38 protein-coding genes, 1 tRNA gene and 1 pseudogene are annotated in these 43,899 nt (G+C 52.3%); 30 read left to right on the top strand and 10 right to left on the bottom strand.

From position 1 onward, the window contains the following. Positions 1–121 precede the first annotated feature (121 nt). The gene (locus tag PRECH8_RS06850; protein ID WP_200966359.1) at positions 122–1,558 is read left to right on the top strand and encodes a DRTGG domain-containing protein; all 1,437 of its coding nucleotides are present in this window, start codon (positions 122–124) and stop codon (positions 1,556–1,558) included. A gap of 661 nt (positions 1,559–2,219) precedes the next feature. Here PRECH8_RS06850 and PRECH8_RS06845 read toward each other — a convergent pair. The 3 genes from PRECH8_RS06845 to PRECH8_RS06835 form a co-directional block, all read right to left on the bottom strand. Next, complete coding sequence (locus PRECH8_RS06845) at positions 2,220–2,621, bottom strand: YtpI family protein (protein WP_200966358.1); 402 nt, start codon at positions 2,619–2,621, stop codon at positions 2,220–2,222. A 502-nt stretch (positions 2,622–3,123) separates the two neighbouring features. After that, entirely contained in the window at positions 3,124–3,612 is a 489-nt protein-coding gene (locus tag PRECH8_RS06840) for a sporulation membrane protein YtrI (protein ID WP_503826591.1), read from the bottom strand. Positions 3,613–3,614: 2 nt separating this feature from the next. Then, positions 3,615–3,947: a YtrH family sporulation protein gene (locus PRECH8_RS06835; RefSeq protein WP_200966363.1), complete on the bottom strand. Its 333-nt coding sequence runs from the start codon at positions 3,945–3,947 to the stop codon at positions 3,615–3,617. A 241-nt stretch (positions 3,948–4,188) separates the two neighbouring features. Here PRECH8_RS06835 and PRECH8_RS06830 point away from each other — a divergent pair, with 241 nt between their 5' ends. The 10 genes from PRECH8_RS06830 (at position 4,189) to PRECH8_RS06785 (ending at position 17,437) form a co-directional block, all read left to right on the top strand. Beyond that, positions 4,189–7,662 carry a DNA polymerase III subunit alpha gene (locus tag PRECH8_RS06830; RefSeq protein WP_200966356.1) on the top strand — a complete coding sequence of 1,158 codons (3,474 nt, stop codon included), beginning with the start codon at positions 4,189–4,191 and terminating at the stop codon, positions 7,660–7,662. A gap of 240 nt (positions 7,663–7,902) precedes the next feature. Next, on the top strand, positions 7,903–8,448 hold the full coding sequence (locus PRECH8_RS06825; protein ID WP_200966355.1) for a phosphatidylglycerophosphatase A family protein: 546 nt from the start codon (positions 7,903–7,905) through the stop codon (positions 8,446–8,448). Between the two features lie 356 nt (positions 8,449–8,804). Continuing rightward, complete coding sequence (locus PRECH8_RS06820; protein ID WP_200966354.1) at positions 8,805–8,993, top strand: glutamate decarboxylase; 189 nt, start codon at positions 8,805–8,807, stop codon at positions 8,991–8,993. A gap of 28 nt (positions 8,994–9,021) precedes the next feature. Next, positions 9,022–9,891, top strand: coding sequence for an acetyl-CoA carboxylase, carboxyltransferase subunit beta (gene accD / locus PRECH8_RS06815; RefSeq protein ID WP_200966362.1), 870 nt, complete (start codon positions 9,022–9,024; stop codon positions 9,889–9,891). Then, positions 9,881–10,858 carry an acetyl-CoA carboxylase carboxyl transferase subunit alpha gene (gene accA, locus PRECH8_RS06810; protein ID WP_200966353.1) on the top strand — a complete coding sequence of 326 codons (978 nt, stop codon included), beginning with the start codon at positions 9,881–9,883 and terminating at the stop codon, positions 10,856–10,858. The genes accD and accA overlap by 11 nt, the downstream gene beginning before the upstream one ends. Before the next feature lie 36 nt (positions 10,859–10,894). Further along, positions 10,895–12,643 carry a pyruvate kinase gene (gene pyk, locus PRECH8_RS06805; protein ID WP_200966352.1) on the top strand — a complete coding sequence of 583 codons (1,749 nt, stop codon included), beginning with the start codon at positions 10,895–10,897 and terminating at the stop codon, positions 12,641–12,643. A gap of 628 nt (positions 12,644–13,271) precedes the next feature. After that, positions 13,272–13,721 carry an acyl-CoA thioesterase gene (locus tag PRECH8_RS06800; RefSeq protein WP_200966351.1) on the top strand — a complete coding sequence of 150 codons (450 nt, stop codon included), beginning with the start codon at positions 13,272–13,274 and terminating at the stop codon, positions 13,719–13,721. A gap of 437 nt (positions 13,722–14,158) precedes the next feature. Continuing rightward, positions 14,159–15,274 (top strand): citrate synthase, encoded by a 1,116-nt coding sequence (gene citZ / locus PRECH8_RS06795; protein WP_200966350.1) that lies wholly within the window; start codon positions 14,159–14,161, stop codon positions 15,272–15,274. Between the two features lie 241 nt (positions 15,275–15,515). Beyond that, positions 15,516–16,814, top strand: a complete 1,299-nt coding sequence (gene icd / locus PRECH8_RS06790; RefSeq protein ID WP_200966349.1) for an NADP-dependent isocitrate dehydrogenase — start codon at positions 15,516–15,518, stop codon at positions 16,812–16,814. A 200-nt stretch (positions 16,815–17,014) separates the two neighbouring features. Further along, the gene (locus PRECH8_RS06785; RefSeq protein ID WP_200966348.1) at positions 17,015–17,437 is read left to right on the top strand and encodes a hypothetical protein; all 423 of its coding nucleotides are present in this window, start codon (positions 17,015–17,017) and stop codon (positions 17,435–17,437) included. Between the two features lie 99 nt (positions 17,438–17,536). Here PRECH8_RS06785 and yfbR read toward each other — a convergent pair whose 3' ends face one another. Beyond that, positions 17,537–18,157: a 5'-deoxynucleotidase gene (gene yfbR / locus PRECH8_RS06780; RefSeq protein WP_200966347.1), complete on the bottom strand. Its 621-nt coding sequence runs from the start codon at positions 18,155–18,157 to the stop codon at positions 17,537–17,539. Between the two features lie 160 nt (positions 18,158–18,317). On the opposite strand from yfbR, the gene PRECH8_RS06775 reads away from it, so the two are divergent. The 10 genes from PRECH8_RS06775 (at position 18,318) to PRECH8_RS06730 (ending at position 31,253) form a co-directional block, all read left to right on the top strand. Further along, a complete protein-coding gene (locus PRECH8_RS06775; protein WP_200966346.1) occupies positions 18,318–19,862 on the top strand; it encodes a fumarate hydratase in 1,545 nt (514 codons plus the stop codon). A 120-nt stretch (positions 19,863–19,982) separates the two neighbouring features. After that, entirely contained in the window at positions 19,983–21,791 is a 1,809-nt protein-coding gene (gene pnpS / locus PRECH8_RS06770) for a two-component system histidine kinase PnpS (protein ID WP_200966345.1), read from the top strand. A gap of 147 nt (positions 21,792–21,938) precedes the next feature. After that, on the top strand, positions 21,939–22,640 hold the full coding sequence (locus PRECH8_RS06765) for a response regulator transcription factor (protein WP_200966344.1): 702 nt from the start codon (positions 21,939–21,941) through the stop codon (positions 22,638–22,640). Positions 22,641–23,012: 372 nt separating this feature from the next. After that, a complete protein-coding gene (locus PRECH8_RS06760) occupies positions 23,013–24,020 on the top strand; it encodes a PstS family phosphate ABC transporter substrate-binding protein (protein ID WP_200966343.1) in 1,008 nt (335 codons plus the stop codon). Positions 24,021–24,138: 118 nt separating this feature from the next. After that, the gene (pstC, locus tag PRECH8_RS06755) at positions 24,139–25,065 is read left to right on the top strand and encodes a phosphate ABC transporter permease subunit PstC (RefSeq protein ID WP_200966342.1); all 927 of its coding nucleotides are present in this window, start codon (positions 24,139–24,141) and stop codon (positions 25,063–25,065) included. Beyond that, entirely contained in the window at positions 25,062–25,928 is an 867-nt protein-coding gene (gene pstA / locus PRECH8_RS06750) for a phosphate ABC transporter permease PstA (RefSeq protein WP_200966341.1), read from the top strand. The genes pstC and pstA overlap by 4 nt, the downstream gene beginning before the upstream one ends. A gap of 47 nt (positions 25,929–25,975) precedes the next feature. Then, the gene (pstB, locus tag PRECH8_RS06745; RefSeq protein ID WP_200966340.1) at positions 25,976–26,731 is read left to right on the top strand and encodes a phosphate ABC transporter ATP-binding protein PstB; all 756 of its coding nucleotides are present in this window, start codon (positions 25,976–25,978) and stop codon (positions 26,729–26,731) included. Between the two features lie 23 nt (positions 26,732–26,754). Further along, positions 26,755–27,414: a phosphate signaling complex protein PhoU gene (gene phoU / locus PRECH8_RS06740; RefSeq protein ID WP_200966361.1), complete on the top strand. Its 660-nt coding sequence runs from the start codon at positions 26,755–26,757 to the stop codon at positions 27,412–27,414. Between the two features lie 234 nt (positions 27,415–27,648). Then, positions 27,649–28,107: a MarR family winged helix-turn-helix transcriptional regulator gene (locus PRECH8_RS06735; protein WP_200966339.1), complete on the top strand. Its 459-nt coding sequence runs from the start codon at positions 27,649–27,651 to the stop codon at positions 28,105–28,107. Further along, a complete protein-coding gene (locus tag PRECH8_RS06730; RefSeq protein WP_200966338.1) occupies positions 28,104–31,253 on the top strand; it encodes an MMPL family transporter in 3,150 nt (1,049 codons plus the stop codon). The genes PRECH8_RS06735 and PRECH8_RS06730 overlap by 4 nt, the downstream gene beginning before the upstream one ends. A 130-nt stretch (positions 31,254–31,383) precedes the next feature. Here PRECH8_RS06730 and PRECH8_RS06725 read toward each other — a convergent pair whose 3' ends face one another. Beyond that, on the bottom strand, positions 31,384–32,124 hold the full coding sequence (locus tag PRECH8_RS06725) for an HAD family hydrolase (protein WP_200966337.1): 741 nt from the start codon (positions 32,122–32,124) through the stop codon (positions 31,384–31,386). A gap of 243 nt (positions 32,125–32,367) precedes the next feature. On the opposite strand from PRECH8_RS06725, the gene polA reads away from it, so the two are divergent. The 5 genes from polA (at position 32,368) to PRECH8_RS06700 (ending at position 38,169) form a co-directional block, all read left to right on the top strand. Continuing rightward, positions 32,368–35,016, top strand: coding sequence for a DNA polymerase I (polA, locus tag PRECH8_RS06720; RefSeq protein ID WP_200966336.1), 2,649 nt, complete (start codon positions 32,368–32,370; stop codon positions 35,014–35,016). A gap of 209 nt (positions 35,017–35,225) precedes the next feature. After that, complete coding sequence (gene mutM, locus PRECH8_RS06715; RefSeq protein WP_200966335.1) at positions 35,226–36,071, top strand: DNA-formamidopyrimidine glycosylase; 846 nt, start codon at positions 35,226–35,228, stop codon at positions 36,069–36,071. A 134-nt stretch (positions 36,072–36,205) separates the two neighbouring features. Next, positions 36,206–36,928, top strand: coding sequence for an MntP/YtaF family protein (locus PRECH8_RS06710; RefSeq protein ID WP_200966334.1), 723 nt, complete (start codon positions 36,206–36,208; stop codon positions 36,926–36,928). Positions 36,929–36,940: 12 nt separating this feature from the next. Then, the gene (gene coaE / locus PRECH8_RS06705) at positions 36,941–37,537 is read left to right on the top strand and encodes a dephospho-CoA kinase (RefSeq protein WP_200966333.1); all 597 of its coding nucleotides are present in this window, start codon (positions 36,941–36,943) and stop codon (positions 37,535–37,537) included. Further along, positions 37,534–38,169 (top strand): lytic transglycosylase domain-containing protein, encoded by a 636-nt coding sequence (locus PRECH8_RS06700; RefSeq protein WP_200966332.1) that lies wholly within the window; start codon positions 37,534–37,536, stop codon positions 38,167–38,169. The genes coaE and PRECH8_RS06700 overlap by 4 nt, the downstream gene beginning before the upstream one ends. Positions 38,170–38,338: 169 nt before the next feature. Here PRECH8_RS06700 and PRECH8_RS06695 read toward each other — a convergent pair whose 3' ends face one another. Further along, positions 38,339–38,563, bottom strand: coding sequence for an alpha/beta-type small acid-soluble spore protein (locus tag PRECH8_RS06695; RefSeq protein ID WP_200966331.1), 225 nt, complete (start codon positions 38,561–38,563; stop codon positions 38,339–38,341). Between the two features lie 88 nt (positions 38,564–38,651). On the opposite strand from PRECH8_RS06695, the gene nrdR reads away from it, so the two are divergent. Next, positions 38,652–39,149 (top strand): transcriptional regulator NrdR, encoded by a 498-nt coding sequence (gene nrdR / locus PRECH8_RS06690; RefSeq protein WP_200966330.1) that lies wholly within the window; start codon positions 38,652–38,654, stop codon positions 39,147–39,149. A gap of 280 nt (positions 39,150–39,429) precedes the next feature. On the opposite strand, the gene PRECH8_RS06685 is transcribed toward nrdR, so the two are convergent. The 3 genes from PRECH8_RS06685 to PRECH8_RS06675 all read right to left on the bottom strand — a co-directional run bounded on the left by PRECH8_RS06685 (position 39,430) and on the right by PRECH8_RS06675 (position 41,580). Then, the gene (locus PRECH8_RS06685) at positions 39,430–40,146 is read right to left on the bottom strand and encodes a uracil-DNA glycosylase (RefSeq protein WP_200966329.1); all 717 of its coding nucleotides are present in this window, start codon (positions 40,144–40,146) and stop codon (positions 39,430–39,432) included. 384 nt (positions 40,147–40,530) lie between these two features. Then, complete coding sequence (locus PRECH8_RS06680; RefSeq protein WP_200966328.1) at positions 40,531–40,980, bottom strand: hypothetical protein; 450 nt, start codon at positions 40,978–40,980, stop codon at positions 40,531–40,533. Between the two features lie 69 nt (positions 40,981–41,049). Then, positions 41,050–41,580 carry a PadR family transcriptional regulator gene (locus tag PRECH8_RS06675; protein WP_242457470.1) on the bottom strand — a complete coding sequence of 177 codons (531 nt, stop codon included), beginning with the start codon at positions 41,578–41,580 and terminating at the stop codon, positions 41,050–41,052. Between the two features lie 241 nt (positions 41,581–41,821). Here PRECH8_RS06675 and PRECH8_RS06670 point away from each other — a divergent pair. Further along, positions 41,822–41,894: transfer RNA gene (locus PRECH8_RS06670), tRNA-Ala, on the top strand. A 66-nt stretch (positions 41,895–41,960) separates the two neighbouring features. Here PRECH8_RS06670 and PRECH8_RS06665 read toward each other — a convergent pair. Next, positions 41,961–42,284 (bottom strand): hypothetical protein, encoded by a 324-nt coding sequence (locus tag PRECH8_RS06665; RefSeq protein WP_207161778.1) that lies wholly within the window; start codon positions 42,282–42,284, stop codon positions 41,961–41,963. Positions 42,285–42,294: 10 nt separating this feature from the next. On the opposite strand from PRECH8_RS06665, the pseudogene PRECH8_RS06660 reads away from it, so the two are divergent. Together PRECH8_RS06660 and PRECH8_RS06655 are read left to right on the top strand one after the other, a co-directional pair. Beyond that, positions 42,295–42,705, top strand: a pseudogene (locus PRECH8_RS06660) (nucleoside deaminase); the annotation flags it as partial. A 318-nt stretch (positions 42,706–43,023) separates the two neighbouring features. Beyond that, the coding region (locus PRECH8_RS06655; RefSeq protein ID WP_200966325.1) for a lytic polysaccharide monooxygenase at positions 43,024–43,899 on the top strand (876 nt) is incomplete at its 3' end.

Genomic DNA, 43,899 nt, shown 5'->3' with positions numbered 1-43,899 from the left:
CACAATTGCTTGACACACACCATACGAAATCATGGATTGCCAGGCGGCAAGAGTCGCTTTATAATGAGAGAAATACAACAGATTAATACAGATTACTTATGATGAGGTGCTACAGTAGAAGATGATAAAGGATGAACACAGCCGCGAACAGGGACGTACAGCTTCTGACAAGAGTGAGCTCGGCGCGGGCGGCAACAGCAAGGTTGGAACGACAGGACATGCCGATCCAGGGGAGATAGAGCCGCTCACTAAACATGAATATATCCTGCGCCATCTTATCTCTCTGAAACCGGGAAGCAAGATCTCCGTGCGCAAGATCGCCCGCGAGCTGGAAGTCAGTGAAGGAACGGCATACCGTGCGATTAAGGAAGCGGAGAACCTGGGCATCGTCGCCACGAAGGAGCGCACCGGCACGGTCCGGATCGAGAAGCGGGAACGGCAGCTTGACCATCTTACCTTCGCCGAGGTGGCAGAGATGGTGAACGGAAGAGTGCTCGGCGGTGCGAAGGGCTTGGACAAGCAGCTGCAGAAATTCGTCATCGGTGCGATGGAGCTGGATGCGATGGTGAGGCATATTGAGGCGCAGAGCTTGCTGATCGTGGGGAACCGTTACCGCGCACATATTCGGGCTTTGCAGCAAGGGGCCGGCGTGCTGATCACCGGGGGATTCGACGCTTCGGAAGAGGCGAAGAAGCTGGCCGATGAGCTGTGCCTGCCGATCATCTCCTGTGAATGGGATACATTTACTGTAGCCTCCACCATCAACCGTGCGATCTACGATCACAACATCAAGCGGAAGATCGTGTTGGTAGAAGATATTGTCTCGCTCAATTCGCGGGTGATATCGCTTAAGGCGAATAACACGCTGGGGGATATGCGCCGCCTGATGGAGGAGACGGGGCTCAGGCAATTCCCCGTGGTCGATGATTGGAATCGTTTGATCGGCGTGATCACCTCGAAGGATATTCAAGGGGAAGAGGATGCCTGTCAGGTGGACAAGCTGATGACCCGCAATCCGATCACCGCCAATTTGCAGACTTCGGCTGCCTCTGCTGCGCATATGATGGTGTGGGAAGGGATCGATCTATTGCCGATCGTCGATGTGAACCGCAAGCTGATCGCTGTTCTGTATCGGCAAGATGTGATGGAGGCGATCAGGTATACACGGAAGCAGCCGCAGGGCGGGGAGACGATTGAGGATCAGATCTTGAGCGAATTTGAGGAGATCCGCGATCCGAAGGGACAGCTCATGTTCCGCGGAACGATCACCCCGTTGATGACGAACAATATGGGGACGGTGTCCGAAGGGGTGATGGCGACGCTGATGATGAAGGCTGCCTATCGTGCGGTGAAGGATCTGAAGAACAGCGATCTCGTGCTGGACAATATCACCACGCACTACCTGCGGCCGGTACAGATGGAGAGCACCGTTGAGATTCGCCCGACGGTCTTGGAAGTCACCCGCAGATACGGCAAGGTCGACGTGGAGGTGTTCGCAGGAGAAGCCTTAGCAGCCAAGTCGATCCTGGTCGCGCAGCTGATCGAGCATGAGTCTTGAAGCGAGATGTTGATGGGATGCTGATCGTGGCATGTTGATTGTTGGATGTTGTGTGCTGATCGTAGTTGAGCGGCACTTGTGATGCGGCAGCGCGTTGTAATGCGCAACGAAGGTTGTGTGATGGGATGCGGCACGGCAGTTATGTGATGGGGGATGTGGCGAGATGCGGGATATCGCGGGATGTCGTGATGCGAAAGGCAGGCTGTATGGCGGATGATGATGGATGATGGGATGATGGGATGATGGATGATGCAGGCCGTTGTGATTTTCGTGATGCGAAACGACATATATTGTTGATTCAATATGTGCGGGTGTGAAGTGCAGTGTGAGACGGCAAATTTTGTTGATTTAGGTGCGTAAAGGCGGGAATGGTGCGTGAGACAACAGAAACTGTTGACTCAATGTGCGCGGGATAGGAATCAGTGAGTGAGTCGACAGATTATGTCGTCTCGGCATGTGCAGGAGCACGTGAGATGACTGAGTCGACAGAAAGTGTTGACTCAGCACGCTCGGATGCGGAGGCAGTGCGTGAAGACAGATGAGTGAGCACGCACGGATGCAGAGTCGGTGTGCGAGCCGACAGATATGATCGACTCAGCTTCTGTGCCTGCGCGTATCGCGGAATCTATGCGTGAGACGACAGCAACGATCGTCTCACGCTTTATTTTTGTTTCTTGCTGAGCATGGTGTAGATCTGTCGATTGCGAAGTCCTGCGAAAAGGTTGAATAGACCGATTAGGAGGAAGATCGCTCCGATAATCGCGCGGACCCAGCTTTCTTCTAAGAGGAAAATCTGGATAAGGGCAATTGCAATCAGCATGATCCCCATGCTGATGTTCATCTTCGCTTGAGACAGTCCGCGGATCACCTTGTCCGTAGAACGTCGAAACCGATAGCTGTAAACGACGGAAAGAACAGCACACAGGATCACGATAACCAACAGGATCCCATTCAGGACAAACTGCGTTTGGGATATGCCGTTTTTCCACTTCTCCGCGAGTGTCGGTTCTGCTGCAATGACCGAGCCTGTCTTCGCAGCAGATTGTGCCACGACTGGCAGCATAGATGCTGCGGCGCTATGTATCCAATGACTCACCATAGGTTCTTACACTCCTTATATTCCCTGCAAACCTGTCTTACTGCTAATTCTCGATGCAAACTTTTAATTTTGCACTCTTACTAATTATTCTCCTTGATAAAACGTAATTCTGCAAACATCTGCACCTGCAAATCTTACAACGCAGACAAACGCACGATTCTATTACCTAAAATGCTAAAACCAGCTTCAGATTCATACGATTTCGATGGCGATCGCACACGTTGCAGCGTAGTTGTGCATATGCTCGTACATCAGGTTCTCGCTTATTGTACCACATTGTACCACAATGTTTGGAATGGTCTGAAGGGTATGCTATCAACTATACCGACCAGCCGCTCAACCAAATGCTTCTAAAGTAGAAGGCAGGTCTATCGGCGGCTGCAGAGGAATTCTACACGGCTTTGCTAACGTCCGAGGCTCGGGCTTTGGTGTTACTTCATAATGCAGCTGCGATCGTGATCGGCTTTCAGCTGGCGGGCATATAGCGGTTGGCCCAGAGCCAGATGCGCATCTCCGTATCAGCGATGAAGATGGAGTTGATCTCCACCACATAGCTCGCTTTGCCGTCCTCTAAGGCGAAAACCTTTTTGCCGAACAGGCGCTTGATGTGTTCCGGTTCCAGCCGCTTGATCTCTTGGCCGATCATGAATTTCAGCTCTTCTCTTGCGAGTTTCTGCAGCTGCGTGATGGTTAGATCATCGAGATCGGGATAGGAAGGCGGATTGTGGATGGAGATATCGATTGCTTTGAGCTGGGTGGGATTTTTGACGAGGTTGTGGTTTTCCAGCTGTTCTTTGAGCTGTTCGTTATCTTCTTTCAGAATCTCATTCTGCTGTACGAGATAGTCGAAGTTTTCGACATACATCGCCATGAAGACGGCAGCGCCGACGATCATGCCGGCGATGAAGATGCCGATGCCTTGCAGCCACTCGGCGAACAGTTGGAAGTTCGGCACTCTCAAGTTTGCATGCCTCCTCCGCAGATCCATTCGATGAGCTTCGAAGCAACGTAGGCGCCGAGGAAGGCACTTACGATATGGAGCAGCTGCTTAATCGCAGGCGAGATCGCGCCGACGAGCAGGTTCGATTCGATATAGCGCAGCGGATCGATCGTCCCGCCGATCACGATGACGACAGCCCAGATTTTAAAATTCGTCGCGATGCGCAGCATCTCGGCTTTGGGCGGCTGCAGCGTCAGTACGGATCCGATCCCGCCCAGCATCGCAGCGCCCACGATCACGCCGAAGGCGATGAAGAAGTCCAGCACCAATTTGCCGAGAAAATCTTGCAAGCTCATCAATCGCTCCTCCTCTGCTTCAACAAGTTCACTTTATAGCCGTTAGGTCTGTTATATCGTTATATATGTTTTATATGGTTGCTGCTTAAGTCTGCTGCCCCTATCCTGCTCATCCTAATCTGTTGCCATAGCTGCTGCGTGCTCGTCTGATCTCGTCTACCTTATATCTATGGGACTGCTTCCGGCCAGTATGATAAAATAGTGTAAAATGTTCAGAACGGAAGGTGAGGCTGCGATGAGCGGGTTCGTTCATCTGCACGTGCACAGCGAGTACAGCTTGTTAGACGGAGCAGCACGCATCCAGGATCTGGCGGCCGCGGCTGCTGGATTAGGCATGTCTCATCTCGCATTGACGGATCATGGTGTCTTATACGGCGCCATCTCATTCTATAAAGCTTGCATGGAACACGGCGTCAAGCCGATCATCGGCTGTGAAGTCTACTTCACGCCGGGAAGTCTGGAAGAGAAGGGAAGCTTGAAGGAGAATCCCATCTATCATCTCATCCTGCTGGCGAAGAATGAACATGGGTACCAGAACCTATTAAGACTCGTATCGCGTGCTCATCTTCACGGTTTCCACTACAAGCCCCGCGTCGATCTCGCGAGTCTGGAGCGCTATGCAGAAGGGCTGATCTGCCTTAGCGCCTGCCTCGGCGGAGAGATCTCGCAGCATCTCTTGCACCGTCGCTGCGAAGAAGCAAAGGAAGCCGCCCTGCGCTATCGGCGGATCTTCGGCGAGGATTTCTATCTCGAACTGCAAGATCACGGCATCATGGAACAGAAACAGGTGAACCAGGACCTGATCCGCCTCTCGCAGGAGACCGGAATTCCGCTCGTGGCGACCAACGACGTGCATTACATATCCCGTGCCGATGCAGAGGTACAGGACGTCCTGATCTGCATCGGCACGGGGAAGACCTTGGAAGACGAAGACCGCCTAAAATTCACCACCGATCAGCTCTACCTAAAGAGTGCGGAAGAGATGAGCCGGTTGTTCGCCCATGTACCGGAAGCAATCGCCAATACGGTGAAGATCGCCGAGCAGTGCCGCTTAGAACTGGAATTCGGCAAGTCGATCCTGCCCGCCTTCGAACCGATTCCGCAAGGACTCACGGCTCACGAATATCTGACGCAGCTCTGTGAAGAAGGGCTGCTGAAGCGGTATGAGGGAACAGCGAACTGGGAGGATCCGGCGTTCCGCGAGCGGGCAGAAGAGCGGCTTCGGTATGAACTCAGCGTGATCGAGGGGATGGGGTATTCGGATTATTTTCTGATCGTGTGGGATTTTATCCGCTTCGCGCATGCCAACAACATCGCTGTTGGACCGGGACGGGGGTCGTCGGCGGGCAGCTTGGTCGCCTATGTCCTGCAGATCACGAACGTTGATCCGCTCAAGTACAATCTGCTCTTCGAGCGCTTCCTCAATCCCGAACGCGTCTCGATGCCGGATATCGACATCGATTTCAGCGACGAGCGGCGGGATGAGGTGATCGATTATGTGGTGCGCAAGTACGGCAGCGAACATGTCGCGCAGATCATCACCTTTGGTACGATGGCCGCGAAGGCAGCGGTGCGCGATGTCGGCCGTGTGCTGAACATGTCCTATGCGGAGGTCGACCGCACGGCGAAGCTCATCCCGAACCAGCTGGGGATTACCTTGGATGCGGCGCTTGCTCAGAGTCCGCAGCTGGCCGAAGCTTGCCGCAAGAACGAGAAGACGGCGCAGCTCATCGAGATCGCCCGCAAGCTGGAGGGCATGCCGCGGCATGCCTCGACCCATGCCGCCGGCGTCGTCATCTCCCGCGAACCGCTGACGGACTACGTGCCGCTGACGCAAGGTTCGGAGCAAACGGCGCTCACCCAGTATTCGATGGAACATCTAGAGGCGATCGGCCTGCTCAAGATGGATTTCTTGGGCTTGCGAACGCTGTCGATCATCGAGCGCACGCTCGCCTTCATCGAGCAGCTCGGCGGCGATCCGATCGATCTGAAGGAACTGCCGGATGATGACCCGCTGACCTATGAACTGCTGAGCAGCGGCGATACAACGGGGGTCTTTCAGCTGGAGTCGCCGGGGATGCGGCGGGTGCTGCGCGAGCTGAAACCATCCAACTTTGAAGATATCATCTCGGTCCTTGCGCTGTATCGCCCTGGTCCGATGGATTTTATTCCCAAATATATTCAAGCCAAACACGGACGCATCCAAGTGGAGTATCCGCATCCGTCCCTCGAGCCGATCCTGAAGGACACATACGGCATCATCGTCTATCAGGAGCAGATCATGCAGATCGCTTCGCGGATGGCCGGTTTCAGCCTTGGCGAAGCCGACCTCTTGCGGCGCGCTGTCTCCAAGAAGAAGCGAGAGGTGCTGGACAAGGAGCGCGAGCACTTCGTCGCGGGGTGCCTCGCGCAGGGTCATGATGAAGCCTCGGCACATGCAGTATATGATATGATCGTGCGCTTCGCTGACTACGGGTTTCCGCGGGCCCATGCGACGGCCTATGGAGTGCTGGCTTACCAGACGGCCTATCTTAAGGCGCACTATCCGACGGCATTTATGGCCTCTATGCTGACGGCGGTGATGAACACGCCGCGCAAGGTAGCGGAATATGTCGATGAATGCCGGAAGATGGGTATTGACGTGCTGCCGCCGGATGTCAATGAGAGCGGCGTGCTGTTCACGCCGCTTCCTGACGGCTCGATTCGTTTCGGGCTTGCAGCGATCAAGAATGTCGGCACCCACGCGATGGAATCGATCATCGCTGAGCGGGCGGAGAAACCCTATGAAGATCTGCTCGATTTCTGCCGCCGCGTGGATCTCAGGGTCTGCAACAAGCGCGTGATGGAATCCCTCATCCTAAGCGGCGCCTTCGATTCGCTGCCGGGCCATCGCGCTCAGCTGCTGGCGATGCTGGATGAGACGATGGAAGCAGCACAGAAATGGAAGAAAGAGCGGGAGGACTTGCAGCTGCATCTGTTCGGCTTCACCGAAGAGGCTCAATGGACGGTGGAACCGCCGGACGTCCGCCCGTTCCAGCGCATGCAGCAGCTGGAGTTGGAGCGGGAACTGCTCGGCATCTATCTTTCCGGTCATCCCCTCGAGGATTATGCGGAGAAGCTGGAGCAGCTGGAGGTCGATCAACTGACCCAGCTGCCTGAATACGAGGATGGCAGTGAAGTGATCGTCGCAGGCTTGGTCGTCTCGATGCGGTCGATCTTCACCAAGAAAGGGCAGCAGATGGCCTTCGCCGAGCTGGAGGATCAGATGGCGTCGCGCGCTGAGCTGGTTCTCTTCCCGGGCGTCTGGCAGCGATGCAGCAGCTTCGTGGACAAGGGTGAATTGATCATCGTCAAGGGCAAGCTGCAGCTGCAGGAGGAGGAGGTGAAGCTGCTGGTCGATGATGCAGCGCCGCTGTCCGCTCCGGATGTGGAAACGCGATTCCGCCGCAAGCCGGGAATGAAAAGTACTGTCGCTGCGCCCGCGCAGCGGGTGTTCATCAAGATCGCCGCCGACAGAGAACAGCCGGATGCGCTCCATCGCCTGAAATACCTGCTGGAACAACATCCCGGCACCCTGCCCGTTGTGCTGTATTATGAACGGACACGGCGGGTCATCGCGCTTCACAAGCGCTATCGGGTGAAACCTTCCCTCGGCCTGACGAAGGCGATTGAGGAGATCATGGGAGACGGCTCCGTACGCATCAAATAAAGGACATCATTAATGATCATCAATAAAACGCATCAATAAAGCGCATTAAAGGATGAACTTATGGTATGATCTAATGCGGCAGTTTGGAGCAGTCAAGAAATTTTTTTGCAAAATATCTAGAGGAGAGGTCGTCACTTTTCCCCTGCTGTGCGCATACAATAAGTGTACATGCCATGAATAATGGATGGACTTTAAGCCATGGACTTAAAGCAATGGACTTGACGCACAGGGGGAGAGGCTATGGAAGAAGCCGTCAGCTATATGCTCAAACTGCTGGATGAGCGCGGGGTGAAGCTGGATGATGTTGCGAAGATTGTACATCAATTGCAATTTCCGTATAATTCTTCATTGACGTTGGAAGATTGTCGTGCTAGTGTGCTAGCTGTACTGGCCAAAAGGGATGTGCAGTACACGCTGCTGACAGGAATTGCACTGGATATGATGGCTGAGAAAAAGTTGCTGCCTGCACCGCTTCAAGATATCATGGAAGCAGACGAGTCGCTCTATGGCGTGGATGAAGTGCTTGCCCTCGGCATTACGAATGCGTACGGGATGATCGGGCTGACCAGCTTCGGCTATCTCGACAAGGAGAAAAGCGGGATCATCCGCGAGCTGAATGCGAACGGCAGCCATATTCACGTCTTCCTCGATGACCTGATCTGCGCGCTGGCAGCCGCAGCATCAGCGAGAATTGCGCATAAGAGCAAGAACATCAAGCTCTATGATTGGCAAAGGCAGCAGCGCAGCGGAAGACTTGCAGGGGAGTCTGCAGTCGATGGAAGTTGAGATCACAAACATACAAACAAGGGTCTCAAATCAGGAATTAGGCCTGATATGAATCTGAAGCCGGACCTGACTTTTAGAGGGAGCCGGATCACGGATCTTCGTGGTGCCTATCATCTATGCGCCGATCCTTGATGATCGCACTCAGCACCTGATCGTGCTGTTTGTCTAAAGATGAATGGCAGCAACGGAGCCGTATGTACAGCTGGTTTTGGCTCTGTTGCGGGTAATTCCAGGGATATGGTATCATTAATCCATTGGCAGATTATGATAATTTTTTTGTGACTACTGCATCCTTGAAGGATATAGCAATTATCGAAGTTTGACTTTAATCGGAGTAATGAAGCGGGAGGATCAAGATGTGGACGGTCATATATATTGCTCCATCACAGAGAAGCGCTGAAAGGATAAAAGAACGACTTACTGAAGAAGGGTTCTTGGTGCAAATTAGGCCGATTAGTCACACGAAGCAGCAATACGAGATCCTGGTTCCTGAAGGTGAATTAGACGAAGTGCACGAGGTGCTGAATACGATTCTGCACTCGTAGGTTTAATCTACGCTTGGAGAGATGCGAAGTGCTGAAAGACTTTTTTCAGAAAAAAAGGAGATACGCCACCATTCCTTCGGAGAAAACGAAGCGGGACATTCCCGACGGTCTCATGAGCAAATGCCCCAAATGCGGCACGATTCAGTATTCCAAAGAATTGGACAAGAACTTGAAGGTATGCACGGCGTGCGGATATCATTTTCGCTTGAATGCTCTCGAGCGTCTGACGATGATTTTGGACGATGGAAGATTGTTCGAATATGACAGCGATATGGTGTCAGTGGATCCGCTCAAGTTTCCCGGCTATAAGGAGAAACTGGCCAAACATACGGAGAAAACCGGCTTCCGAGACGCGGTGATCACAGGCGAAGGGACGATCCAAGGATATCCAGTGGTCGTGGCAGCGATGAGTTTTGAATTTTTTGGCGGAAGCATGGGGTCCGTAGTTGGTGAAAAAGTGACGCGTGCCATAGAAACGGCCATTCAGAAACAGTATCCTTTGATTATATTCTCTACCTCGGGCGGTGCCCGGATGGAAGAGAGCATACTGAGCTTAATGCAGATGGCCAAGACCAGCGCTGCATTGGCGAAGTTTGATGAGCAAGGGGGGCTGTATATATCGGTAATCACGGACCCAACCTTCGGAGGAGTTCCTGCGAGCTTCGCGATGCTTGGGGACTATATCTTGGCCGAACCAGGTGCGGCTTTCGGCTTTACCGGCAGACGCGTCATCGAGCAGACGATTCGCCAGAAGCTTCCGGACAACTTCCAGACGGCTGAGTTCAACCTCCAGCATGGTCAGTTGGACAAGGTCGTACATCGCAAGGACCTGCGTCAAGTTCTGGCAGCGATCATTGAACTGCACAGCACGGGAGGTGTTTCTAAGCGTGAAGGGTGATTTGCCTTTTGAGCAGCCGCTGGAGGAGCTGCGAGCGAAGATCGAGGATGTCAAGCGATTCGGCATTGAGAGAGGGATTGATTTTAGCGAGGAGATCGCCCGGCTGGAGGAACGTTATGCGAAGCTGGAAGAGGAGATCTACAGCAACTTGACGGCATCGCAGAGGCTGCTCATCGCCAGGCACCCGCAGCGTCCCACGGCCCTCGATTATATCCATGCGATTTTCGAGAACTTCATCGAATTGCATGGGGATCGTGTGTACGGCGATGATCTGGCTATCGTCGGCGGCATCGGCAAGCTTAACGGGATCCCGGTCACGGTTGTCGGCCATCAGAAAGGCAAAGACACCAAAGATAACATCGCCCGCAATTTTGGTATGCCTCATCCGGAAGGTTTCCGCAAGGGCCTGCGGCTGATGAAGCAAGCCGATAAGTTCCGCAGACCGATCATCACGTTTATCGACACTCCTGGAGCCTATCCAGGGGGAGCAGCTGAGGAAAGAGGACAAGCAGAAGCGATTGCGCGCAATCTCTTTGAGATGGCGAAATTTCGCGTGCCGATTATTTGTGTTATTATAGGGGAAGGCGGAAGCGGGGGAGCGCTGGCTCTAGGCGTTGGCAACCGCATCCTGATGTTGGAAAACGCCGTGTATTCGGTTAGTTCTCCAGAGGCGGCCGCATCGATCCTGTACAAGGATGCTTCGCAATCGTTGAAGGCGGCTGAAGCGATGAAGATCACCGCCGATTCCATCTTGGAACTCGGCGTTGCTGACGGCATCGTGCCCGAGCCGCGCGGCGGCGCGCATCGAGATATGCAGCAGCAGGCGGCATATATTAAGGAAGCTCTGCTTGCCCATCTAGATCCGTTGCTTCAAATGAATGAACAAGAGCTCCGCGAAGACCGCTACAGAAAGTACCGAGCAATTGGTAAATTTGCGTTTACTCAGCAGATTGGTGAAGTACAATAAGGTAATGATGCAACAAGCCTAGGAGGACAGAACAAAATGCGAAAAACAAAAATTGTATGTACGATCGGACCAGCAAGTGAATCCCTTGAGATGTTGAAACAGCTCATCGAAGCAGGCATGAACGTAGCCAGACTGAACTTCTCTCATGGAGATTATGAGGAGCACGGCAATCGGATCAAGAATATCAGACAAGCCAGCAAGGAATTGGGCAAGACCGTAGCCATCCTGCTCGATACGAAGGGGCCGGAGATCCGGATCGGCAAGCTGAAGGAAGAGCCGATTGAACTGGTGCAAGATGAGTATCTGACGCTCACGACTGAAGAGATCATCGGGGACAAGGATCGCATTCATGTTACATATAAAGATCTGCCGAAAGATGTTCAAGTCGGATCGACGATTCTCATCGACGACGGGTTGATCGAATTGTCGGTCGTTGAAATCAGCGATACGGAGATCAAGTGCCGCATCGTCAACGGCGGACAGATCAAGGGCCGCAAGGGCGTTAACGTACCGGGCGTGAAGATCTCGCTGCCGGGGATCACGGAGAAGGACGCTGCCGATATCAAGTTCGGCATCGAGCAAGGCGTGGACTTCATCGCTGCATCCTTCGTGCGTAAGGCAAGCGACGTGCTGGAGATCCGCGAATTGCTGGAGAAGCACAACGGCAGCCACATCCAGATCATCTCCAAGATCGAGAACCAAGAGGGTGTCGATAACCTCGACGAGATCATCGAGGTATCCGACGGTCTGATGGTTGCCCGCGGTGACCTCGGGGTCGAGATCCCGGCGGAGGAAGTTCCGATCGTACAGAAGAAGATGATCGAGAAGTGCAATATCGCCGGCAAGCCGGTTATTACAGCTACGCAGATGCTGGATTCGATGCAGCGCAATCCGCGGCCGACGCGTGCAGAAGCAAGCGACGTGGCGAACGCGATCTTCGATGGTACGGATGCGATCATGCTGTCGGGGGAGACGGCTGCTGGTAAATATCCAGTAGAAGCTGTGCGCACCATGGCCCGCATCGCTGAGAGCACGGAAGCAGCTCTGCCGTACAGCGAGATGTTCAAGCGCCAGAGCAAAGCGCAGGAAGTCAGCATCACGGAATCGATCAGCCAATCCGTTGCGAAGAGCGCTTATGACCTGAAAGCCGATGCGATCATCACGGCTACGGAGAGCGGCTATACCGCGCGGATGGTTTCGAAGTATAGACCGAAGGCGCCGATTATCGCCGTTACGCCGAACGAAGAAGTCCTGCGCCGGATGAGCCTGTACTGGGGCGTACTGCCTGTACTCGGTGTACATGCTCCTTCTACGGATGTGATGTTCGAGATGGCCGTTGACAGCGCGTTGAAGACGAAGATGGTGAAGCCGGGCGATCTCGTCGTCATCACAGCAGGCGTACCTGTAGGCCGTTCTGGAACGACGAACCTGATTAAGATCCATCACATCGGTGAGATCGTCGCCAAGGGTCAAGGGATCGGTTCTCAGATCGCAACGGGCAAAGTGGTCATCGCCAACAATCCGCAGGAAGCTCTGGAGAAGACGACGGCCGGATCCGTCCTCGTATGCCCGGGAACGGACAAGGATTACATGCCGGCATTTGAGAAAGCAGCAGCCGTGATCACGGAAACTGGCGGGATCACTTCGCATGCGGCGATCGTCGGGCTCAGCCTGGGCAAACCGGTCATCGTCGGCGTGGAGAACGCATTAAACCTGCTGCAAGACGGGGTTGAAGTGACCGTATACGCAGAGCTCGGCGTCGTATTCTGCGCAGAAGCTCAATAATTCTTCATTATCGCAGGATTTACGAGCAAGAAGTACAAGAGCGAATCAGCGAAGCCTAACGCCCAACTGATTCGCTTTTTATTTCTTATGAGAGGCGGAGAAGGGGGCGGACTTGTTCGCGGCGAGCGGCGAGGGGGTTCGCGCTGGGGTTGTTGGATCTGAAGCAGCGGCTGGATCTACGGCTCCGCGAGATCCGTCGGCTTTTGCCCTAAATTTAGGATAAAAGTGGTTTGAATGAGGCCTGGTTGAGGAGTTTTGTCCTAAAATTAGGATAAAAGTGGTTTGAATGAGGCCTGGTTGAGGAGTTTTGTCCTAAAATTAGGATAAAACCGTATGATATGAGGTCTGGTTAAAGGGTTTTATCCTAAAAATCGTATGAAATGCGTTAGACTGGGCGGGTTCGCTGATTTTTATCCTAAATATCGTATAAAAATGTGCAGGAGCGGCTGGATCTGTTGATACTAAACTGAAAAATCGTACAATGCAGCAGTAAATCGTGCTGTATCGAGTCCGTCCGCCGATTTAGCCGACATAAGATACATTCACATATAACATTCACATATAACGGAATATAACGGAATATAACGGACGGGAGGGGTGGGGAGGCAGGCAGTAAAGGAGGGGTAGCATGCCCGTTAGTGACTGGTATACCTGTGATCTGACGGCGAGGTATGCCGAGACCGATCGCATGGGCGTCATCTATCATGCCAACTATCTGACCTGGTTCGAGATCGGCCGGACAGAGATGATCCGCGAACTGGGTTATCCATATCGAAAGATCGAAGAGCTGGGGCTCTTGCTCCCCGTTGTGGATCTGGATATGCAGTTTATCAAGCCTGCATATTATGATGATCGGATCCGGATCTCTACCCGGATCACAGATTTTACGAATATACGTTTAAATTTTGAAGTCCGTATCGAAAGGCTCGATGAAGAGACGTTTCAGGCTGCTGAACTGCTGGTAACAGGCCGTACCAGACATGTTTGGTTGAACAACCGATGGAAGTCGGCGAGGATTGACCGTGAAGCACCTGAGTTGTATGCCTTAATCAAGCGTGCTTGTCATCTCGAGGAATGAATGATCTGTGCAGAATCGGATGATGCAGATTCATATGCAGAAGGCAGTTATATAAGTACGTGTATAACCAAAAGCAGATCCCAAAGCACGAACGGCAGACCGGATTCGTGCAAAGTTATCATGCAGTGTTAATAAGGTTGTCTGTTCTAATATAGTCATGCTATGATAACAGTTGAGTCATTTTGGATGTTGAACCATAAATTTCGATGTTTGTCGATGATATTTGTCAAATAATTTTAACAATATGGTTTCTTTTGTGGTAAAAATCCATTATCATAAGTCTTGGATAGTACCTGTTCATCACATCATCTGACTCGACATCATGGCACTCCAGCCGTCTTCGGATGGCATATTGGTTCAGACGACGTGATCTTAGCGAGCCACGGACGACGAACCTATTATCATTTACGAATCTTGATTAAGGGGAGCGAGTAGAGATGACGGTAACGAAAGGTCTTGAAGGGGTTGTCGCAGCTTCATCTTCGATCAGTTCGATCATCGATGGCGTATTGACATACCGCGGCATACATATCGATGAACTGGCAGAGCATGCAACCTTCGAAGAGGTCGTGTATTTGCTGTGGTTCGGTAAACTTCCTACATATGCCGAACTGGAAGAGTTTCGGCAGAAGCTGAACGCGGAGATGAAGATCCCGGCAGCAATCGTAGACCAGCTTAAGTCGTATCCGAAGGATATGAATACGATGGCAGCACTGCGTTCCGCGGTATCAAGTCTGGCCTTGTTCGATGCGGAAGCGAACGATATGAGCCCGGAAGCGAACGTGCGCAAGGCGATTCGTCTGCAAGCTCAACTTCCTGTCATCGTCGCCGCCATCGCTAGAGTTCGCGAGAACCAGCCGTTAATAGAACCGAAGTCAGATCGATCGATTGCATATAACTTCTTGTATATGCTGAAGGGCGAAGAACCCGCAGACATCGCCGTGAAAGCCCTGGATAAGGCGCTTGTGCTGCATGCTGATCATGAGCTCAATGCCAGCACCTTCGCGGCGCGTGTAACTGTGGCTACGCTTTCAGACATCTACTCCGGCATCACTTCGGCGATTGGCACATTAAAGGGACCGCTTCACGGCGGAGCCAATGAACAAGTCATGGCGATGTTGGAAGAGATCGGATCCATTGACCGGGTGGAATCCTATATTGAGAATGCATTGAACAACAAACAGAAAATTATGGGCTTCGGTCACCGCGTATACAAGAACGGCGATCCGCGTGCGAAGCATCTGCAGCGCATGTCCCAAGAGCTGGGAAAGTTGACCGGCAACATGAAATGGTATGATATGTCTGTTATGATAGAGAAGCTGGTCAACAGCAAGAAGGGACTCAAGCCGAATGTGGACTTCTATTCGGCAAGCGTATATACGGCGCTGGATATTCCGCGCGATCTCTTCACACCGATCTTCGCGATGAGTCGCGTATCCGGTTGGACAGCGCATATCCTCGAACAATATGAGGACAATCGCCTGATCCGTCCGAGAGCGGAATATGTAGGACCGAGGAATAACCAATACAAGCCGATCGATCAACGCTCTTAAGCCGGTGATCGATCGGCCATAGAATATAAGCGGCGGACCGCTGACGAGGGGATCTTAAGCGCTAAAGTCTGCGATGAGGGGAACTGCCGAACCGCATCATGCGGGACCTTGATCCCGCGTGGATGCAAATTGCCTTACAACAGGGCGCGGCCAGACATGCAGCGTAAACATCTGCTTGGTAAGCTCCCTCACACAGCGGGAACTGCCGCGAGATCATATTACGCTAGGAGGATACGAGAGAATGGCACAATTCGAGAAGTTTACTCCCCCTGCAGAGGGCGAGAAGATTACGATTGATGAGAACGGCAAGTTGCAAGTTCCGGACAATCCGATCGTACCTTTCATCGAAGGGGATGGTACGGGTCCAGATATATGGCGCGCTGCTAAGCGTGTGTTGGATGCAGCAGTAGAGAAAGCATACCAGGGTAAGAAGAAGATCGCTTGGTACGAAGTGTATGCCGGGGAGAAGGCGTACAACAAGTTCGGCGAATGGCTGCCGCAGGATACGCTGACGGCGATTCGCGAATACATCGTAGCGATCAAGGGACCGCTCACCACGCCGATCGGCGGCGGTATTCGTTCGCTTAACGTTGCTCTTCGTCAAGAACTGGATCTCTATGTATGCCTGCGTCCTGTCCGCTATTTCCAAGGGGTTCCATCGCCGGTTAAGCATCCGGAACTGGTAGATATGGTGATCTTCCGTGAGAACACCGAGGACATCTACGCCGGTGTGGAATGGCAAGCGGGCACTCCGGAAGTGAAGAAAGTCATCGAGTTCCTCCAGAAGGAGATGGGTGTGAATAAGATTCGCTTCCCTGAGACTTCCGGCATCGGGATTAAACCGGTCTCAGAGGAAGGTTCGAAGCGCCTCATCCGTGCAGCGATTGAATATGCGATCAAGCATAACCGCAAGAGCGTGACCCTCGTACATAAAGGGAACATTATGAAGTTCACGGAGGGTGCGTTTAAGAATTGGGGTTATGAGCTTGCTGAGCAAGAATATCCGGACAAGACCTTCACTTGGGGACAATATGACCGCATCAAGGAAGAACAAGGCGTGGAGGCGGCTAATGCAGCTCAAGAGAAGGCGCTGGCTGAAGGCAAGATCCTCATCAAGGATGCGATCGCGGATATCGCTCTGCAGCAAGTGCTGACGCGTCCGAAGGATTTTGATGTGATCGCTACGCTTAACCTCAACGGCGACTATCTGTCCGATGCTCTGGCTGCGCAAGTCGGCGGAATCGGAATCGCACCGGGGGCGAATATCAACTACGTTACCGGGCATGCGATCTTCGAGGCTACCCATGGTACGGCTCCGAAGTATGCGGGACAAGACGTCGTCAATCCGGGCTCGGTCATCCTCTCCGGCGTGATGATGTTAGAGCATCTGGGCTGGCAGGAAGCGGCTGACCTGATCTACAAGGGAATGGACCGCACGATTCAGAACAAGACCGTCACCTACGACTTCGCTCGCTTGATGGATGATGCGAAACAGGTCAAATGCTCGGAGTTCGGTAATCTCATCATTGAGAATATGTAAGCATCCTCACTAGAGATATTGGAGCACGAATAAGCACCTCGGTCACATGACGAGGATCGGCTTGCATAGTTCTGCTCGAAACTACAATAATATGGAAATAGCGGATGTCCGCCTGCGGTATAACGCGGCGGACATCTGAGCATAGGCGGCATATCTTCGATCTCAATGGATCTGCAGTTAACCGGAAAGGAGGGATCGATATGGCTATGTTCGTGTATTTTCTCCATCTGCTTGGAGCGATCGTGATGGGCTATTATCTGCTTCTGCCCTTTGTAATCGGCAAGGTGTCTGCTCTTGCCGGCGAATCTCGCAAAGGGTTCATCAGTGCCTTCCGATCTTTAAATACGATTGCGCAGTTTGTGTTGATCGTGCAGCTGCTGACAGGGGGATATTTGATGTCCCTTAGGGACTATTCTGTCGCCTGGATGACGGCGACCATCGTGCTCATCATCTTGATCGGTGCTTTCAGCGGGATGATGGGCCGGCCGATGAAACGGCTCCTCAGCGCGGCCGGTGATTCGGATGCTTCCGATCTCAACCGTATCCGCTTGTTCAGCATCTTGGTCGCGATCTCTTATCTGCTCATCGTGATCATCATGTTCGATCCATCACTTCTAGGTTAAACAGACATAAGAGAAGCCCCGATGTTGAACAGATTCTGACCGGCTGCCTTTGACGGATGGCTGATCCAGCGGATGATGTTCGATCATCGGGGCATTTTCCTATACTTGCTCTATGCCAGCCTCGGGATCCGATATCTCATCGAGGGTTTTCTCGAAGCTCGCAGCGAAATGCTTAATAAAATAATCTACTTCCGGCATCTCGAGGGCAGACAGGGAGCGTTCGATCTGCCGTTTGGCGACGGTGAATTCACGGTTCCCGGCCGATAGTTCAGCCATGCACTTAATGTAAGCATCCAGCAGATCGGCGGCCTTCACATAGCGGCTGTACATCTCCCGGTCCTGATCTTGCAAGCGTTCACCGTTGATCAGGGGCTCATAGACGCTCCTCAGCGGTTCAGGGATCATCGAGGCGAGCCGTTTCGCGGCAAGGTCTTCAATCTCTCGGAAATTCGTCAAGATCGCTTTGTTATGATGTTTAACCGGAGCGGGGATATCCCCGGTGATCACTTCAGTCACATCGTGAAACAGAGCCATCGATACGATCTCGTCTGTTGGGATCTGCCGCTGGAATACTTCATTGGCAATCGTGCACAGTGCATGCGTCAGCACGGCCACATGGAAAGAGTGTTCAGCGACATTCTCCGGAGTCGTATTGCGCATCAGGCTCCAGCGTTTGATAAAGCGAAGACGGTAGAGATAAGCAAAAAAATGACTGTCCAATGGCGATTAAGCCCCTTCCTTACATCCTTATAGAATGATCTAACTTAGCCGGGATATCCGGTCCGCTGTGAGGAGCGGGCGGATGTTCGCTATCATCTTGCACAACCTATTATATAATTATAGTACAGGGAGTCCACGATCGAAAGGAGTCACATCGACTATGCGATATTTCGAAGAAAGCATGTATCGATTGATCGAGGAAACGTCGACGAATCTGCCGGCAGATGTTCGGCGTGCTCTTAAACGCGCGCAAGAGATGGAAGATGCAGGTACGCGCGCTGCCCTCTCCCTCTCGACCATCGCAGACAATATTGAGATGGCCGAGACGAATGTATCGCCGATCTGTCAAGATACGGGCATGCCTACGTTCATCATCAAGTGTCCCGTAGGTGCGAATCAGATCGAGATGAAGAAGGCGATCCGCAGCGCTGTTGCCCGTGCCACCAAGGACGGCAAGCTGCGGTCGAACTCCGTTGATTCCCTGACCGGTGCGAATACCGGAGATAATCTGGGAGAAGGCACACCCGTCATCCACTTCGAACAGTGGGAGAAGGATGAGATTGAAGTCCGGCTGATCCTCAAGGGCGGCGGCTGCGAGAACAAGAACATCCAATACAGCCTGCCGACGGAGCTTGAAGGGCTTGGCCGAGCAGGGAGGGATCTGGATGGGATCCGCAAGTGTATCCTGCACGCCGTCTATCAAGCTCAAGGACACGGCTGCAGTGCAGGATTTATCGGCGTCGGGATCGGCGGCGATCGCACGACGGGATATGAATTGGCTAAGATGCAGCTTTTCCGGCCCGTCGATGATGTGAATCCGAATGAAGACTTGCGGAAGTTAGAAGAGTATATCATGGAGCATGCAAATAAGCTTGGCATCGGCACGATGGGATTCGGCGGACAAGTTACACTGCTCGGATGCAAGATTGGTGCATATAACCGATTGCCTGCCAGCTTCTTCGTCTCCGTCGCCTACAATTGCTGGGCATTCCGCAGACAGGGCGTGCGGATCGACATTGGGAGCGGACAGATTCAGGATTGGCTGTATGAGCGCGGCTCCTCAGTGCAGATGAGCGATACGAAACAGCCGATGGAAGCAGCAGCGATCGCCGGGGAGAAACGGCGCGAATTCGTGCTGCATACGCCGGTGACGGAAGAGCAGATTCGCCAGCTCAAGGTCGGCGATGTCGTGATCATCAAGGGTCCGATGTATACCGGACGCGATGCCGTCCATAAGTATCTGGTCGATCATGATTGCCCGGTAGATCTGAATGGCGCAGCGCTCTATCATTGCGGCCCTGTCATGCTGAAAGATGAAGACGGGAATTGGCACGTGAAGGCGGCGGGGCCGACGACGAGTATCCGTGAAGAGCCGTACCAAGCCGATATTCTGAAGAAGTTCGGCGTCCGCATCGTCATTGGCAAAGGCGGTATGGGAGCGAAGACCTTAGCCGCACTTAAGGAGCACGGTGCTGTATATCTGAATGCGATCGGCGGTGCCGCGCAATATTATGCGGATACGATCAAACGGGTGAATGGCGTAGATTTTCTGAATTTTGGCGTTCCGGAAGCGATGTGGCATCTGGAAGTGGACGGATTTGCGGCGATCGTGACGATGGATGCTCACGGTAACAGCCTGCACGCCGATGTCGAAATGGATTCTTTACAAAAATTAAGTCAATTTAAAGATCCGGTCTTCATATAATCATACAATCGATTGAATTCGATCCCCATGTCGTCACAGGCCTTTCAAGCCGCTGAACGCGGTTTGAAAGGCTGTGTTGGTCCATAGGGCTGAAGCAGAAATGGAGTGAACACGCAGATCATGTTTCGCATACGGACGAGATTGTTTCTGACCTATATGATCTTGGTTGGGGTTACGGTGCTGGCGGCTGGACTGTTCGCCGGCAAGGTCATCAAAGACTCGCATACGGAAGCCATTCGCAGGAATATGATGAATGAGGTCCGTATGATCGTCTCGATGATCGAACCGGATATCGCAAGTTACGATCCGGTAAACAGAAGAGCATACTATCAAGAGCAGGTGGAGAGATTCGCGGCATTGACGGCATCGCGGGTCACCTTCATCAGAGTCGACGGCTGGGTAATCGCGGATTCCCATCATCAAGCGTCTGAGATGGATGATCATGGGGATCGGCCGGAGATCCAGGACATCTTGGAAGGGCGGATGATCGGCGACGCGATCCGGTTCAGCGATACTTTGGGCGAGGACATGATCTACGTGGCCGCTCCAGTCTATAACGGCGATCAATTGGCTGGTTATGTCAGAATCGCCCTTGGTCTGGAGGAGCTCAGCGGGACGGTTTATGCGCTTTGGGGCTATATGTTGATCGGATTGACGATTCTGCTTGCGATTAGTGCTTTGGTCAGCTATCGCTTCGCAGCCAGCTTCACCCGCCCGATCGAGCATATCATCGCTGTAGCGAAGCGCATCACCATGCACAATTACAGAGCGCGGGTTCGATTGAAGAGGAGGGATGAGATTGGGCTCCTGGGATCAGCGATCAACACGATGGCAGTCAGCCTGCAGGAGCAGATGGAACAGCTTACTGAGAACGAGAACCGCTTGGAGAGCGTGATCGACAATATGATCAGCGGGATCGTCGTGCTGGACAGGGAGGATCGCATCGTGCTGATGAACAAAGCGGCAGAACGGATCCTTGGTTACGATGCGCAGGAAGTGATCGGCACAGCCTACGACCGTCTTAAACAACCGCTTCCCTTCGAGCAGCTGGTGCTGGAGAGCATCTATCGGGGGGAACATATCCGCGATGAGATCGTCTTATACTATCCAGAGGAAAGGACGATCGAGCTCCATATCATCCCGCTCAAGATGGATTCCCTGTCTAACTCCGGGCTGATCATCGTCCTGCATGATATCACCGCGATTCGCAAACTGGAACGAATGCGCAGTGAGTTCGTAGCGAATGTCTCCCATGAGCTTAAGACACCGATCGCTGCCGTGAAGGGCTTCGCGGAAACCTTGTTGTCCGGCTCAGTCAGCGATGAGAAGACGACGCGTTCGTTCCTGCAGATCATCTATGATGAGAGCGAACGATTAAATCGCCTGATCGGCGATATCCTGGAGCTATCCAAGATCGAATCGAAGCGGGAACCGCTCCATCTCGCACCGATTCAGCTGGACTCTTTCCTCAACAGCGTCGTCGAGATGATGCGGCCTGAGGCCGACCGGAAGAAGATCACGCTGGAGCTGGAAGCCCCGGAGGATGTGTATATCGAAGGGGATGAAGATAAACTGCGTCAGGTATTCATCAACCTCCTGTCGAACGGTATCAATTACACGCCGGAGAACGGTTCAGTGAAGATGGTCCTGCAGACCTTGGGTGATCCTGAGGGGGAATATGATCGGGTGATGATATCGGTGATCGATACGGGGATCGGCATCCCGAAGAAAGACTTGCCGCGCATCTTCGAACGATTCTACCGTGTGGATAAAGCGCGCTCGCGCAGTTCTGGAGGGACGGGGCTGGGCTTGTCGATCGTGAAGCATCTTGTGGAGCTCCATCAGGGTTCGATCCGTGTGGAGAGCAGACACGGGCTTGGTTCTACCTTCATCGTCGAACTGCCGGTGCTTCATACTTGGAACGACTAATACTATGAACGACTAGAGGCATCCATCCTCCAGCCGTAAGCAAGTGCATTGCTGACCGTTCATTTTTTACACAGTCTTAACACTTGTTGATATCGTAAATGTTATGATAGAGGCAAACGATGGTCATGATACAGGAGGCATGTCCCCATGCAACACCATAAGATTCTCGTCGTAGAAGACGAGCCGACTCTCTCTCGCTTGCTGTCTTATAATCTGACTCAGGAAGGCTATGAGGCGGAAGTGATCGACAACGGAATGGAAGCATTGCAGGCCTGTATGGATCAAACCTTTGATCTCATCATCCTGGATGTGATGCTGCCCGGAATGAGCGGATTTGAAGTGCTGGAGAAACTGCGCAAGCGAGGCGTGAAGACGCCGGTAATCATCCTGACGGCGCGCAATGGGGAAGAGGAGATCGTGCAAGGATTGAAGCTGGGCGCGGATGATTACGTAACCAAACCCTTCGGCGTAGCTGAACTGCTGGCTCGTGTGTCAGCCGTATTACGGCGTGTCAAGGGGGATGCAGACGGCGGCGCCAAGGAGGAGAACATGATTCAGCTTGGCGATATCCGCATCTATCCGGACAAGTATGAGGTGGTCTTGAATGATGAACTGATCCCTATGCGTCCGAAGGAATTTGAGGTGCTGCTCTATCTTGTGCAGCATCCCGGCATGGTGATCACAAGGGATGAGTTGATGAACCAGGTATGGGGATATGACTATATCGGCGGACAGCGCACGGTGGACGTGCATGTGAGCTCGCTTCGCAAGAAGCTTGAACTGAACCAAGAAACCGTGAAGATCGATTCGATCCGCGGCGTGGGTTACAAGTTAGTAGTCAAACAATAGCGGTTCATCCCCTTCCTCTTCTCCTTTTACTTTCCCTTATACCCTGCTTCTTAATGCTGCGGATCGAAGCGGTAAGCTTGAAGTTAACGCTTGATGAAAATTAAACCTCACGTTGTATCTCAAATGACTGCAATTGTCTCGATTTCCACTCCACCTTTTCCTCAATTTTCTTTTCCTCAACTTTCTTTTCCTCAACTTCTTCTTGATTTTCATCGATTTTGAAATAACATACTAACTTTCAAGCTGATCTTAGTTAACGATCGGCTTTAATTTTTACACCGGCTTTACAAAGCCTTTAAATAACGAAAACATTGCGGAGGTATGATTGTCCTTGAAGAAAGGGAAATGAAAATATCTCGAGGAGTGGTCGAATTGGCAAAAGGAATCATACAAAAGGGGATCTTACTGCTTGCTTCGCTAGCTCTTGTGTTCCCTCTGGCAGCTTGCGGCGGCGCGAACAACGGCAACAATGCTGCTAATGGAGGGAGCGGCGGTGAAACAGGCAGCCAGCAAAATCAAACATCTAATCAAACAGAGGAATTAAGCGGAGAGATTATCCTGAACGGTTCCTCCACCGTATATCCGGTAGCGCTGGCCGTAGCAGAGGAATTCATGAATGCTAATCCCGGTGTGAATGTACAAGTGGCATCGACGGGTTCCTCCAACGGGATCAAAGCGATCATCAATGGTGAAGCGGATATCGCCAATGCTTCGCGCTTGATCAAGGACGAAGAAGTCCAGACGATCCAAGCGAACGGCGACGATGTCGTTCAGATGCCTGTAGCATTTGACGGAATTACGGTCGTCATTCACAAGGATAATGATTGGGCTGAAGAGATGACCGTTGAGCAGCTGAAGATGATCTGGGAACCGGGCAGCCAAGTTACCTACTGGTCTGATGTAGATCCGAGCTGGCCGAATGAGAAGATCAATCTATACGGTCCCGGCACGGCTTCCGGCACCTTCGAATACTTCACAGAAGCCATCGTTGGCGAAGCCTTCGCTTCCCGTGAAGATTATATCCCATCTGAGGATGACAACGTGCTGGTGCAAGGGGTAAGCAATGACAAGTATTCGCTTGGATACTTTGGATTCGCCTACTACATCGAGAACCAAGATAAGCTGAAAGCTGTGGCGATCAAAGCAGAAGGCTCCGATGAATATGTCGCTCCTACGCTTGAGACGATTAACAACGGAACGTATGCTCCGCTGTCCCGCGAGATCTATATGTATCCGCTGAAGTCCGCGCTCGAGCGTCCGGAAGTGAAGGCCTTCATCGAATACTACATGAGTGAAGAAGGGCAAGAGCTTGTGGAACTCGTCGGCTATGTCAGCCTTACCCAAGATCGAATCGAAGAGAACTTGTCACATGTACGCTGAGGTTCTCATCAGTTGATCATGTAACAACAAACCGTGATCCTTCGGGGTGCGTTTAGCGCTCCGATGGTCACGGTTATCGCCTTGTTAACAACTTCAATAGATAAAGGGAGTCAAAGATATGACTGAGAAGGGACAACGATTAGACCTCAAGAAGAAAAAAAGCATCCTCTCCAGCGATCGAATCATGCCGATGATCTTGGCGATCTTCGCCGGTATCTCGGTACTCACAACGATCGGCATCGTCATCATCTTAATCACGGAGTCCTCTGGATTTTTCCGCCAAGTTCCATTCCTTGATTTTATAACGGGTACGAAGTGGACACCATTGTTCTCCGGTTCCCAACAGTCCTTCGGCGTGCTGCCGCTCGTCGCGGGGACGCTGATGATCACGGGAATCGCTTCTGTGGTCGCCCTTCCGATCGGATTGTTCAGCGGCATCTATCTCAGTGAATACGCTCCTGCGCGGGTGCGGGCGGTACTCAAACCGGTCTTGGAGGTCTTGGCAGGGATTCCGACGATCGTATATGGATTCTTCGCTCTCACTTTTGTCACACCTATGCTTAAGCATATCATACCCGATCTGAATATATTCAATGCGCTGAGCGCAGGCATCGTTGTAGGCATCATGATCATCCCGATGATCTCCTCCCTAAGTGAAGATGCGATGTCGGCGGTACCCCGGTCGATCCGCGATGCGGCCTATGCCCTGGGGGCGACGCGGTTGGAAGTCGCTCTGAAGGTGGTTGTGCCTGCAGCGTTGTCCGGGATCGTTGCTTCTTTCGTGCTTGGATTGTCCAGAGCCATCGGCGAGACGATGATCGTGGCGATGGCTTCCGGCGGTTTGGCCAACCTGACGTGGAATCCTCTGGAGAGCATGCAGACGCTCACGGCGTATATCGTCATGGTCGCTAATGGGGATACGACCCATGGAACCGTTGAATATTATACGATCTATGCCGTTGGTCTGCTGTTGTTCATCATGACGCTGCTCATGAACATCTTGGCAGGATACATTAAGCGGAAGTTTAGGGAGGAATACCGATGAAACAAGCGGAACTTACGAGGAGAATACTGCAGAGGAAAAATCGCAACCGCATCTTCAAAGGGATCTTCCTGGCTTCTACCTTAGTCGGAGTTGTCGCCCTGGCGGTGCTGCTGATCGATATCTTGATCAAAGGTGCGGGATGGCTGACCTGGGACTTCATCACGGGCACTTCCTCACGGATTCCTGAGAAGAACGGGATCTGGCCGGCGCTGATCGGTACGCTGTGGCTGATGATGATCACAGCTCCGCTGACCTTCATCATCGGTGTGGCCACGGCAATCTATCTGGAGGAATACGCGAAAGACAACTGGTTCAGCCGATTCGTGCAGATGAATATCTCCAACTTAGCCGGCGTTCCTTCGATTGTCTATGGTCTGTTAGGATTGACGGTATTCGTACGGGTGATGCATTTTGGCAACAGCATCCTCAGCGGTGCACTGACCCTGACCCTGCTCGTCCTGCCGATTCTGATCGTCTCGGCTCAGGAAGCCATTCGGGCGGTACCGGTGAGTCAGAGACAAGCCTCCTATGCCCTCGGCGCTAACAAGTGGCAAACGGTGACCAAAGTCGTCCTGCCCTCGGCGCTGCCGGGGATCTTGACGGGTTCGATCCTGGCCTTGTCCCGGGCGATCGGTGAGACGGCGCCGATCATCGCCATCGGGGCAGTATCCTTTACGAGGGCGATCCCGCAAGGGTTGCTTGATTCCTTTACGGCGCTGCCGATTCAGATCTTCTCCTGGTCGGGAATGCCGAATCCGAAGTTTGAGAACGTAGCAGCAGCGGGGATCATCGTCCTGCTTATCGTGTTGCTCGGGATGAATGCGATCGCGATCCTCCTGCGCAACAAATATCAGAAACGTTGATCGCATCCAGAAGCACATTAATCCTAAACACCGCGGAGGTAGATGGCATGTCAACTATTGTAGATATACAGGATCTTAACCTATATTATGGGGATTTCCATGCCCTCAAAGGAATAAATATGAAAGTGCCGGAACGAACGATCACGGCATTCATCGGTCCGTCCGGCTGCGGGAAATCGACCCTGTTAAGAACCTTAAACCGGATGAATGATATGATCAAAGGCGTGCGCATCGAGGGCAAAGTAATCATCAGCGGCACCAATATTTATGATCATGATGTCAACGTGGAATTGCTGCGGAAGCAGATCGGCATGGTGTTCCAGCAGCCGAACCCCTTCCCGAAGTCGATCTATGATAATATCGCTTACGGACCGCGTATCCACGGCATTAAGAAAAAATCAGAACTCGATGAGATCGTCGAGCGGAGCCTAAGGGCAGCAGCGCTGTGGGATGAAGTGAAGGATTCGCTGAAGAAATCCGCATACGGCTTGTCCGGCGGACAGCAGCAACGGCTCTGTATCGCCCGGGCTCTGGCTGTTGAACCGCAGATCCTGCTCATGGATGAACCGACTTCGGCCCTCGACCCCATCTCGACCTTGAAGATCGAAGAATTGGTACAAGAGCTCAAGGAAAGATATACGATTATCATGGTCACGCACAATATGCAGCAAGCAGCTCGCGTCTCGGATCAAACGGCATTTTTCTTAAACGGTGAAGTTATCGAAATGGACAGAACGGACCAGTTGTTTTCAAATCCGCGTGAACAACGGACGGAAGACTACATTAGCGGCCGATTCGGCTGAACAGGAGGGCGTTAAACATGAATGTGACTAGAAGAGCTCAGTTCGATGCATATCTCGACGAACTTAGACAAGCGCTGATTAAGATGAGTGAGCGGGTAGAGAAGTCGATCGAGAATTCGGTCAAATCGTTAAAAAATATGGACACCGAGTTGGCGAAGTCCGTCGTTGAAGAAGACATAGAGATCAACAAGATGGAAGAGAACATCGAGGACATTGGCGCACGGATCATCGCTACCCAGCAGCCGGTGGCGAAGGATCTGCGGCGGATTATCATTGCCTTTCGCATGGCTAATGATCTGGAACGAATGGCCGATCTTGCCGTAGACATCGCGAAGGTCACGCTGCGAATCGAGAACGAAGGTCTGATCAAACCGCTGGTCGACATCCCGCGGATGGCGGAGATCGTGCAGCAGATGATCAGCGACAGCATCAAGGCATACGTTGAAGAAGATATTCAGCTGGCCTATAAGATGGCGCAGATGGACGACGAAGTCGATCATCTGCACAGCCAGATCCTGCGGGAGTTGTTTGCTTATATTGCAGAGAAAAATCAAAACGTGAACCAGGCGCTGCAGCTTTGCTTCGTCAGCCGCTATCTGGAACGGGTGGCTGACCATGCGACGAATATCGGAGAGAGCGTCGTCTATCTAGTGCAAGGGCATCGTCCGGATCTAAATGATTGACCAGCAGGCTGTCCAAGCTTTATAGAGCTGTTCGATGCTCAGAGCTGATTGAGATGGGATGTTAAGCAAGAATGACGCGCTGCAAGGAATCCTCGGTTGCCGTTGAGGGAACCGGGGGTTCTTTTTTGTTTACGCATTTGACTTTTTGTTCATGACAACATATAGTTCAATATATGAATAATTCAATAGTTGAATTAATTGCTTGAACGAATCGCATGATGGAGGGAGCCTAGGTTGGAATGCTGTGACAGGATTCATGAGTATATCGAACGCTTCGAAGCAGCTATATTTACAGTTAATCGTCGTCTGAACAACATCATACGGGACTCGATCCAAGAGGAATTAACCTTGGATCAATTCCTGACCTTGCGGTACATCCATAAACATGGAAGCTGTACAGCAAGTGAGTTGTCCGAGACGTTCTGTGTGAACCGCAGTGCGACTACGGCGATCACGACACGTCTGGCGGATAAACAATACATCACGAGAACGCCGGATGAACGGGACCGGCGCATGATCAGCCTGCGTCTGTCAGAGAAGGGGAAACAGGTGTATGAGACGGCCGCTTCCCGCATACATGAACGATTAGAAGGCATCATCCGGCAGCTGCCGCAGACGGAGATCGAACAGTTCCTGGATACATCCGAACGATTGCTTCGGATCATCACTCAGGGAGGAGGGAATGAAAGATGAGAACGATTGTAAAATACCGTTGGGCGATCTTAGCGCTCTGGATTGCCCTTGCGGCGGGACTGTTCTTCACAGCACCGGATATGCAAGATCTGGTTCGCGAGAGAGGGCAGTTGACCATCCCGGAAGGATCGCCATCGCTTGCGGCCGGAAAGCTGCTGGAAGAGATCGATGGGGATGGTACGGCAGCAGTCCTGGTGTTCACAAGCGAGGACGGGTTGGATGATGAAGAGATCCGAGAGATTAAACAAGCGGTGGATCGATTATCTGAACAGAGCGATGAGCTGGGGCTGACAAATGTCGTTTCACCTTTTGGTGTACCGGAATTAGAGGAGCAGATGGTCTCGGAGGACGGCACCACGGTGCTCGTGATGCTCGGACTGGATTCGGCGGATCTATCGACGTCAGAGCAGCGCGATGGCTTGAACGAAGTGCTGCAAGATGTTGGAGTGGAGCATTATCTCACGGGCAGCTCGCTGATTGATGAGGATGTGATCATCTCTTCACAGGAAGGATTGAAGCGGACGGAGCTCATCACCGTCATCTTCATCCTGGTCATCTTGATCGTCGTATTCCGTTCCGTGGTCACGCCTTGGATTCCGCTTCTGACCATCGGGATCAGTTATCTGACCGCGCAGTCCGTTGTTGCTTATCTGGTGGAATATATGGATTTTCCGCTGTCAACCTTCACCCAGATCTTCATGGTAGCGGTGATGTTCGGCATCGGCACAGACTACTGTATCTTGTTGATCAGCCGGTTCCGAGAAGAGCTCGCAGCCCACAGTTACACGGTTGAAGCGATCGCTGCGACTTACCGCACAGCGGGACGGACGGTGCTTTTCTCTTGGCTGGCAGTTCTCGCGGGCTTCGCGGCGATCGGTTTATCCAAGTTCATCCTCTATCAATCCGCCGTTGCCGTTGCTGTCGGCGTGACGGTGATGATGATCGCTCTGTTCACGCTGATGCCGTTCTTCATGGCAGTACTGGGCAAGGCCTTGTTCTGGCCGAGCAGCCGCGCTCTGCAGCATAAGGATAACCGAGTGTGGGGATTTGCGGGTTCCTTCTCCCTGCGCAGACCTTTGATTACGCTTGGAATCATAGCCGTCATCGTCGTGCCCTTCCTGTGGCAGTATGACGGCGACGTATCTTATAACTCCTTGGATGAGATCGGTGATGGGTATGACTCGGTCAAAGCCTTTCATATCATCGCCGAGAAGTTCGGACCGGGTGAATCCTTGCCCGCCTCCATCGTTCTGAAACACGATGAAGCGCTGGACAGTCCGCAAGGCATGGCGTGGATCGAGAAGATCAGCCGGGAACTGCTGCATGTCGATGGCGTAAGCGCCGTGCGCAGCGCGACGAGACCGACAGGGGAGGAGATTGCGGAGTTCTTGGTGACGGATCAGGCTGCGGTGCTGCAGGAAGGATTGATACAGGGCGCCGATGGGATCATGCAGATCCGTGACGGTTTGGCTTTTGCGGGTCGGCAGTTGACGGCCTCAGAACCGCAGCTTGTGGACGCGGTGCAGGCTGTGGGGGCTTTGGTTGACGGGACGCAGGAGGTGGCGGCCGGCCTGAACCAGCTCTCCAACGGCCTTGGCGAGATCGCTTACGGCATGCGCCAGGGAGCAGGCGGAGCAGCTGAGCTGCACAGCGGAGTACAGGAACTGAAGCGCAATGCAGAACGGCTTAGATCTTCCTATGAGCAGCTTGCCGCAGGTTATCATGAGCTGAGCGAAGGCTTGAACCAGCTGGCGGAACATTACGGCCAGCTCGAGAATGGCCTGGACAGCCTCAGCCAAGGCCTCAGCGGTCTGGAGCAGGCGCTAGGCAGCGTGTCGATGAATCATCCGATTCTCAGCGAGGATGAAACGTTCCTGATGGCACTTGGACTTGCGGAGCAAATGCAGGATGCAGCAGAGGAATTGCTGACGGGTGTGAAGCAGCTCAACGGGCAGCTGGCCGTCGTGACGGCAGGTTTAAGCGAAGCCGGCGGCGGATTCGGACAGGCGAATGCTGGCTTCGGTGAAATAATTGCGACCTTCGATGCCTTACTGGATGGCTTGAATCAGCTTGAGCAAGGGTTGCAGCAGGCTGCTGACGGGCAGGATCACATTGCCCAGCAGATGCCGGGTGCGGTTCATGGCCTGCAGCAAGTCGTCGACGGACAGCGGCAGTTGTATGAAGGGGTCACAGGGCTTACGGATCAGCTGGAATTGCTGACGGGTGGCATCCAGCAAAGTGTAGACGGCTTGACACAGATCGGTGAAGGGCTGACGGATGCTGTTGCGTACCTGGAAGTGCTGTCGACGAACAGTTCGGCGGATCTTGGAGGCTGGTACATGCCGGAAGAAGTCTTCGAGCTGGAAGAATTCGCACAGGTCTTCGACACTTATATGTCGGAAGATCGCAGAACCGTGAAGTTCGAAGTGATCTTCGAAGGCCATCCTTATGAGCAGGAGACCTTGGAACTGATCGAACCGCTGAACGCTGCCATTGAACGTGCGGTCAAAGGGACACCGCTGGAGGATGCAGCGTATGCTGTGGGCGGAGTTACGAGCATGTATCATGATCTCAGCGAAGTATCACAGGAAGACTTCAACAGAACGGCTGTGATCATGTTGATCGGCATCTTCCTCGTGCTCATGATCCTGCTCCGATCGCTCGTGATGCCCATCTACTTGATGGCATCGCTGCTGCTCACCTACTATACATCCATGGCGGTGGCGGAATGGATCTTCGTCGATCTGGCGGGATACGCCGGCATCACTTGGGCGGTGCCGTTCTTCGCCTTCGTCATGTTGGTGGCTCTGGGCATCGATTACAGCATCTTCCTCATGGGCCGCTTCAATGAATATCGCCATCTCGATGTGCAGGAGGCGATTCTGGAAGCGATGAAGAAGATGGGATCCGTCATCTTCTCAGCAGTCATCATCTTGGGCGGCACCTTTGCAGCGATGCTGCCATCCGGCGTGCTGTCCCTGCTGCAGATTGCAACGATCGTATTGACAGGCCTCTTCTTATATGCTCTAGTATTCCTGCCGCTCTTCATCCCGATGATGGTGAAGTTGTTCGGCGAGGCGAACTGGTGGCCGTTTGGAAGGGCAAGGAGTACGGCTGAGCAGCCGCCGGAGCAGCCCAGCGTGTAATCAGCTGAGCTTCGGATCACGCTGCAGGTCATCATGATTGTTGATCTCATTGATATCAAACATGTGAACGGCCGAGAGGGGGCATGGATGCTCGCTTTCGACCGTTCTTTTGGTTACATAACAGCTAGGCTTACAGAATCTCCAGCAGCTCATCGATCTCGCGGATCATCAAGAGCCGGGCTTCCGTGATCGGCCGCGGGATGGGGCGATTCCATGGATTCAGCCAGACGGCATCGATGCCGCAGGATGTTGCTCCTTCGATATCCTGCCGCCAGGAATCTCCTACCATCAGGGCTTGTTCCGGCTGAACTTGCATCCGGGCCAAGGCGTGGCGGTAGATGCCGGGATGGGGTTTGCTTTTGCCCTTGCCCAGACTGGAGGAGACGAAGACGGCAGCAGGAGAGAAAGCGGATGCCAGATGATTCCGCCTCAAGCGGGCGCGCACCAGGGGCTCTTGCCCATTGGTGATCAGGGCCAGCTGATAGCGCTGCCTCAGGGAACGAAGCACGGCGGCCACCCGTTTGCTGTGCTCTTCTTGGCTGCTTGCCAGGCAGGTGATTTTCTGATCGATCCGGGCCAGGGTGAGCTCATCCTTGGCGATCGGCAGATTAGCCAGCGCCCGCTTCAGACAGACGATCCGCATCTGCTCGGTGAGTCCGGGTTTTCCTTTGCGTTTGTATTGGCGGAGGGCGTGGCGGTAGATACGGCAAGCTTTGTTGATAAGTGAGGCTTTCTCCTCTGATATCCAGCGATCGGTATAGTCCAGCAGGGCCGCTCGCAGCGCTTGGTCGGGGGTCATTTTCTTCGTGATCAACGTACCGTGCAGATCGAAGAAGATGACCTTTTTGTTATGGTGCAGAGCTGCGTACATCATCGATCAACTCCCGTTCGGATGACATTCCGCGTGTCGAGATATCTTCATATGTTATAGGCTATGCTTGCAGCGGGCGGATGGTTATCGGGATTGACCGAAGCGCAGCTTAGGCAAGTTTTAGGCGGCGTTTTGATGAGCGGAGAAGCAAGGGCTAAAAGTTTCTTCGGCGGTGAAGTTTTTTCCGCGCTTCGGCTATGCTATGATGGGACTAGTTAGTAAAGAATAGGACGGGGTGTTAAGATGTCCAAGTTGATCATCGTGGACGGCAACAGCATCGCAAACCGGGCGTTCTATGCGTTGCCGCTGCTAAGCAATGCTGAAGGACTTCATACGAATGCCGTTTACGGCGTGACAACGATGCTTCTCAAACTGTTGGAGGAAGAGAAGCCGACGCATTTCCTATTCGCCTTCGATGCGGGGAAAGTGACCTTCCGTCATGCCGATTATAAGGAATACAAGGCCGGGCGGGCGAAGACGCCGCCGGAACTGTCGGAACAATGGCCGCTGATTAAGGAATTGGTAGCGGCTTTCAATATTCAGCAGTTCGAGCTTGAAGGATATGAGGCGGACGATATCATCGGCACGCTGACACGGATGGCGGATGAAGAGAAGATGGAGACCTTGGTTGTCACAGGCGACAAGGATATGCTGCAGCTTGCATCGGAGCATGTGAAGATCGCGCTGACGATTCGCAGGGGAATCAGTGAGATGGAGGTTTACGGTCCTGAACAGATTCAGGAGAAGTACGGGCTTAAGCCGCTGCAGATCATCGATATGAAGGGATTGATGGGCGATGCTTCGGACAATATCCCGGGGGTGCCGGGCATCGGCGAGAAGACGGCGCTGAAGCTGCTGCATGAATACGGTTCCGTCGAGAACGTCCTCGAACATGCTCCAAGCATCAAGGGGAAGATGGGCGAACGGCTTGTTGCCCATGCGGAGGATGCACGGCTTAGCAAGGAGCTGGCCACGATCTATCGGGAGGTGCCGCTCTCCCTTACCTGGGATGATCTCAAGTTCGAGGGCATCGACGAGGAGAGAACTGCCGCGCTGTTCAAACGACTGGAGTTTAAATCCCTGTTAGAACGGCTGAATCTCTCCGCATCCGCGCAAGTTTCGGAGCAAACGCTGGAGATTCCCGTTCAGATTGTGCAGGAACAGGATCTTAGCGCCTTGCTGGGCAAGCTGGATGAGGTTCGTGCCGTTCATGTCGAAGTCCTCGGCGACAACCCTCATCACGGGGAAGTGCTCGGCATCGCCTTTGCCTTCGAAGCCAGCGCGATGTATGTCGGCTTCGAGACACTGATGAGCGAGGAAGGACGGCCTCTGAGAGAGTGGTTGGAAGATGAAGGGACAGCGAAGACGATCTATGATGCCCACCGCGTTCATCTGGCTCTGGCTTGGCAGGGCATCAAGCTGCGCGGTACAGCTTTCGATGTACACCTCGCGGCCTATGTCCTTGATCCTTCCCAGTCGAATCAGAGCCTGGGGGATCTGATGCGGCGCTTCGGCCTGCCAACGCTGCCTGAAGACGAGGAGATCTTCGGCAAGGGCGCCAAGTTCCGGATTCCGGAGCTGGAGGTCTACAGCTCATATCTGGGCCGCAAGGCATATGCGATCTCCCAGCTTCGGCAGCCGATGCATGATGAACTGGAGAAGACCGGCATGAACGAGCTGTATTATGACTTGGAGCTGAAGCTGTCGCGGGTGCTCGCAGAGATGGAGCTGACGGGCATCAAGGTCAAAAGCGAGGAGTTGGAACGCTTCGGGGAGGAACTGAAGGAGCGGATCAGGGAGATCGAACAGGAGATCTATGATCTTGCGGGAACGGAATTTAATATCGGCTCTCCGAAGCAGCTCGGGGAGATCTTGTTCGAGAAGCTCAATCTGCCTGTGATCAAGAAGACCAAGACGGGATATTCGACGGACGTTGAGGTGCTGGAACGGCTCGCCCCATACCATGAGATCGCCGCGAAGGTCGTGGAATACCGCCAGCTGACGAAGCTCCAATCGACTTATGTGGAAGGGCTGTTGAAGGAGATTCGTCCGGAGACGGGCAAGATCCATACGTATTATCGCCAGACCATCGCTGCCACTGGAAGACTCAGCAGCCAGTATCCGAACCTTCAGAATATCCCGATTCGCCTTGAGGAGGGACGGCTGATCCGGCGGGCTTTCGTGCCTTCAGAGGAAGGATGGTATATCCTGGCGGCGGACTATTCGCAGATCGAACTGCGCGTGCTAGCCCATATCTCGCAGGACGAGAGGCTGATGGAAGCTTTCCGTCAAAATATGGATATCCATACGAAGACGGCGATGGATGTCTTCGGCGTGGCCGCCGATGAAGTGGATGCCAATATGCGCCGGCAGGCGAAGGCGGTTAACTTCGGCATCGTATACGGAATCAGCGATTATGGCTTGTCGCAGAACTTGCATATCCCGCGCAAGGAAGCCGCTGCCTTCATCGAAGCCTACTTCAATGTCTTCCAAGGCGTACGACGGTACATGGATGAGATCGTGAAGTCGGCGAAACAAGACGGGTATGTTTCCACGCTGCTCAACCGGAGACGCTACCTGCCGGAGATCAATGCTTCGAACTACAATCGCCGCTCCTTTGCGGAACGCACGGCGATGAATACACCGATCCAAGGAACAGCAGCGGATATCATCAAGCTGGCGATGGTGAAATTAGCCGAACGGATGACCGATGAGGGCCTGCGAAGCCGCATGCTGCTGCAAGTGCATGACGAATTGGTCTTCGAAGTACCGCCGGAGGAGCTCGAGGTGATGAAACAGCTTGTCCCGGAAGTGATGGAAAATGCCATTGCACTCGATGTGCCGCTGAAAGCGGAAGTAAGCTGGGGAACGGACTGGTACGAAGCGAAATGATCTGAAGCAAATGATCCCTTGAATTGATTCGTTGGAAGCGATTCGCCGGAAGCCTCTTGAGAAAGTGCTCGGGGGATGCGGTTTACATGACGTAATGCAGATGTTGAAGAAGAAAGTGATAATAGAATTGATGCGGAAGTTGATGCTAAAAAGTTGGCCGCTGAACGTGAAATCATAATGTTGGTCGTTTGAAGAAGGAGGTGGATGCAATGCCGGAATTGCCGGAGGTGGAGACGGTCAAGCGAACGTTGAATGAGCTGATCATAGGCAAGAAGATCGAGCGTGTGTCAGTTCATCTGCCGCGGATCATTCAGCGTCCGGCAGACCCCGAAGTCTTCGCAGCGATGCTGGAAGGGCACACCTTCGAGGGGGTTGCCCGGCGCGGCAAATTTCTCCGTCTTCTCCTGGACGGGCTGGTGCTCGTCTCCCATCTCCGCATGGAGGGCCGCTATGGGGTGTTTCGCTCCGATGATCCCGTCGAGAAGCACACTCATGTGATCTTCCACTTCACTGATGGGACGGAGCTTCGTTACAAAGATGTGCGCCAGTTCGGCACAATGCATCTGTTCCTGCCGGGGGAGGAATGGGTGAATCCCCCGCTGAACAAGCTGGGCTTGGAGCCCCTTGATGAGGACTTTACCTTGGAGCGCTTCCGCGCCGTACTTGCTCATCGCAAAGGGAAGATCAAATCCCTGCTGCTTAGCCAGCTCTATGTCGTCGGCATCGGCAATATCTATGCGGATGAAGCGTTGTTCGCGGCCCGCATCCATCCTGAGCGCACAGCGGATAGTCTTACCCGGCCTGAGTGGAAACGGCTGCACGAAGCGATTATCCATGTGTTGCAGGAAGCGGTGAAGCAGGGCGGCAGCTCGATCAAATCCTATGTCAACGGCCAAGGTGAGATGGGGATGTTCCAGCAGCAACTGGCTGCCTACGGACGCGAAGATGAACCCTGCATGCGCTGCGGCAAGCGGATTCGCAAGATAACCGTTGCCGGCCGCGGAACGCACTACTGCCCGAATTGCCAGCGCAGGAAGAAGCGGCTCGCCAGATAAGCATTAAAGACTTAAGGCGCCCTTGATTTAGACGCCTGCGGACCTTTAAAGTCACAAAAGCACATCCTAAGATGCGCACCCATGCGCTCTTCCCTCATATGATGTTGAATATCTAGACATCGGGAGGGAAGACCATGCTGCCCTATGTATCGATTATCCTGTTGGCATGTGCCGTGAGTTTGGATAGTTTTGGCGTCGGATTGAATTACGGGATGCGTCAGATCAAGATACCGGGCGCATCGATCCTGATCATCGGCTGTTGTTCCGGTCTAATGATCCTGCTGTCGATGCTGCTTGGCGGACTCTTAATCCCTTATATCCCGGAGAGGTATGCGGGTTGGATCGGCGGTATGATCCTGATCTGCATCGGGCTGTGGGCATTCGTCCAGATCTGGCGACAGCGGCGGTGCCAAGGCAATGACCGAGATGATAATTTGGCATTTGAGGATGGTGAACTGCCCGAGTGCAGTACAGAGTCTGCGGAGCTCTCCCTGCCCGAATCACTGGAACCGCGTAAAGTACTGCATCTTGAGTTGAGAAGGCTGGGCATCGTCATCGAGATCCTGCGCACGCCTTCCAGTGCGGACAGGGATCGGTCCGGTACGATCTCACCCGGTGAAGCGGCGCTGCTTGGCACGGCTCTTTCTCTGGACGCCTTCGGAGCAGGGATTGGTGCGGTATTTATCGGATTATCCCCCTGGCTGACCGCATCCGTTATCGCCGTGTTTAGTTCCGTGTTCCTGCGCCTGGGCATCGACACGGGGAATCTGGCGTCGCACATCGCGTGGCTGGGCAGGCTGACCTTTCTTCCAGGCATTATACTAATCGTATTGGGATTGTCGAAATTGTTGCAATGAGGTGTAGGAGCGATGATTATAGGTCTTACAGGCGGTATAGCCAGCGGGAAGAGCACCGTAAGCCGCATGTTGGAGGAACGAGGGGCGATCATTGTCGATGCCGATCGAATTTCCCGGGAAATTGTGATGCCGGGAAGCCCTGTACTTCAGACCATCGCCGAGGAATTCGGAGCGGATCTGATCCGTGAAGACGGCACATTGGACCGCAAACTTCTCGGTGCGATGATCTTCGCAGATGAACATAAGAGGTTAAGATTGAATAAAATCATGCATCCGCCGATTCGAGCTGAGATGCAGAGAAGAATCTCGGAATTCGAGAGCCGGCATCCTGAACGGCTGATCGTTGCGGATATTCCGCTGTTATATGAATCAAACCTGCAGCATATGTTCCCAGAAGTGATGGTTGTCTACGTACCGATGAGCCTTCAGCTGGAACGTCTGATGAAGCGGGATGGTCTGACGGAGAAAGAAGCGATGGCCAGGATCCGCGCTCAGATGCCTATAGAGGACAAGCGGCGGCTTGCGGACATCGTCATCGATAACAGCCAAGACTTGGAGGCGACGGCAGAACAGCTGGATCAATTTATGAAGAGAAAGGGTTTGCGATGAGAAACATTCGCAAGAAACGTTACTATGCGTTCGTCATTATTCTAGTATTGATCATTGGATTCCTGAATGCTGACAGGATCGGCCGGCTGATCTATCCCCTGCATTATCAGGAGGAGATCATCAGCAGTTCCAAACAATATGATGTGAATCCATATTGGATCGCTGCGATCATACGGGTGGAAAGCAATTTTCGTTCCGACAGGGTTTCTCACAAAGGCGCTACCGGAATGATGCAGATCATGCCGGAAACGGCCCGCTGGATCGCCGAGCAGGGATCGGAGTTTTCTGAATCTTCTCCGGATTTGTTAACGGTTCCAACTCTGAATATTCGCATGGGAACGTGGTACATACGTTATCTTGAGGATTTCTTTGCTCCTTATTTTGAACGCATGGGCATGGATGAGGATCGCGATCGCTTGGCGACCATCGCCGCATCCTACAATGCTGGACAAGGGGCTGTGCAGAACTGGCTGCAGTCGGGGATCTGGGACGGCAGGCTGACCACCAGTGACCGAATCCCCTATCAAGAGACGCGGAATTATGTACAGAGAGTCAATTATTATTACAAAAAATATTCCAACCTGTATAATGATCTTATAGGTTATGAGTCTGATGAATCCAGGGAACAATGATGGAAAATGCAGTGATTGTTGCGGCGTTCGGCTGCCGGCAAGCACAGGTCTGTAATGTTATGGTCTGTATGCCAGCAAGTTCAGCAAGATCCGCAGCAAAACCTGTACATCTTCTATACATCAGCAGAGCCCAGACAGCTAAGCTGTCTGGACCCTTTATGATTCATGATTATTTAAATTGTCCAGCTAATTGTTGCTCTGCGATTTGAACAAGACGACGCGTGATGTGGCCTCCGATTGCACCTGTGTCGCGAGTCGCCATGTGACCCATATAACCGTCTTGAGGAATTTGAATACCCAACTCTTGAGCAACTTCATATTTTAATTGGTCCAGTGCTGCAGTAGCTTGTGGTACGACAAGTACGTTGCTGCTGCGAGATTGTCCTTGAGCCATTGAATGTTCACCTCCTTGTTGAGTGTAATCCTATTATGCAGCGGTGTATGGCCCCGTATTCAGGTAATGTATGGATGGTGGTGAGGTTATGAGATGCCCATTTTGCGATCATTTCGGAACGAAAGTGCTGGATTCGCGCCCGGCGAATGATAACCGTTCGATTCGCAGACGGCGTGAATGCGAGCTCTGTGCGAAGCGCTTTACGACGTTTGAGATGGTTGAGGAGACGCCTTTGGTCGTGATTAAGAAGGATGGCAGCCGCGAGGAGTTCAATCGGGACAAAATCTTACGCGGTTTGCTGAGAGCATGTGAGAAGCGTCCCGTATCCGTGGAACGGTTGGAACGCATCGTTTCGGAGGTAGAACAACAGCTGCGGAATACTGCGAACACGGAGATCGACAGCCGGATGATCGGAGAACTCGTGATGGAACAGTTGTATCCGGTGGATGAAGTGGCTTATGTTCGATTTGCTTCCGTGTACCGGCAATTCAAGGACATTAATATGTTCATGAAAGAACTCAAAGCTTTGCTGTCTCGAAGCGGTTATGATGAAACGAAGGATGAAGACGAAGCCCAAGAGGAATAATCGTTACCATCACATTAACATCAGCATGCCCCGTTTTCAGGTTGATTATTACGAACTTATCGACCTTAACGGAACACCAATCCGCTATTTAGCCGAAAACAGCCTTTTCTCGTTCCTAAGGGAACTGAGATTCGTTATGTTCGACTGAATGATGGGAATGGCGCTTGTTTTGAAGCAATAAGTGATCCTTGTTCCGTTAACCTGCGGATAACCGGGCAAAAGCATGAAATAAGGCACCTCTGTTCCGTAAGCAACAGGGTGCCTTTTTCAATATCGCTTTTCAGGTTCCAGACCTTCTTCCCGGTTGCTGAACAGCAGCGGGGGGATCCAGCGGCAGCTGCCAATCGATCTCTTCAAGACCGACGGATCTTAGGAATTGATTCGCTTTGGAGAACGGCCGGCTGCCGAAGAATCCTCTGTAAGCGGACAGCGGACTTGGATGCGGTGAACGAATCAGCAGATGATGCGGGTTGGTGATGAGCGCAGCTTTCTTCTGCGCATGGCTTCCCCACAGGAAGAACACCACGGGATGCTCCTTATCGTTAAGCGCCTGAATGATCCGGTCGGTGAATTGCTCCCAGCCTCGGTCACGATGGGAATTGGGCGAGTGGGCGCGGACGGTTAATACGGTGTTCAGCAGCAGCACCCCTTGTTCCGCCCAATGAACGAGGCATCCATGATTCGGTATCGTACAGCCCAAGTCATCATGCAATTCTTTGAAGATATTCTGCAGGGAAGGAGGCGGTGCGACTCCCGGCTGAACGGAGAAACTGAGCCCATGGGCTTGTCCTGGACCGTGATACGGATCTTGTCCGAGGATCACAGCTTTCACTTTGGAGTACGGCGTATAATGCAGGGCATTGAAGATATCATACATATTAGGATAGACCGTTTGTGTCCGGTACTCGTGAATGAGGAATTTTCTTAATTGCTGGTAGTAAGGTTTTTCGAATTCTTCATTTAGGATATCAGCCCAATCATTTTTTAATATCGACATCTTGACTCTCCTCCCATTCCCATTATGGGAATAGTCGAGGATTCTGTCCAGTGATCGGAAGGTTTCTGAAGGGTGTTCTGTGGACTCTGGGGATTTATGACCTAAAAATCGGATAAAAGTCAACGTTGAAGTTGCCCAATTGGAAGTTTTATCCGAAATTTCGTATAAAAGCAGCCCGATGGACAGTAAACTGTTGAACTTTGTGCTAAAAATCGTACAAAACGCTAATTTTGGCGCATACGTTATAGGGTTTTATCCTAAAATTCGTATAAAAAAGCTGGCTCACCATTCAAGTCCAGTGACTTTGCATCGAGAGCTGCTGTTCTTTATATGGAATCAAACAACCACAAACCCGGTAAGGAGTTGTGGTTGTAACATGTAACATTACAGCTTTAGACTTACGACCAGAGTGACAACCAGAATCGCCAGCAAGAAGATTGCCGCCACCCACGCATAGATGCTGATGCTCTTTGCAGCTGCAGCGCCGTTGCTTCCCGCCAAACTCTTCTTCATTCTAGCTCCAAATATCGACAACAGAATCATGAATAGAATGATAACCAGCCCGCCGGCTTGTTCCATAAATGCCAGCCAGAACGGCATGCCGTCACGGTTCCACTGCATGATCATGTAAAGACCGCTTGCCAGCACCAAAAAAGCTGCTGGATGTGTAATGCGATTGATATTTCTCAGCACGGACAAAGTTACTGAAGAAAGGCTCGCATGATTCTCAGCGAGTTTGCTCTTTACGGAAAGCAGCATGATCATCCCCATCAACGTGACTCCAAACCAAGTCGCCAAGCTGGCCAAGTGAATAAAAAACATCCAATTATACATCGACTTTACCTCCTGTATTTTTGTTATCAGTGTTAGCGAGAAAAATGATTGAAAAAGCGATGCGCAGCATCATGCGTTCGTCATCTTCTGACGCAGTATATCGATGGTTCTAAGAAGCCAATCTCGATCTGCGGTCATCAGCGTTATGCGATGGTCAATGGCCAAGTCCACGCCTAATCCATGCTGATTACTATGTTTCGGTATGTTGGCGTAGACCTTTAACTTCTCTTCGATCTTGTGCAGCCTTTGATTCAGACACTCCACAACGTCAGCTAAAGACAAATAATCCAGGAACATGATCCCAATATTGCCTTCAGGAACCGTCATTTCAGGGCTCGTAAGTATACGTCGCAGCAAGGTTCGAAAGGCTTCTCTGCCTTGTTCAGTAATCGTATAGACTTGCTTCTTCGGCCTGTTGCCCTCTTGGCTGACAGTGGAGACCACTTTGCCTTCTTTCTCCAAACGCTTCAAGATGGCATAAGCTGTTGCTTTTTTCATATTGGAGACCCGACCTAGATTGCGGTCAATGAACTCGTTGATCTGATAGCCATGCTGGCTTTGTGACATGAGCAGCCCCAGGACCAATAATTCGCGTTCCAAGTTATTCCCCTTTCTATTTGTAGTTCGGCATAATTTCGTTTGGGATCATGTGACCTTTCTCATATGTCGGTTCTTAGTTTATTATAATCATTATTGAATAGTCAAGATTGACTACTGATATTCATTGAGAATTGCATATCCAATGTCATTGGTTTGCCACATATTATAGGCCGTTAAACGCTTGATAAGTTTGGCGAGATGATATATAATCAATAATGTTTGATTCAGAATTCCATACCGTGGGGCCATAGCTCAGCTGGGAGAGCGCATCGCTGGCAGTGATGAGGTCAGGGGTTCGATCCCCCTTGGCTCCATAGAAGAAGTCGACCTTTGGGTCGGCTTCTTGTGTTATGGAGGCCGGCTGATCCGCAAGGGTCAGCTTAATGCTTTGTATTGGGGTTCTGAATCACTTCATATATCTCAAGATGAATAATATCTTTATTAAGTTCACCGCGATGATTCGTCCATTCGATTTCCAAGTAAGAACCGGCAAAATCTTCTGGAGTCATCTTCTTCTCTTTCTCGAATAATTTACTCGTACCATAACCTAACTGTTTGGTATAGTCCGGCAAGTTAAGATTCCAATTGCTTGTTCCCCTAACAGATCCAACAGAACGCGGTTGATGATTCGCGTCAAGTTCATAAAACGTATATTTGATGTAATCGGAATGCTCGATCTCCGCCGGGTCCCTTAGATAAGTCAACATGAACCTTTTTGGTTCGGTATTGGTATCGGCCGGCGGAGAGGTCCTGATGGAGGATCATAATCGCGTGGCCAGCGGGGATCATACGCGGCATCCGGAATTCGAACTGGCGCGATGGGCAGCCAATCACCTGAGTCCGGAGGAACGTGCACAAACGACCGTTTATACATCCGGTGAACATTGTCCGATGTGTGCTGCAGCTCACGGCTGGGTTAAACTTGGCAGGATCGTCTATGCTGCTTCCTCCAGCCAATTGGCGGAATGGCTGCAGGAGTTCGGAGTCAAGCCGCCGCGGGTGCGGACATTGCTGATCCAAGAAGTGATCACCGAGACAGAAATCATCGGTCCTGTACCGGAATTTACGGAAGAGATCCGTGAACTGCACAGGAGATTCTATGGGCGCAAACGCGCGGAGGGGTGAGCCGCATCGAACGTGGACGGCTGCATGACATCGAACCAAAGCACTTCTCGCAGGTTAAAGGCGGGGAGTGCTTTTTTTTGTATTCTGCGGTCGAGAGGGTAAGGGATATGAGTTGCATAGCAACCTATAAATGCTGAAAAAAATTATTTGTGATGACCCCCTAATTCTAAGATACACATTCGTATTAATGATTAGATAATCAACCCTGCCTGTACCCAGCTTTAGGAAAGGGGGAATGGCTTTCGGCAGTTGAAGGGAAGCGGATCGGTAAGGGCAGGAATGATCTGAGAAAGCAAAGATTGAAGAGGAGGAAATACGATGACGGCGGATCAAGTTTTAGAAACTAGAAAGCTTTCTATACCCAAGGCGTTATTATTCATTGCAGGTACGTTGTTATTGATCATCATCTGTTCCATCCTGACGGCAGATCGCGCGAGCGCGCATGGCTGGATTATGGACAGCCGCTCCGATCTCTGCTACAGGGGGATCAATACGGATTGCGGGCGAGTGATGTATGAGCCGTGGAGCATCGAAGGCCCCGGGAATTTCCCTAACGGCGGTGTACCCGATGGTCAGATTGCAAGCGGTTCCGTTTTCCTAGAATTGGACGAGCAGTCCTTTGATCGCTGGCATAAGGTCGAGATGACAGGCGGACCTTATACCTTCCATTGGCGAATGGTCGCTAACCACAGCACGGACTACTGGGATTACTATATTACGAGAGAGGGCTGGGATCCGAACGAGCCCTTGAAGCGTTCAGATCTTGAATTGTTCTGCAGATACGAGGACAACAGTGCCCTTCCGCCGATGGATGTGTACCACGATTGCTTCATTCCGAACGATCGCGAGGGCTATCATGTCATCGTCGGAGTATGGGATATCTTCGATACGCCGAACGCATTCTATCAAGTGATGGACGTCAATCTCACTATCAATCCTGCGTATCCTTCGAAACCTGAACCAGGCTTCCCTGGGGATCCAAACCGCTTCGGTGAGATTCGTGACTGGTTTGCGATCAGACCTTACAATCCGGGTGAGCGCGTCGTCCACAATGGTTACATCTGGGAAGCAAGATGGTGGACACAAGGTCAGGAGCCGGGTACGCATGAAGTATGGCTGCTGATCGGCGAGGCGCCGGACGGTCCCGGCAGTCCAGATCCGGGTCAACCGGGCGAGCCGGGTGAACCAGGAGAG

Origin of the sequence: Insulibacter thermoxylanivorax, assembly GCF_015472005.1 — a bacterium.
Taxonomy (GTDB): Bacteria; Bacillota; Bacilli; order Paenibacillales; family DA-C8; genus Insulibacter; species Insulibacter thermoxylanivorax.
This window is presented reverse-complemented; position numbering and strand designations above follow the sequence as displayed.

Excerpts from the sequence above, each read along its gene's own strand:
- PRECH8_RS06850 (WP_200966359.1), top strand. The coding sequence starts at position 122 with ATGATAAAGGATGAACACAGCCGCGAACAGGGACGTACAGCTTCTGAC.
- PRECH8_RS06845 (WP_200966358.1), bottom strand. The coding sequence starts at position 2,621 with ATGCTGCCAGTCGTGGCACAATCTGCTGCGAAGACAGGCTCGGTCATT.
- PRECH8_RS06830 (WP_200966356.1), top strand. The coding sequence starts at position 4,189 with ATGAGCGGGTTCGTTCATCTGCACGTGCACAGCGAGTACAGCTTGTTA.
- PRECH8_RS06825 (WP_200966355.1), top strand. The coding sequence starts at position 7,903 with ATGGAAGAAGCCGTCAGCTATATGCTCAAACTGCTGGATGAGCGCGGG.
- PRECH8_RS06820 (WP_200966354.1), top strand. The coding sequence starts at position 8,805 with ATGTGGACGGTCATATATATTGCTCCATCACAGAGAAGCGCTGAAAGG.
- pyk (WP_200966352.1), top strand. The coding sequence starts at position 10,895 with ATGCGAAAAACAAAAATTGTATGTACGATCGGACCAGCAAGTGAATCC.
- PRECH8_RS06800 (WP_200966351.1), top strand. The coding sequence starts at position 13,272 with ATGCCCGTTAGTGACTGGTATACCTGTGATCTGACGGCGAGGTATGCC.
- citZ (WP_200966350.1), top strand. The coding sequence starts at position 14,159 with ATGACGGTAACGAAAGGTCTTGAAGGGGTTGTCGCAGCTTCATCTTCG.
- icd (WP_200966349.1), top strand. The coding sequence starts at position 15,516 with ATGGCACAATTCGAGAAGTTTACTCCCCCTGCAGAGGGCGAGAAGATT.
- PRECH8_RS06785 (WP_200966348.1), top strand. The coding sequence starts at position 17,015 with ATGGCTATGTTCGTGTATTTTCTCCATCTGCTTGGAGCGATCGTGATG.
- PRECH8_RS06775 (WP_200966346.1), top strand. The coding sequence starts at position 18,318 with ATGCGATATTTCGAAGAAAGCATGTATCGATTGATCGAGGAAACGTCG.
- pnpS (WP_200966345.1), top strand. The coding sequence starts at position 19,983 with ATGTTTCGCATACGGACGAGATTGTTTCTGACCTATATGATCTTGGTT.
- PRECH8_RS06765 (WP_200966344.1), top strand. The coding sequence starts at position 21,939 with ATGCAACACCATAAGATTCTCGTCGTAGAAGACGAGCCGACTCTCTCT.
- pstC (WP_200966342.1), top strand. The coding sequence starts at position 24,139 with ATGACTGAGAAGGGACAACGATTAGACCTCAAGAAGAAAAAAAGCATC.
- pstA (WP_200966341.1), top strand. The coding sequence starts at position 25,062 with ATGAAACAAGCGGAACTTACGAGGAGAATACTGCAGAGGAAAAATCGC.
- pstB (WP_200966340.1), top strand. The coding sequence starts at position 25,976 with ATGTCAACTATTGTAGATATACAGGATCTTAACCTATATTATGGGGAT.
- PRECH8_RS06730 (WP_200966338.1), top strand. The coding sequence starts at position 28,104 with ATGAGAACGATTGTAAAATACCGTTGGGCGATCTTAGCGCTCTGGATT.
- PRECH8_RS06725 (WP_200966337.1), bottom strand. The coding sequence starts at position 32,124 with ATGTACGCAGCTCTGCACCATAACAAAAAGGTCATCTTCTTCGATCTG.
- polA (WP_200966336.1), top strand. The coding sequence starts at position 32,368 with ATGTCCAAGTTGATCATCGTGGACGGCAACAGCATCGCAAACCGGGCG.
- mutM (WP_200966335.1), top strand. The coding sequence starts at position 35,226 with ATGCCGGAATTGCCGGAGGTGGAGACGGTCAAGCGAACGTTGAATGAG.
- PRECH8_RS06710 (WP_200966334.1), top strand. The coding sequence starts at position 36,206 with ATGCTGCCCTATGTATCGATTATCCTGTTGGCATGTGCCGTGAGTTTG.
- coaE (WP_200966333.1), top strand. The coding sequence starts at position 36,941 with ATGATTATAGGTCTTACAGGCGGTATAGCCAGCGGGAAGAGCACCGTA.
- PRECH8_RS06700 (WP_200966332.1), top strand. The coding sequence starts at position 37,534 with ATGAGAAACATTCGCAAGAAACGTTACTATGCGTTCGTCATTATTCTA.
- PRECH8_RS06695 (WP_200966331.1), bottom strand. The coding sequence starts at position 38,563 with ATGGCTCAAGGACAATCTCGCAGCAGCAACGTACTTGTCGTACCACAA.
- nrdR (WP_200966330.1), top strand. The coding sequence starts at position 38,652 with ATGAGATGCCCATTTTGCGATCATTTCGGAACGAAAGTGCTGGATTCG.
- PRECH8_RS06685 (WP_200966329.1), bottom strand. The coding sequence starts at position 40,146 with ATGTCGATATTAAAAAATGATTGGGCTGATATCCTAAATGAAGAATTC.
- PRECH8_RS06680 (WP_200966328.1), bottom strand. The coding sequence starts at position 40,980 with ATGTATAATTGGATGTTTTTTATTCACTTGGCCAGCTTGGCGACTTGG.